At 59.7% G+C, this 57,671-nt stretch carries 43 protein-coding genes and 1 pseudogene (1 of these 44 running past the window's edge); 30 read left to right on the top strand and 14 right to left on the bottom strand.

What is annotated here, in order from left to right:
- From AX756_RS20375 to AX756_RS25770, 3 genes are all read left to right on the top strand, one after another.
- Positions 1 to 2,096, top strand: the 3' portion of a protein-coding gene (locus AX756_RS20375) for a DUF1156 domain-containing protein (RefSeq protein WP_068316337.1). Its footprint begins 703 nt before the window's first position; only the last 2,096 of its 2,799 coding nucleotides appear in the window; the start codon falls outside the window, past its left edge; the stop codon is at positions 2,094 to 2,096.
- A gap of 10 nt (positions 2,097 to 2,106) precedes the next feature.
- On the top strand, positions 2,107 to 5,406 hold the full coding sequence (locus AX756_RS20370; protein WP_068316335.1) for a DUF499 family protein: 3,300 nt from the start codon (positions 2,107 to 2,109) through the stop codon (positions 5,404 to 5,406).
- Positions 5,407 to 5,559: 153 nt separating this feature from the next.
- Positions 5,560 to 6,165 carry a hypothetical protein gene (locus AX756_RS25770; protein WP_068316333.1) on the top strand — a complete coding sequence of 202 codons (606 nt, stop codon included), beginning with the start codon at positions 5,560 to 5,562 and terminating at the stop codon, positions 6,163 to 6,165.
- 145 nt (positions 6,166 to 6,310) lie between these two features.
- On the opposite strand, the gene AX756_RS20360 is transcribed toward AX756_RS25770, so the two are convergent.
- The gene (locus AX756_RS20360; RefSeq protein ID WP_068316331.1) at positions 6,311 to 6,508 is read right to left on the bottom strand and encodes a DUF6127 family protein; all 198 of its coding nucleotides are present in this window, start codon (positions 6,506 to 6,508) and stop codon (positions 6,311 to 6,313) included.
- An 89-nt stretch (positions 6,509 to 6,597) separates the two neighbouring features.
- Between AX756_RS20360 and AX756_RS20350 the strand changes: the two genes are divergently transcribed.
- The 8 genes from AX756_RS20350 to AX756_RS20315 all read left to right on the top strand — a co-directional run bounded on the left by AX756_RS20350 (position 6,598) and on the right by AX756_RS20315 (position 17,080).
- Positions 6,598 to 7,940 (top strand): IS3 family transposase gene (locus AX756_RS20350; protein WP_156461590.1). Its coding sequence is split into 2 segments (ribosomal slippage): positions 6,598 to 6,925 and positions 6,925 to 7,940, totalling 1,344 coding nucleotides; the frame shifts between segments, so codons are not numbered across the junction.
- 488 nt (positions 7,941 to 8,428) lie between these two features.
- Positions 8,429 to 11,164, top strand: coding sequence for an ATP-dependent DNA helicase (locus tag AX756_RS20345; RefSeq protein ID WP_082739222.1), 2,736 nt, complete (start codon positions 8,429 to 8,431; stop codon positions 11,162 to 11,164).
- Complete coding sequence (locus tag AX756_RS20340; RefSeq protein WP_194247521.1) at positions 11,161 to 13,182, top strand: DUF7017 domain-containing protein; 2,022 nt, start codon at positions 11,161 to 11,163, stop codon at positions 13,180 to 13,182. Before AX756_RS20345 ends, AX756_RS20340 begins: the two co-directional genes overlap by 4 nt.
- A gap of 316 nt (positions 13,183 to 13,498) precedes the next feature.
- On the top strand, positions 13,499 to 13,912 hold the full coding sequence (gene tnpA, locus AX756_RS20335) for an IS66-like element accessory protein TnpA (protein WP_068316319.1): 414 nt from the start codon (positions 13,499 to 13,501) through the stop codon (positions 13,910 to 13,912).
- Positions 13,909 to 14,259: an IS66 family insertion sequence element accessory protein TnpB gene (gene tnpB / locus AX756_RS20330; RefSeq protein ID WP_009803441.1), complete on the top strand. Its 351-nt coding sequence runs from the start codon at positions 13,909 to 13,911 to the stop codon at positions 14,257 to 14,259. Before tnpA ends, tnpB begins: the two co-directional genes overlap by 4 nt.
- Before the next feature lie 60 nt (positions 14,260 to 14,319).
- Complete coding sequence (tnpC, locus tag AX756_RS20325) at positions 14,320 to 15,945, top strand: IS66 family transposase (RefSeq protein WP_068316311.1); 1,626 nt, start codon at positions 14,320 to 14,322, stop codon at positions 15,943 to 15,945.
- The gene (locus AX756_RS20320) at positions 15,942 to 16,535 is read left to right on the top strand and encodes a plasmid pRiA4b ORF-3 family protein (protein WP_068316309.1); all 594 of its coding nucleotides are present in this window, start codon (positions 15,942 to 15,944) and stop codon (positions 16,533 to 16,535) included. The genes tnpC and AX756_RS20320 overlap by 4 nt, the downstream gene beginning before the upstream one ends.
- 179 nt (positions 16,536 to 16,714) lie before the next feature.
- Positions 16,715 to 17,080 carry an ATP-binding protein gene (locus tag AX756_RS20315; protein WP_156461589.1) on the top strand — a complete coding sequence of 122 codons (366 nt, stop codon included), beginning with the start codon at positions 16,715 to 16,717 and terminating at the stop codon, positions 17,078 to 17,080.
- 239 nt (positions 17,081 to 17,319) lie between these two features.
- Here AX756_RS20315 and AX756_RS20310 read toward each other — a convergent pair whose 3' ends face one another.
- Entirely contained in the window at positions 17,320 to 18,648 is a 1,329-nt protein-coding gene (locus AX756_RS20310) for a Card1-like endonuclease domain-containing protein (protein ID WP_068316306.1), read from the bottom strand.
- Between the two features lie 45 nt (positions 18,649 to 18,693).
- On the opposite strand from AX756_RS20310, the gene AX756_RS26135 reads away from it, so the two are divergent.
- From AX756_RS26135 to AX756_RS20225, 14 genes are all read left to right on the top strand, one after another.
- Entirely contained in the window at positions 18,694 to 19,380 is a 687-nt protein-coding gene (locus AX756_RS26135) for a hypothetical protein (protein WP_068316303.1), read from the top strand.
- A 323-nt stretch (positions 19,381 to 19,703) separates the two neighbouring features.
- Entirely contained in the window at positions 19,704 to 20,645 is a 942-nt protein-coding gene (locus AX756_RS20300; protein WP_068316299.1) for a reverse transcriptase domain-containing protein, read from the top strand.
- 472 nt (positions 20,646 to 21,117) lie between these two features.
- Positions 21,118 to 22,155, top strand: a complete 1,038-nt coding sequence (gene cas1, locus AX756_RS20295) for a CRISPR-associated endonuclease Cas1 (protein ID WP_163886712.1) — start codon at positions 21,118 to 21,120, stop codon at positions 22,153 to 22,155.
- Positions 22,152 to 22,397 (top strand): CRISPR-associated endonuclease Cas2, encoded by a 246-nt coding sequence (gene cas2 / locus AX756_RS26800; RefSeq protein ID WP_068316295.1) that lies wholly within the window; start codon positions 22,152 to 22,154, stop codon positions 22,395 to 22,397. The genes cas1 and cas2 overlap by 4 nt, the downstream gene beginning before the upstream one ends.
- A gap of 419 nt (positions 22,398 to 22,816) precedes the next feature.
- Entirely contained in the window at positions 22,817 to 23,698 is an 882-nt protein-coding gene (locus AX756_RS26130) for a hypothetical protein (RefSeq protein ID WP_197431098.1), read from the top strand.
- Complete coding sequence (locus tag AX756_RS20280) at positions 23,695 to 25,206, top strand: CRISPR-associated ring nuclease (protein WP_068316285.1); 1,512 nt, start codon at positions 23,695 to 23,697, stop codon at positions 25,204 to 25,206. Before AX756_RS26130 ends, AX756_RS20280 begins: the two co-directional genes overlap by 4 nt.
- Entirely contained in the window at positions 25,206 to 27,014 is a 1,809-nt protein-coding gene (locus AX756_RS20275) for a hypothetical protein (protein ID WP_068316283.1), read from the top strand. The genes AX756_RS20280 and AX756_RS20275 overlap by 1 nt, the downstream gene beginning before the upstream one ends.
- Positions 27,015 to 27,172: 158 nt before the next feature.
- Positions 27,173 to 30,376 carry an RAMP superfamily CRISPR-associated protein gene (locus AX756_RS20270; RefSeq protein ID WP_197431097.1) on the top strand — a complete coding sequence of 1,068 codons (3,204 nt, stop codon included), beginning with the start codon at positions 27,173 to 27,175 and terminating at the stop codon, positions 30,374 to 30,376.
- Between the two features lie 4 nt (positions 30,377 to 30,380).
- The gene (locus AX756_RS20265) at positions 30,381 to 30,884 is read left to right on the top strand and encodes a hypothetical protein (protein ID WP_156461584.1); all 504 of its coding nucleotides are present in this window, start codon (positions 30,381 to 30,383) and stop codon (positions 30,882 to 30,884) included.
- Positions 30,881 to 33,130 (top strand): RAMP superfamily CRISPR-associated protein, encoded by a 2,250-nt coding sequence (locus AX756_RS20255; RefSeq protein ID WP_082739218.1) that lies wholly within the window; start codon positions 30,881 to 30,883, stop codon positions 33,128 to 33,130. Before AX756_RS20265 ends, AX756_RS20255 begins: the two co-directional genes overlap by 4 nt.
- Before the next feature lie 771 nt (positions 33,131 to 33,901).
- Positions 33,902 to 34,219: a hypothetical protein gene (locus AX756_RS20240; protein WP_068316247.1), complete on the top strand. Its 318-nt coding sequence runs from the start codon at positions 33,902 to 33,904 to the stop codon at positions 34,217 to 34,219.
- The gene (locus tag AX756_RS20235) at positions 34,219 to 36,606 is read left to right on the top strand and encodes a hypothetical protein (protein WP_068316243.1); all 2,388 of its coding nucleotides are present in this window, start codon (positions 34,219 to 34,221) and stop codon (positions 36,604 to 36,606) included. The genes AX756_RS20240 and AX756_RS20235 overlap by 1 nt, the downstream gene beginning before the upstream one ends.
- A 20-nt stretch (positions 36,607 to 36,626) precedes the next feature.
- A complete protein-coding gene (locus AX756_RS20230; protein ID WP_068316242.1) occupies positions 36,627 to 38,120 on the top strand; it encodes a hypothetical protein in 1,494 nt (497 codons plus the stop codon).
- Between the two features lie 51 nt (positions 38,121 to 38,171).
- A complete protein-coding gene (locus AX756_RS20225) occupies positions 38,172 to 42,257 on the top strand; it encodes a DUF4011 domain-containing protein (RefSeq protein WP_068316240.1) in 4,086 nt (1,361 codons plus the stop codon).
- Between the two features lie 900 nt (positions 42,258 to 43,157).
- Here the strand turns inward: AX756_RS20225 and AX756_RS20220 are convergent.
- From AX756_RS20220 to AX756_RS20175, 10 genes are all read right to left on the bottom strand, one after another.
- The gene (locus tag AX756_RS20220; protein ID WP_068316238.1) at positions 43,158 to 43,592 is read right to left on the bottom strand and encodes a hypothetical protein; all 435 of its coding nucleotides are present in this window, start codon (positions 43,590 to 43,592) and stop codon (positions 43,158 to 43,160) included.
- 24 nt (positions 43,593 to 43,616) lie between these two features.
- A complete protein-coding gene (locus tag AX756_RS20215; protein ID WP_068316232.1) occupies positions 43,617 to 46,508 on the bottom strand; it encodes a VapE domain-containing protein in 2,892 nt (963 codons plus the stop codon).
- A 194-nt stretch (positions 46,509 to 46,702) separates the two neighbouring features.
- The gene (locus AX756_RS20210) at positions 46,703 to 47,110 is read right to left on the bottom strand and encodes a hypothetical protein (protein ID WP_068316229.1); all 408 of its coding nucleotides are present in this window, start codon (positions 47,108 to 47,110) and stop codon (positions 46,703 to 46,705) included.
- Positions 47,111 to 47,158: 48 nt separating this feature from the next.
- Positions 47,159 to 47,548, bottom strand: a complete 390-nt coding sequence (locus AX756_RS20205; protein WP_197431100.1) for a hypothetical protein — start codon at positions 47,546 to 47,548, stop codon at positions 47,159 to 47,161.
- Positions 47,469 to 47,684, bottom strand: coding sequence for a helix-turn-helix transcriptional regulator (locus tag AX756_RS26795; protein ID WP_068316369.1), 216 nt, complete (start codon positions 47,682 to 47,684; stop codon positions 47,469 to 47,471). Before AX756_RS26795 ends, AX756_RS20205 begins: the two co-directional genes overlap by 80 nt.
- Before the next feature lie 200 nt (positions 47,685 to 47,884).
- A complete protein-coding gene (locus AX756_RS20195) occupies positions 47,885 to 48,604 on the bottom strand; it encodes a hypothetical protein (RefSeq protein WP_068316224.1) in 720 nt (239 codons plus the stop codon).
- Positions 48,601 to 48,837 carry an integrase arm-type DNA-binding domain-containing protein gene (locus AX756_RS20190; protein ID WP_068316222.1) on the bottom strand — a complete coding sequence of 79 codons (237 nt, stop codon included), beginning with the start codon at positions 48,835 to 48,837 and terminating at the stop codon, positions 48,601 to 48,603. The genes AX756_RS20195 and AX756_RS20190 overlap by 4 nt, the downstream gene beginning before the upstream one ends.
- Before the next feature lie 564 nt (positions 48,838 to 49,401).
- The gene (locus AX756_RS20185) at positions 49,402 to 50,523 is read right to left on the bottom strand and encodes a tyrosine-type recombinase/integrase (protein WP_068316213.1); all 1,122 of its coding nucleotides are present in this window, start codon (positions 50,521 to 50,523) and stop codon (positions 49,402 to 49,404) included.
- Complete coding sequence (locus AX756_RS20180; protein WP_068316211.1) at positions 50,516 to 50,830, bottom strand: hypothetical protein; 315 nt, start codon at positions 50,828 to 50,830, stop codon at positions 50,516 to 50,518. The genes AX756_RS20185 and AX756_RS20180 overlap by 8 nt, the downstream gene beginning before the upstream one ends.
- 213 nt (positions 50,831 to 51,043) lie before the next feature.
- A complete protein-coding gene (locus tag AX756_RS20175) occupies positions 51,044 to 51,400 on the bottom strand; it encodes a hypothetical protein (RefSeq protein WP_068316208.1) in 357 nt (118 codons plus the stop codon).
- A 1,269-nt stretch (positions 51,401 to 52,669) separates the two neighbouring features.
- On the opposite strand from AX756_RS20175, the gene AX756_RS20165 reads away from it, so the two are divergent.
- The 3 genes from AX756_RS20165 (at position 52,670) to AX756_RS25755 (ending at position 55,059) form a co-directional block, all read left to right on the top strand.
- Positions 52,670 to 53,896, top strand: a complete 1,227-nt coding sequence (locus AX756_RS20165; RefSeq protein WP_068316203.1) for a glutathionylspermidine synthase family protein — start codon at positions 52,670 to 52,672, stop codon at positions 53,894 to 53,896.
- A gap of 19 nt (positions 53,897 to 53,915) precedes the next feature.
- On the top strand, positions 53,916 to 54,500 hold the full coding sequence (locus AX756_RS20160; protein WP_068316200.1) for a DUF1190 domain-containing protein: 585 nt from the start codon (positions 53,916 to 53,918) through the stop codon (positions 54,498 to 54,500).
- A gap of 286 nt (positions 54,501 to 54,786) precedes the next feature.
- Positions 54,787 to 55,059 carry a hypothetical protein gene (locus AX756_RS25755; protein WP_156461582.1) on the top strand — a complete coding sequence of 91 codons (273 nt, stop codon included), beginning with the start codon at positions 54,787 to 54,789 and terminating at the stop codon, positions 55,057 to 55,059.
- Positions 55,060 to 55,097: 38 nt separating this feature from the next.
- Here the strand turns inward: AX756_RS25755 and AX756_RS20155 are convergent, their stop codons facing one another.
- On the bottom strand, positions 55,098 to 55,541 hold the full coding sequence (locus tag AX756_RS20155) for a helix-turn-helix domain-containing protein (RefSeq protein WP_068316196.1): 444 nt from the start codon (positions 55,539 to 55,541) through the stop codon (positions 55,098 to 55,100).
- Between the two features lie 133 nt (positions 55,542 to 55,674).
- Here AX756_RS20155 and AX756_RS20150 point away from each other — a divergent pair.
- Positions 55,675 to 56,108: pseudogene (locus tag AX756_RS20150) on the top strand (transposase); the annotation flags it as partial.
- A gap of 292 nt (positions 56,109 to 56,400) precedes the next feature.
- Positions 56,401 to 57,009, top strand: a complete 609-nt coding sequence (locus AX756_RS20145; RefSeq protein ID WP_194247522.1) for a hypothetical protein — start codon at positions 56,401 to 56,403, stop codon at positions 57,007 to 57,009.
- A gap of 409 nt (positions 57,010 to 57,418) precedes the next feature.
- Here the strand turns inward: AX756_RS20145 and AX756_RS26440 are convergent, their stop codons facing one another.
- A complete protein-coding gene (locus tag AX756_RS26440; protein WP_068316193.1) occupies positions 57,419 to 57,607 on the bottom strand; it encodes a hypothetical protein in 189 nt (62 codons plus the stop codon).
- Positions 57,608 to 57,671 lie beyond the last annotated feature (64 nt).

The following is a 57,671-nucleotide window of genomic DNA, read 5'->3' as shown; positions in this document are numbered from 1 at the left end:
CGGATCCTGCATTCTCCGATGTGCAGGTGCCAATTGCTTCGAGCTTTCTACTCAGTTCGAAGAAGGGGAGGGAAACCTGGATCGAGCCACTAGTCGATAAGGCTGCCAAGACAATTTCATACCGTATTAAACATGGAGGGACAAAAGAGGCTCTGGCCAAGGCTAAAGACGGCACGAAGTCCGGGCGTGGAGCGAACTTTCGATGCCTTTTGTCAGACAGCGCGATCACTCCAAAGCACATCACGTCATCAGGTATGCGCGGGGCAATGGGGCAGACGCTCATCGCAATCGTTGCCAGCGGCCCCCGTGGGCGCGTCTTTGTGGAACCCAATGAGCACCATGCGAACGCGGCATTCGCAGAGAGACCAGAATGGAAACCTGAACTCAAGCAAGCCAAGAACCCGCGCTGGTTCTCACCGCCTGCCTATGGCATGGAGACTTTCGGTGACTTGTTTACAGATCGCCAGTTAATAACGCTGACGGCGCTCGGGGATCTTCTGATTGACGCTCAAAAGCATGCCCAAGCAGATGCCGAAAAAACTTTTCAGACTGAGGATAGCAAGCCGCTCAACAACGGCGGCGTGGGTGCAAAAGCCTATTCAGAAGCAATTGCCGTCTATCTAGCATTCGCACTGAGCAGAATGACCAATACCTTTACACAGGTGGCGAGATGGACCCCAGTTCGGGAGCAAACTCTCACCGCCTTTTCAAGGCAAGCGGTTCCTATGACTTGGGACTTCCCTGAGGTAAATCCGTTTGCCAAAGCAGCAGGTGACTATGCTGTTTCGGTAGAGGGAGTTCTAAAAGGCATTCTCGGACTAGGTGTTGGCCCAGAGGGCAGCATCATTCAAGCCGCAGCTCAAAGTGCTTCCTTTCCCGAAGACGCCGTACTCTCAACGGATCCGCCTTATTATGACAATATCGGATATGCTGATCTATCAGATTTCTTCTTTGTCTGGCTCAAGCTTGGACTGAAAGATTACTTTCCAAACCTTTTTGGGCTTATTGCTACTCCAAAATCTGAGGAATTAGTTGCCACGCCATATCGTCACGGTGGAACAGAGAAAGCGGAAAGCTTCTTCTTACAAGGCATGATTGAAGCTCTAAAGAACGCCTCTTCACAAACTTCGCCGAGGTTTCCGGCAACGATCTACTATGCATTCAAACAAAGCGAGATGGAGCAGGAAGGTATCGCCTCGACAGGTTGGGCAACTTTTTTGCAGGCCGTTGTTGAGGCCGGATACGCGGTTGTTGGAACCTGGCCAGTGCGAACTGAACGTTCGGCGAGACTGGTGGCAAAGGGAAACAACGCCCTCGCCAACTCCGTTGTATTGGTTTGCCGAAACCGATCCATTGAAGCCGAAACTATCACCCGTGCCGAGTTCATACGGGCGCTAAAACGCGAACTGCCCCCAGCCATCGCCGAGCTGCAGGCCGCCAACGTCTCTCCCGCAGACATGCCGCAATCAGCGATCGGACCCGGCATGGGTGTCTTCTCGCGCTATCAAGGCGTCCTTGAATCCGACGACAGCCTCATGAGCGTAAAGGCAGCGCTGCAGCTCATCAATGCCGAGCTCGACGAGTATCTCGGCGGAATTCAGGGCGAGTTCGACCCCGATACGCGCTTTGCTATCAGCTGGTTCGAACAGAACGGCATGGGCAAGGGCGACTATGGCGTGGCCGACAACCTGGCCCGCGCGCGCGGTATCGCCGTCGAAAGCGTAAAGCATGCCGGGATCGTCGAAAGCCAGGCGGGCAAGGTGCGCATCCTGAAACGCGACGAGCTCGACCCCGAGTGGGAGCCTCAGACGGACACCCATCTGACGGTCTGGGAATGCCTCCAATACCTTGTGCGCGCCCATGAGAAGGACGGCATCTCTTACAACACCGCGCTACTGCTTCGAAAAATCGACGACAAGGCTGAGGCGGTCAAAGACCTCGCCTACTGTCTCTACGACATCTGCGCCAACAAGCGGCAGGATGCGAAACAGGCGACCGCCTATAACGCATTGATTGCCGACTGGTCGGACCTGACCCGAGAGGCCGCCGCGATTGTCGATATTCGCGGCACCGGCCAGACACGTATGGATTTCTGAGGGGACGATCATGGCAAAGAGCACACGCCAGCACGTATTCGAAGGCATGGAGCTGCTGCCGGAGGGATTGATCCCCTTCGTCGAGAAGCGGCTGGAATCGCAGATCACCGGGCACTGGCAGGTCGAGATCGTTCAGCGCGTCCGGGGGCTGCGGCCCAATGGCGACGGTCAGGTGAACTGGGACCAGCAGGGTCTTTTGCAGGTCATGATGGCCTTCTGGAAAGAGGCATTCGCCATGGTGCTGGGGCATCCGGAACGCTCCTACGTGTCTGAACTGCTTGAGGTGCGCAACAAGCTCTCGCACAATGAGAACTTCACCTACGACGACGCCGAGCGGGCGCTGGACACGATGCGTCGGCTGCTGGAATCAGTGAGTGCCAAGGATGTGGCCGAGAAGATAAGCGCGGCGCGCGATACGATCCTGCGCACGAAATACGCTGAGCTGGCCCGGAATGAGGAGCGGCGGAAAACGCAACGCTCTGACATTTCGGTCGATACGGTTGCCGGTCTTATGCCATGGCGTGAGGTGGTTGAGCCGCACCAGGATGTGGCGACGGGCGAGTTCCAACAGGCCGAGTTCGCCGCCGACTTGGCCAAGGTGCACAACGGCAGTGCGCCGTCGGAATACCGTGATCCGGCCGAGTTCTTCTCCCGCACGTATCTGACGGAGGGTCTGAGCAACCTGCTGATCGGGGCCGCAAAGCGGCTGTCAGGCGCAGGCGGTGACCCTGTCGTCGAGTTGCAGACGAATTTTGGCGGCGGCAAGACGCACTCGATGCTGGCGCTCTATCATATGGTCGGTGGAACTCCGGTGGAGGACCTGCCGGGTCTCGACCAGCTTCTGTCCAAGAACGAACTGACCGTCCCCAAGAAGATCAGCCGAGCCGTACTGGTCGGGACATCACTCGATCCGTTGAACATGACAGCTGCGAAAGATGGGACACAAATCTCCACGATTTGGGGCGAACTCGCATGGCAACTCGGTGGGCCCGAGGTTTTTGCAATGGTCGCCGAGAACGATAAGCTTGGCATTGCACCCGGCTCAAACCTCCTTGAGGCGATTTTCAAGAAATGCGCGCCCTGTCTGATCCTAATCGACGAATGGGTCGCTTTTCTTCGCCAGATCTACAAGGTTGAAGGATTGCCCTCCGGCTCCTTTGACGCAAATATTTCGTTTGTTCAGGCGCTTACTGAGGCGGTGAAGGCAAGTCCGGGCACGCTGCTGGTTGCCTCGTTGCCTGCCTCACAGATCGAAGTCGGCGGCGAAGGTGGCCAAGAGGCGCTGGCACGATTGAAGCAAACGTTCAGCCGCGTTGAATCCTCGTGGCGCCCGGCCTCGCAGGAAGAAAGCTATGAGATCGTCCGTCGACGGCTCTTCAAGGAAATTCCGGGCGACAAATTCCACCACCGTGACAACACGCTGAAACAGTTCGCGAAGCTTTACCGCGAGAACACCAACGACTTCCCGCAAGGCTGCGCGGATGAAGATTACCGTCGCAAGCTGGAGAAAGCCTATCCGATCCATCCAGAATTGTTTGATCAACTGTACACCAGCTGGGGTTCTCTGGAGAAGTTCCAGCGAACACGTGGCGTTCTGCGTTTGATGGCGCAAGTGATTCATGAGCTCTGGATGGGCAACGACCCGTCCGTCATGATCATGCCGGGAAGTGTTGCAATCAGCACTGCCCGTGTGGAACCGGAACTGCTTCACTATCTCGATGCAAGCTGGCAGTCGATTATCGCTGGCGACGTTGATGGCGTATCCTCGACACCTTATAAAATCGATCAAGGCGCTCCTAACCTAAACAAATACTCTGCAACCCGTAGAATAGCGCGCGCCATATTCATGGGAACGGCACCGACCCATGGCCAAGAGAACAAAGGCCTCGACGATAAACAAATCAATCTTGGTGTCGTCCAGCCGGGTGAGCGCCCGGCGATTTTCGGTGATGCGCTTAGACGCCTAACCCACCAGGCCAAGTTCATGCATAGCGATCTCGGCCGCTATTGGTATTCGATGTCAGCGAGCCTGAACCGGATCGCTGCCGATCGCGCAGGGCAGCTTGAGGAAGCTCTTGTCCTGATGGAAATCGACAAGGCACTCGTTGGCTACATCAATGGCCTCGGTGACCGTGGACACTTTGATGCTGTGCAAGTTGCGCCTGGTAGCTCTTCTGACGTGCCCGATGAACCGGGCGGCGTGCGCGCTGTCATTCTGGGAGTAGCCCACCCGCACACAGGAAGAGATGGCTCTGAGGCGCTATCGGAAGCCAAGGACATCCTGACGCAGCGCGGAAGCACACCCCGTGTTTATCGAAACATGCTCGTGTTCTTGGCTGCAGAGCAGCGTCAGCTCGAAAACTTGAAGGCTGCAATGCGCTCCGCACTCGCGTGGGCGGAGATCGTTCGCGAAACCGACCGTCTCAACCTGACGCAAAGCGACAGTGCGCTCGCCAAGGCAAAGCTGGCGGAAGGCAATGAGACACTGAAGACCCGCCTGAAAGAGGCTTGGTGTTATCTGCTGTATCCAGTCCAGGAAAGCGCTCAGGCAGACCTCGAGTGGACGTCAGCCAAGGTGCCCGCTCAGGATGGTTTGCTGGCGCGTGCAAGCAAGAAGCTCGTCAGTGACGAGGGGCTGTTGCCCGAACTTGGGCCCGCCCGACTGGATCGCGAACTGCAAAAATACATCTGGAACGGGAAAGATCACCTGTTCCTGAAAGACTTGTGGGAGTACATGAACCGGTACACCTACTTGCCTCGCGTCAAGAACCGCAGCGTACTTGCGAAAGCCGTTCAATCAGCCGTTACTGGGATGCTTCCTGGTCCATTTGCATACGCTGATCGATGGGATGACTCCAAGAATAGCTACGTAGGCTTGGCGATATCCGGCCCAAGCGATGTTCAGGTCGTGATTGACAACGACTCAGCCATCATAAAACCCGACGTTGCAGAGTCTCACCGGCCCAAACCAAAAGAAGAGCCCGCTGGGCCAGGCGGAGAAGGCCCTAGGGACCCTGACGGCCCTTCGCCTACGCCAGGTGGTGATACGGGTGGAGAACCGGCTCCCGCCCCCGAAAAAAAGCCCACGCGTTTCGTCGGTACCGTGATGATCTCGGCAGACCGACCGGCGCGAGACATTCACCAAATCGTTGAAGCAATTATCGAGCAGCTGACCACGCTTCCAGGCAGTGACGTGTCCCTGAAACTGGAGATCGATGCCGAGGTCCCCTCCGGCCTGGATCGCGCCAAGGTTAGAACCTTGATTGAGAACGCAACTACGCTGGGCTTCATCGACAAGTCTATCAAATGATGAACAGCAGGGAATAAAATGTGTCTACGGCTGACATACGCTGAAGCATTGCTATGGTAGAGCAATGCCGCTCAGCTCGTTGCAGACGCGAAAGCCAAGTCTGCCAAGATTCCCTGCGATCCACTATTTGGATCGAACCCGCGTCTGTCTTCTTTGGTTTCTGAGATCGACAGTATCAAGAAGCGGCACGGCCTTCTTATTGAGCGCGCATTGATATTTGCGATCAACAAGCTGCCCCACTGGCAGGCTGACAAGGAAAAAATCTCGGTGGCTGGCGGCAAGGCACACTTGGACTGCCTCGCATTCAATGCCAACACAGGTCAGCTCTATGTTTTCGAGTGCAAGCGCGGCCATGGGGCCTTCGACGGCGACAAGATCCGTGCCATTGACCTCCGCTTGGACAAGGTCAAAGCGTCGATAGGCGCCCATGTCACGCCGAAAGGCTGGAAACCGTCATCGACCGGTGTCTTCATCCTGAGCTTCTACGGAGCCACGTGGAATTCGGCTTATCCAATTCACGATAGAAACAGCGTCGCTTCCCTCTTTGAGCCGTGCGTCGGCCGCTTCGTAACCGAGTATATGCAGCATTTGGAGACGACGGCGTCGAACGCTTTCAGTGCTGAATTGCGCGAATCCGTGACCATCCCCGTCGGCGACAGCATTTTCGACTCAATCGTTCAAGATCGGGTGCAGCCTTGGCCGGATGTACTGTTTTCTGAAGATGGTGCCGATTTCGTTTTTCCGCCGCAAGAGGTGTAGATGTTCACTGCGACATGAGCTGAACTGGTCGCACGCGCGAGCCTGTTCCCGCAGTATCGCAAGGTCGCCCATCATCTCCACGACAGCGGATCCATCCGTTAATTGTGCCAACTCCTCGGCCTCCCGCGCCTGAAACTCTCGGCTGTTATCCACCACCGGCTGACATGCGGACGGCTGTCTGCATCGCGGTGCGGCGCTCCAGCAGGATGCAGTCGACCATGGATCTCAGATCCCGGATATCGAGTGCTGCCTCTTCACCATCGAGCCCGACATCGGCGAGCGCCCGTTTTGCGCCTTCCTCGGCAGCGCGTACCAGCATGGCCTCGAACTCGGCGTCGGGCATACACTGTCTGACGTCAGCGCCTATGGGTCCAATTAGGGCAATTTGATAAGAGAGTGTTTCTGGCTCATCGTCACCACAAGGAGTGGGACATGAGACAGCCAACCAAGAGCCCTGGCGAGAAGATCGTCAAGGATATTAAGCGGGCCACTCGCAAGCAGTATTCGTCGGAGGAGAAGATCCGGATCGTCCTGGATGGATTGCGTGGCGAGGACAGCATTGCCGAGCTGTGTCGGCGCGAGGGGATTTCCCAAGGCGTCTACTACAAATGGTCCAAGGATTTCATGGAGGCGGGTAAGAAGCGACTTGCGGGCGACACAGCCCGTGCCGCCACGACCGATGAGGTCAAGGATCTACGCCGCGAAGCGCGTGATCTGAAGGAGGTTGTGGCAGAGCAAACGCTGGAACTCCGTTTGCTCAAAAAAAGCATGACGGGGGATGGGGGCGACCAAGAATGAGGTATTCCGCATCGGAAAAACTGGAAATCATCGCACTTGTCGAAGGGTCACACCTGTCGGCGCGCCAGACCCTGGCCAAGCTGGGTATCCCCCGCACCACATTCTATCGGTGGTATGATCGATTTCTTCAACGCGGCGAGGCTGGGTTGAAGGATCAATCTCCCAAGCCCAAACATGTCTGGAACCGCATTCCAGACGCAGTGCGGTCCAAGCTCGTTCAGTTGGCGTTGAAAGAGACGGAACTGTCGCCGCGCGAGTTGGCGGTGACGTTCACGGATCGGGAACGCTATTTTGTATCAGAGGCTTCGACCTATCGAATTCTGAAAGCGCACGATCTGATCACCAGCCCGGCCTTCATCGTGATAAAGGCCGCCAGTGAGTTCAAGGACAAGACCACTGGGATCAATCAGCTTTGGCAGACCGACTTCACCTATCTCAAGGTTCTCGGCTGGGGCTGGTTCTATCTCAGCACAATCCTGGACGACTACAGCCGTTACATCATCTCGTGGAAGCTTTGCACCAACATGAGGGCTGGAGACGTCACCGACACGCTCAATCTGGCCTTGCGGGCTTCAGGGTGCGACCAAGTTCATGTCGTCCACAAGCCACGCTTGTTGAGCGACAACGGCTCCAGCTACGTCTCTGGAGATCTGGCTGAATGGTTGCAGGATAAGGGTATGAAGCATTCCCGAGGAGCGCCCTACCATCCCCAGACACAGGGAAAGATCGAGCGCTGGCATCAGACCCTGAAGAACCGGATCCTCTTGGAAAACTACTTCCTGCCAGGGGACCTCGAAGCACAGGTCGGAGCCTTCGTCGACCACTACAACCATCAGCGTTTCCACGAGAGCCTGAACAACGTCACGCCTGCCGATGTCTACTTTGGACGTAACAAAGCCATTCTGGAACAAAGGGAAAGGATCAAGCTAAAGACGCTCGAAGCGCGCCGCTTGCAACATCGCCAGCGCGCTGCATAATCCAACCAACCTGATGAGCAGAATACTCGCGCACTTCAGCCCGGTCTTGGTGCCAAAAACCCTGACGACGGACAGTTCTGCTCAGCCAGTTGCAGCGCACTCGACGCCGACCGGTCGATCAATCCAAGCCCCCCGCCAACCCAGTTTGGCTTCCTGAAGACGGCGGGCCCGCAGACGGCCAACACGACAGCAGCTCGAAGCGGTGACCGCCCGCGAGGTTTGCTCCAAATCCGAGGGGCAAGTCCCGAAACTAACAAATGCAAACCGCATCCCCCGTGACCACCGGGCGCACCGTGAATTTCATCTCATCAGCAATCGAAAGGTTGCCGCTGCCGCCAGACAAGATTAGCCTCCGAGTAGTTGGTGGAGTGTCTTCCTTACCCCCTATTTTCGCCCGATTTTTAAGGTATGCGACCACAGGGTGATCTGGCGCAGAAGCCTTTGAATTATTCGGCTTAGCTGACGTGCGCTTAAGCAGAGGGGACAAGATGGGAAAAACGGCCGCGCCATCCGCGAGTTCTGTGGAAAGTTTTGGATTGTTGCAGCCGTTCTGGCCAGATCTGCATACGTTGGCCATCGAGGCAGAGCAGAATTCCGACAAGCTCCCCGACTTTTCGACTATCCGCCTGCGCAGCTTTTCGGAGTCTATGGTTTGCCACCTCTTCCGGCACCATGACTTGCCCCTGAACAGCGATGAGACCCACTTCGATCGCCTGCGAATTCTTCAGAACGAGAAGCTGCTCGACAGGCGGGTCCTCGGGTTACTCCACACAATCCGAAAGCTGGGAAACATCGCAGCACACAACAAACGTCCAGTTTCGGCGGGTGAAGCCCGGGGTCTTGTCGAAGACGCTCGCTCGCTCGCAGCCTGGTTTTGCCTTCACATGCGGCCGGACATCGACTGGAAGGCGCGGAGATGCTCCCCGCCGATAGCGCCTACGGCAGATCACGATACCTCGCTTGGCGTGCATGCGGTCGGCGCGAGGGAGAACAATGGCCAGAATCGCGGCGCTGGCCTAGCAACCTTGGTCAGGCCTCCGCAGACGCGGATCTCGCTGCGGGACATGTTCGAAGAGGAGCTCACGGCCGACCAGCTGAGGTGCATCTCGGCGCTCGATGGATTCCTGGCAGACGACACCCAACGGGTGTTTTTGCTGAAAGGCTATGCGGGAACAGGGAAAACCTTCCTTGCCGGCGGTCTGACTGAGTTCTTGCTTGCCCAAGGGCGGATGTTCTCGCTTGCGGCCCCAACGGGGCGGGCGGCCAAGGTCATCGCGAAGAAAACGGGTCAGTCAGCGCGAACGATCCACAGCCTGATATACGACTACAGCGACATGACCGAGCGGACTGAAGATGATGACGACGGGTCAGCCACCTTCAAGATGATCGCCAAGGTTCGGAACAATGAGGACCCGATCGATGCTGTTGCCATCATCGACGAAGCTTCGCTCGTATCGAACGTGTATTCCGAAAGTGAATTCTTCCGGTCTGGCAGCGGGCATCTGCTGCAGGATCTGATCGCACATATGGGCTCAACGCATTCTGGCAATGCCCGCAAGATCATCTTCATCGGTGATCCGGCGCAGCTGCCTCCCGTCGGCATGTCGACCTCTCCGGCCCTGGACGCTGATTACCTGCGTGAGACCTTCGGGCTTGATGCCACCGGCTATGAGCTGACTGAAATCGTTCGCCAGAAGGCTGAAAGCGCGGTGATACGCAATGTCATGCCTTTGCGCGAAGGCGTCGTCAGCAGTCGTTTCAGCAGCCTTACCTTTACATACGACGATGACGTGATCCGCCTTTCCAAGGACAGCGTCACGCCGCTCTACATGAAGATTCGCGAAGGAAGGGGCCCTCAGGCACCGATCATCGTGACCCACTCGAATGCCGAGGCCGCCAGCTTCAACCGTGCAATCCGAACAGTGCTATTTCCGGGAATGGCCACCGTTGCCGCCGGTGACAGCGTGATTGTCGCTGCCAATGGCTTTTGCGGCCCGCACTATGTCGCCAACGGAGAAATTCTGCGGATCGATGCAATTGAGTCCGCTATCGAGCGGCGTTCGGTCCAGTTGCTCCAGAAAGTCGGCAGTAGCGACATCTCGGAACCCATAAATGTGGCCCTGAATTTCCGAGATGTCATGGTTGCTCTATCACAACCGGAGGGCGACGATCTCATCCTGAAAACCAAGATCCTTGACGACTTTTTGCACGGCGACGATGCGAGCCTCGGCTCGGCACAGCAGCGCGCGCTCTACGTGGATTTCCTTAAACGTCACCAGCATATTGATCGAAGAAAGCAGCGTGACGAGTTCCAACTTGCACTGCGATCCGACCCATATTTCAATGCGCTCCGGCTCCGGTTTGGCTACGCCGTCACCTGTCACAAAGCTCAAGGCGGCGAGTGGAGCCATGTTATCGTCAGCTGCGCCACCCGGCAGAACCCGCGCTCGTCGGACTATTTCCGCTGGCTATACACGGCGATGACCCGGACCAGCGGCAAGCTGTACCTTATTGATCCGCCAGAGATTCGACTGCAGCAGGCAGGGGTCGGTTGGAGCACACCAGCTTCCGCCGAAGCGGGTTCGTCAAGCGGCGAGCCGGGACTTCCGCGTAGCGATGGCAGCCTGCCTGAAACGAATGGATCTCAATCATCGGCCGTCTCGCCACAGGCTATGTTCCGCAGCTGGCTACAAGCGGAAATCCGCAACCGGCTGGATGGCACCGGAGTGGAAATCGAAGACATCGCGCTTCACCAGTACCGGGAAGCGTACTTCTTCAAACGTGACGCCGAAGCTGCCCGGGTCGACATCGGCTATAAGGGAAACTGGACGGTCTCTGGCGTGACCTGCCCCAAGCCTGACGGCTTCGCGGAAGATATCATGGCGCGCCTTGCTGCATTGGCAGGTCAAAAGCCCGGCGCTGTAGGGTCCAGTGCAGCCAGTGAGAGCGCTCCAGAGCGCCCCTTCCTAAAGGATTTTCATGATCGCCTGGTGGCCGCGCTAACGCAAAAGGGCGCCGTTGTGGTCAGCCTTAAGGAACAGGCCTGGAGCCAGCGTTATGTCCTCGCACGGGGATCGGAGTCAGTCACAGTCGATATATTCTACAATGGAAAGAACCAACTAACCAAGTTCATGCCGGTCAACCCGGCACCCAAACCGACGCCATCTCTCGTTGAACTGCAGGATGATGTCATGACGGTGCTTTCCGTTGAGGTTCACCCTTGAGCTTTCGAATTTCTCGCATAAATGGCAGAGGCTTAGGTGGCGGCGGGTGGAGCCATCGCTCCAAGGACGTCACCAAACTCAGGAAGGGCGGTCAGCTTGAAGCAGCATATTGTCTTTCGGTGGAGCGTATCGCTGAATCTGAGGCTGATGACCACGATCGGGCGGCCTACGCGTGGTGCCTTATCGCGCTGGTGAAGCATCACTGCACGGATGGCAATCGAGAAGCATTGTCCGGGTATCTGGACGAGCTGCGGCGCTTTGAAGTTCCGGCTACGGATGAAATGTTGGCAGAGCACCGCGAGAAAGCGCTCGCTCTCGCTCAGACCGACCGTCGTGCGGTATTGAAAGCGCGCAACCTGAGCAAACAGGGCAATCATCGAGAGGCCTCGCGAATCTACGCCAACCTCCACGCTGAGGGCAGCTTGGAGTTGGAAGACCGGAAGTCATGGGGCTGGGAACTCTTCCGGCTGATCAAGGCCGAACTGGACGGAAAACGCGACGATGAACTCACATCACCAGTCGCCCAACGTGTAAAGCGGCATCTGAACACTTATCTGAAGCTGGCAATTGGAGGTCCAGATCTGCTGCACAGCCTCATGCTGCGTCATGCGTTGCGGCTGAGCAAAGGGAACCACCTCAAGGTGCTCCCCTTTCTGCGTCTGTGGAACCCTGAGCAGTTCAGTGATGAGGATTTCACTCGGCAGTCGGGAAGAGACGGCAAAACCTATCCGTCGCTTGTCGAACAAGTGATCCAGGCCGCTGCGTCCGATGCTGCCGACAGCGATCGAGCAGATGACCGCCACTTCATTCTGCCGCATGTACAAGAAGCAAGGAAGCGCTTCCCTGAGAACATCTGGCTGAAGCTGAGCCTCACAAAAATCCTTCGTGGATTGGGGCGCATAGATGAAGCAGAAAAACTGGCTATCGAATTCGCCCGTGAAAAAGCTTCCGAATACTGGGCCTGGGAACTGGTCGGCGACTTGGTTCCGAACGATGTGGAACTGAGACGATCTTGCTACGCAAAAGCGCTGAGTTGTTCACAAGACGAAAACTTCGTCGGAAAGGTGCGTCTTAAGTTTGCAGAACTACTGGAAGAAACCCATCCCAGCCAAGCTCGGTTCGAAGTCGAACGTATGATGAATCATCGAGTCGCGGCGGGATACCAGGTTCCCCGCGAAGCACAGGCCCTTGTAGAAAGACTAGCTGCTTTCGAGTCGGAGCCAACCGATCGCTCCTTTTATGTTGGGCTCAGCAACGCGGCGGAAGCACTGCTTTTCTCACATCTGCCATGGACCGATGCCTGCCTGGGGGATGCGTTCACAATCAAGGGCCGGGACGGTAAGAAGTCTAGACGGCGGCGGCGTGTTTACGTGGAAGACGACGCTCTCGCATTGGAGCTGAACCTCCCTGACAACCACCCGGACATTCGTGGACTTCCCTATGGCGCTCCGCTCAAGGTGCAGTACGAGACCTCGAAGGCCGAACCATGGCGGGCAACAATTCATCGAATCAGCCCCCGGGCAGGCGGCACGCCCATGGACCTTGTGCCCTCCCGAATCGGAGTCGTTGATCACGTAAACCATGAGAAATCCCTTATCCACGTAATCGTTGCTCGCGGCATCGACGGTATCTGTCCGATTTCACTCTATGGCGGGCAAGCCACGATCGGTGATGCCGTCTCCGTGAGGCTTGCGCAGCACCATTCCAAGAACGGCAAGCGAACGAGGATCGTTGAAGTCCAATCCACGGATCAACTACCGCCCGCCGACGTTTGTCGCCGTTTTCGGGAAGCAGCGAACGTGACTGCGAACGGGCTGGGCTTCACACGTGGAGATATCTTCATCCCTCCCCATTTGGTCACTGCTGCAGGGATCTTGGCAGGTGATCTTGTCGAAGGGATAGCTGTCGTGAGCTTCGATAAGAAGCGCGGGAAATGGGGGATGAAGGCAATCAAAGCCGAGTCTGTCGCGCGAAATCACTACGACTTCGGAAGCGATGACGATGGCGACAGGTGGTAAGACGGTGGCACAACGCGTTCTGTGCTCGAAGACCGAAATGCGGATTTACGCAGCGATATGAAGGACTTCGCCCCCTCTTGCTTCCACAGTGCTTCCACGAAAACCCCAAACGCAAACGCCGCCCCGGAGGGCGGCGCTCAAGCGTTTGATTTTACGCTGAATTTTGGTTGCGGGGGTAGGATTTGAACCTACGACCTTCAGGTTATGAGTTGTATTTAACGAACCATGAACAATCACTTCCGAGTTCGAATAACTTCGTATCCCTCCGGTGGAGGCCGTCTGACGGGATTTCGGTGACTGTGCTAAGTCCGACCTTATGGCCGACCATAAGTTCAGACCCCAGATCGAAGTTCTGTCTGCCGCGGACGTGCCGCGCCGGCGACACTGGGATGATGCTGACAAGATCCGGATCGTGGAGGAGAGTTTTCTGGGGCATCGTCAGGTCTCGGCGACGGCGTGGCGGCATGGTGTGTCGCGATCGTTGCTGACGATATGGCGTCGGCAGTATCGCGACGGAGAGCTTGGCGACGAGACGCCGCCCGCGTTCATCCCGCTGACGGTCTCGCCCGAGGCGCCTGCGGTATCTCCGGCGGCTGCACAGGAGGCGTCGCGCAACACCCCGGATGTTCAGCTTGAGATCGTGCTGAGGAACGGGCGGCGGCTTCTCGTCCCGTCGTCGGTGCACCCGGAGGTTTTGTCGCGGCTGCTGCCGGCCCTGGAAGGCCGATGATCGCTTTCCCGGCGGGGGTGCGCGTATGGATTGCCGGTGGGGTCACCGACATGCGGCGCGGCATGAACACCCTGGCACTGACGGTCCAGCAGGGGCTCGGGCGCGATCCCCATGCCGGCGAGATCTTCTGCTTCCGCGGGCGCAAGGGCGACCTGGTAAAATTGCTTTGGCACGACGGGGTCGGCATGTCGCTCTACACGAAGCGCCTCGAGGCCGGGAAGTTCATCTGGCCGACGAGCGGGAGCGGTGAGGCGGTGCAGATCTCTGCGGCCCAGCTCGGCTATCTCCTCGAAGGGATCGACTGGCGCAATCCGCGCTGGACACAACGCCCTGCAAAGGCGGGATAATTCAGTCTCATTCGCCTTATTTTCATGGGTTTTCCCATGATGGCGTGGTAGATCTCGGCCATGTCAGATGCCGCTTCCGATATCGCCAGATTGCGCGCCGCGCTCGCGGCCTCGGAAGCACGTGCCGAGGCCGCTGAGAGCGAGCTGGCGCAGACCCGGGCGGTGGTCTCGACCTCCGAGGCGATGATCAAGCACCTCCGGCTCGAGATCGCCAAGCTCCGGCGCGAGCACTATGGCCACAGCTCGGAGCGCCGCGCCCGCCTGATCGACCAGATGGAATTGCAGATCGAGGAATTGGAGGCCGCGGCCACCGAAGACGAGATCGCCGCCCAGAAGGTGGCGAAGACCACGACCGTCGCGGAGTTTGAGCGCCGCCGCCCGGCGCGCAAGCCCTTCCCGGAGCATCTGCCGCGCGAACGCGTGGTGATCTCGGCGCCCACGTCCTGTTCGTGCTGCGGTTCGGACCGCATCGTGAAGATGGGCGAGGACGTCACCGAGACGCTCGAGGTCATTCCGCGGCAGTGGAAAGTGATCCAGACGGTCCGCGAGAAGTTCACCTGCCGGGCTTGCGAGAAGATCAGCCAGCCACCGGCGCCGTTCCATGCGACGCCGCGCGGATGGGCGGGACCGAACCTGCTGGCCATGGTGCTCTTCGAGAAGTTCGGACAGCATCTGCCCTTGAACCGTCAAGCCGAGCGCTACGCCAGGGAAGGTGTCCATCTCAGCCTCTCGACGCTTGCCGACCAGGTCGGGGCCTGTGCCGCCGCGCTCGAGCCGATCCACGCGTTGATCCGGACCCATGCCCTCGGGGCCGAGCGGCTGCACGGCGATGACACGACGGTGCCGCTTCTGGCGAAGGGCGGGACGCGCACGGCGCGGCTCTGGACCTATGTCCGAGATGATCGCCCGTTCGCGGGTGGCGCGCCTCCGGCCGCGCTGTTCCACTTCTCGCGCGACCGGGAGATGGCCCATCCCAACCGGCATCTCGCCGGCTGGCAGGGCATTTTGCAGGCCGATGCCTACGGCGGTTACAACGACCTCTACCGCGGCGACCGTGATCCCGGCCCGGTGAGCCGCGCGCTCTGCTGGAGCCATGCCCGGCGCAAGTTCTTCGAGCTCGCCGATATCAAGGGGAATGTCCGGAAGGGCAAGCCCGCCCATGACATATCGCCCGTGGCGCTGGAGGCAGTGACGAAGATCGATGCGATCTTCGACATCGAACGCCAGATCAACGGTCTGGATGCCACATCACGGCTCGCGGCCCGGCAACGGCTGTCCCGTCCGCTGGTCGAGGACCTGCGCGACTGGATGCAAGCCGAGCGCGATACGATGTCGAGGCACAACCCCGTCGCCAAGGCGATCGCATACATATTCAGGGCAGACCGCTGGGACGCGTTCACCCGCTTCCTCGACGATGGCCGGATCTGCCTGACGAACAACGCCGCCGAGCGGGCGCTCCGCGGCGTGGCCCTCGGCCGGAAGTCCTGGCTCTTCGCCGGCTCCGAGCGCGGAGGTGAGCGCGCTGCCTTCATGTATTCCCTGATCGTCACCGCGAAGATGAACGATGTCGATCCTCAGGCCTGGCTCGCCGATATCCTCGCCCGGCTGCCCGCCACGACAGCCTCGCGGGTGCCGGATCTGCTGCCCTGGAACTGGTCCCCGACGCGACAAAGGATGGCCGCATGACCCTGATCGCCCGCCTCCGGATCATCCTGAACGACGTCGAGCCAATGCCGATGCGCCATATCGAGGTGCCGCTGAAGATCAGACTCGACCGGCTGCATGAGGTCATCCAGGCGGCCATGTGCTGGACCGACACCCATCTCTACGAGTTCCGGGTGGGTGATGCCGGTTGGGGCGAGCCCGACCCGGACGGGATCTACGACGGCCTCATGGACGCGAAGAAGATCACCCTGGAAAAGCTGCTCGACCAGACCGCCACCAGGACGATCCAGTATGTCTACGACTTCGGTGATGACTGGGACCACAGCATCCGGATCGAGCGGGTCAACGAGGCCGCCCCGGGCATGACCTATCCACGGCTGCTGAAGGCCACCGGGGCCTGCCCGCCCGAGGACGTCGGCGGCGCGTGGGGTTACGAGGAATTCCTCGAAGCGCTCGCCAATCCCGATCATGAGCAACACGAGGACATGGTCCAGTGGTCGGGCGGGGACTTCGACGCCGAAGATGTCGGGATCGACAGCATCGTCGAACGCTTCGACCGGCTTGCCAGGAAATGGACCCCGCGGTCCCGCAAACCCAAGGCAGAGACGTAAGAGAAGCCAGCGCCCGCGGCCTACGCCGGATGGTTACATAACTTCGTTATTTCAGAGCATTGCAGAAGGCGCCAAAGAACGGTCGTTTCGAGCAATTTCACGGGATACCGCAACATTTTGTGCATGCCTGCTTCCACAATGCCTCCAGATATCGCCAGGACGATTGTTCAGGAAGCAAGTTGATCAGTATGACCGGCGGGGAGTGGGAACGGCTGGAGACGCAACCTACCGGGACCGGCGAGCGGTTGGTAGGCATCCGCGCTGGCGAGGCGGTCGGCGCCGAGGGTATGTCCTTTGGAACCCGTGGGCAGCTCTATCTCGCGCTCCGCGTTGCGGGGCATGCCGATTTCATCCGCCGCTTCGGCCCCTTGCCATTCGTGACCGACGACATCCTTGAAACCTTCGACGATACCCGCGCCCGCGCTGCCTTGACCCTTACCGCCGAGATGGGTGGGGTCGGACAGGCGATCATGTTCACGCATCACCGACACCTCGTCGAACTTGCCCGCGAAGAGGTGCCGGAGGTGCATGTAACGGAAATGTGAGTGCTATTTGCCATTGGGTCTGGCTTTGCCGCCCATTCGGCGACCAGTTGGTGTCGAAGACAGTGCCGTTCCTGGTCACTGAGAAGGTGACCTGATAGCTGGGGTGCGTAAGAATTGGATCGAGACACTGGTTGAGCGTAACCATTCGGCGTAGGCCGCGATTATCAGCCATCGCACTCGCTGCCGCAGTCATCTTTTGGCTCTGAAATTCAATAAGATGGAACCTAAGGGTGATAGTCTTATTTTGGATTTAGTTGAGCCAACATTTCTCTTACGCGGCTCCCAACGTTGCCGACTTCATTCCAGCCAAGTACCGGCGTTACGCCCATTGCCTTGGCAGATCCCAATAGTTTTCGGTAGCTCTCATGACCTTCGTGAATGAACGGCATGACAATCAATGACACCCCTCCGGGTCCCGCCATCCGACCCGCCCACTCCGCTGCCTGACGTAGTGCGTGAGCCTGGCCTTTTGCATCCAAAGTAGCCTTACATTCGATCGGCAAGATTCGATTACTCCAAGCCACGGCCACATCGATTTCGCCAGCCTCGAATGACTCGTTGTGCCCAGCGCGAACAGCCGGGGCGATGCGCACCGACATTTCCACATCGGTGACTCCATCGACACCGTCAAGCGCATCGATAAGTAGACGATAAACATAGGTTTCAAGCCAGCCACCCTTTAGGAACTCCCAAGCCCGCTTCGATCGGAAGCGGATTTTCGTCCCATCTTCTTCGGCGCCGTCTACCTGACAAAGGAACTGCCGGGTCTCTGCATTTCCGATCTCGATCCAGTCGTCGCAATGCACCCATTTTGAACCACTCGGCCATCGCACGGCGACTTTGGCTGGCATTTTTCCCTTTGCCGGTCTCCAATACAGCAACTTACTGCTGTTCATGGCCCTGATGATGTCTTCGCGCGCGGAGAAACCTAACTCTAGATCTGTGAGCCGATCGATAAATCGACACTGCTCCGGGCCAAGCCGCCATTGGTTGTCCCGCGCGGTGGCTTGTCGCTCGGTCCAGTCGTGATCATGGCGCCGGATGATCTCGTCGAGTCTGACTGACTTCCCAACTGGCAGGCGCCGCAGTTCTAGATCGTGGTCGCCCAGCGTGGCTAGGGTCGGACGGCTGTCGCCCATCGTCACCGAGTGCAGGTGCAATGGGCGCATGTTGGCGGCGTTATAGCCGGCAAGCACCCCGATCGTGACCTCCTTCTGGCCGGCTTTCATGTTGAATACCAGCTCGGTTTCGTCCCCGTCTTCACCTGCCATCTCGTTGGCTACTCCGGCCGCTTTCGTCCAGGGATGAAGAGCCGCGTTGCTTCCGCGGATCTTTCTGAACTTTACGCCCAGCCTGTCGGCAAAGCTCTGCAGCTTGCGCGCCGGATCTCCGGCATTGTCTATGTCGCTTTGGGTCGGATTCTTCAGGTTGGATATGCCTTCGAGAACGATCACACCTGCAATGCGCTCGGGCACATCGATTATTGGCGCTAAGGTCACGGTTGGGCTTTTCGATGCTGCTACGATATAGACGAAACGTTCGGGCCAGTCGGTTCTGTTTTCGATCATCGCCTGCCTCCTATAGTGCCCAGAACGTAACACGAGGCCCAACCCATGACTACGACCTTGAGACGTTGGCATCTTTTGGGCCCAACTGGCCCGCCGATCACCGAAGCGGCTCTCTTTGGCCATGCCGCCCGCGCTGCTGCCCTAGAGGCCCGGCGGCGCACGACCGGCTGCGGGCGGCTACCGGATGCGCTGCATCGCAGCGATCGACACAGACATGCCCATTGGGTTGGCGAAGACCGCGACGGCGACGGGTTCATTGACCACCTTGCCGTATGGGCACAGGCGCCGCTCGACGCACTGGACCCACTAGGCACCGTGGCGCGAATCCGCCTGAGCACGGGGCAATGGCACTTGGAAGAAACAGACTTACGCGACACACCTTCGCATCTGTGGGTATCGGCCACACCGCTGATCGGACCCAACCATGCTTGGGCCAAGCCGGGCCGCCTGAAGCCGGGACAGGACCTCCTGTCACAGGCTGCGCGGGAAATTGCGGACTTGCGAAGCCTTCCGCGCGTGCTGGAATTGACGGTGACCCGCCCCGGCGAGGGCGCGCCGTGGCTCTGGACCCAGACGCCGGTCAGGCGGAAACTGCCCCATTACGCTGTCTGGGGTTGGTTGGCGGTCTTACTGGCACAACCAAGTTCCACGCCTTTCGCCGCCGGTGCGCTCTCGCACTGGGGTCTCGGGGCATTTCGCCCCGCAACCGGTATTTTTCACGACCTGCGCTGAGGCCGGCAGATCGGGCAAGAACACTTTTCCGACGTCGCCGCGCCCCGGGAGATAGTATCGAGAAACAGGCGCACCCGGGCCGGGCCGAAATCACCGGCGCGCGACTGGCGCTGCATCGCCACCAGCGCAGCCTGCCCGGAACCGGTGGTCCACAGCTGAGACGGTAGACGGTCGGCAGAGTCAGGACGAGACGAGTCGGAATGGGGCATTGCTGAACCTCCGGGACGGTGACGGCCGCAGATATCCCATACTGCGCCTGCGCGCGGATCGCAGCGAACCTTCGTCGCCGGTCGCAGGGCCCACGCTACTGCCAGACTGGCCTTATGACCCGCAGTTCCCTCATCGACTCCGCCCTGTCACGCTCCGCCCTGCGCAGGGCCTTCACACGCGCCCGTGCCAATGGAGGCGCAGCCGGAGGCGATGGGATCACTGCCGCGGCGATGACGCGCGGGCTGGAGACCGCACTTGACGCTTTGGTCCGTGAAGTGCGCAGAGGGCGATACCAGCCAGGTCCGTTGCGCGCGGTCCCAATCCCGAAGCGTGATGGGTCGACGCGCGTGCTGCGTATTCCCTGCCTGCGCGATCGGGTGCTACAAGGCGCGGTGGCTTCGGTTCTCGTACCAGTGCTCGACCCCTTGATGCATCCGGGCAGCTTCGCCTATCGTCCTGGGCGGTCAGTTCCGTTGGCACTTCGCTCTCTTCGGCGTGGCCAAGGCTGGGCGCTGGATGCAGATATCCGTTCTTTCTTTGATGAGATTGGCCATCACCCGCTGAGGCGCGTCCTGAAACAGAAGGTCTCGTGCCTTGAAACCCGGCAACTGATCGGGATCTGGCTGGGCAGTTTCGGGCGTCGGGGGCTGGCTCAAGGTTCGCCGATTTCGCCCTTGCTAGCAAACACCGCGCTCGGTCCCTTGGACTCAGCACTTTCCAAACATGGACGCCTGGTGCGATATGCCGACGATTTCGTCGTGGTTTGTGCTGACAAAGCCGGAGCGAGAGAGGCGCGGCGAACAGCTGAACAAACTCTACGCTTTGCGGGGCTGCGGCTGCACCCCGACAAGACACGCATCGTCCCGCCGGGAATGTCGTTCACGTTCCTCGGTACGGAATTGGTCCTGCATTCGAGGGATAGAAGACCTCAGAAGCAACTGAAAAACAAAATGAAACTGTCCCTCCGCAGAGAGACCATATCTCCTGGAGAACATATAGAGCGTGTTTTGCGCGAGGGGTGGAAAAACATGCTGAATTTGACAGGCAGATCATAGTCTCGTAGAGGGTAGGCATCACCGGCCTTACGGGGCCGGCTCCATTGCGACTCCAATGATCGGTATCTTTCAGCACGATGAGAGCAGCATCACCGGCCTTACGGGGCCGGCTCCATTGCGACTCATCGTTCTCGAGCAAGGCTGTGTAGTAGAAGCGCATCACCGGCCTTACGGGGCCGGCTCCATTGCGACAGGTCGATGATAACCTGACAGGTACCTTTTGTTCCGGCATCACCGGCCTTACGGGGCCGGCTCCATTGCGACAAAATCGCGACGTTTCATTGTTTTCTCCTGCAGGGCATCACCGGCCTTACGGGGCCGGCCTTGTGCATTCTGAAAGAGCTAGCGGAAGGTGGCCGGAGAGAGATCTCCACGTGTTGCGACCCTGCCCTTCTATCTGACGAAGGTTCGCTGCTCCTTGTGCCGCATGTTATTGTGGCAGGCTCTCCCCGGTAGACAGGGGACACAGATCATGGGCTTTTTCGACCTTTTCCTGCCACAACGAACCGCCCCAAGGCCAACAGCACAGCCGGCGGAAGAGCCGGTGCCCGACCGGATCCCGCTTCACATCGTCTCCGATGATGCGCTTCTGCGCCTCCGCGACGGCGCGCTCGAGGCGGAGGGGACTCGCGTACCACTGGATACGTTGTCGATGGTGGTACTTCATGGCGGGGCTGGCGTCACCGCTCCTTGTCTGCGTGCGCTTTGTGAAGCCGGTGTGCCACTGGCTGTGTTGTCGCGTGGAGGCTACCCGGTGGGCCTTTGCACGCCAATGGATCTTGGCGCAGCAGCACGGCGGGATCAGTACGCAGCCGCCGCTGATCCGGCCCGCTCGCTCCCGCTGGCCCGCGCCCTTATCGACGCCAAGCTAGCCGCCTGCAACCGCCTGGCGCGCCGCCGAGGCGCTTCCGCAGTATGTGTCCGCGCGTTGTCACGCGCGCGACAGAGGCTGCCCCGGGCTCGGACGCGCGCGGCAATCATGGGAATCGAGGGCGCGGCCGCAGCAGCATGGCACAAGGCGATCCCCGATCTACTGCGCGCCGAGGGTGTAACCTTTGCCGGCCGCTCGCGACGGCCGCCCGGCGATCTTGTCAACGCGTCTCTCTCCTACGGGTATGCTTGTGTCACCACTGCTTGCGCGGTAGCGGCACGGTGTGAAGGACTTGACCCCGCCGTCGGCTTTCTGCACGCCGAGCGGGCCGGACGGGCGGCGCTGGCACTGGATCTGGCCGAGCCGCTGCGAGTGGCGATCTGCGATGCCGCGGTTCTGGAGTCGATCAACACCCGCGCGCTCGGCCTCCGCCACGCCGATACCGATGGCTCTGGCGCCGTGAACCTTACCGCCGAGGGCCGCCGCGTCGTATTGCGGGCGTTGGAGCGGCGGTGGTCCACCAGATTACATATCGCGGGACGCGCAGCTTGCTGGCGCGACTTACCCGCGCGGCACGCTCGCGCTCTTTCCCGGGCGCTGCGCGCGAACGGACAACTCGTGTTGGAGGGACCTTGGTGAGGTCGCCGCATCTGGTTTGCTATGACATCGCATCCGACCGGACGCGACGACGGGCGTTCAAGACTCTACGCGCCCGCGGCGAGGCGTTGCAAAGGTCGGTCTTTCTTGTGCGCACGTGCCCGAAGGGTGCCGAGCGGTTGGAGCGCGACCTCCGCGCCCTGGCTGGCCCCGGCGATGCGGTTTTGGTGGTACGCGTGGTTGAAGGAGCAGCCCTGCCCCGGCCAGAACCGCTGATCGTGTGACCGCCGCGAGGGGTGAGAGTACGGCGTAGAATCTTGGAAAAAAATAATATTTTGTCGCGCAGGAAGGTCTCGAGAATGTTTATCAAGTAGATTTCAGTTTTTTGGAAGAAGGGTAGAAAACCGTTTCGAATTTGACAATGCTATCAAAGGCTTATAGAGGATAGACACACCGCTCCTCAGGGAGCGGCTCCATTGCGTTAGTGATGGGAAGGACCCACCCGCTGTAGTATTCGATGGAGCGCCGCTCCTGTGGGGGAGCCCCTAGACCATATTGCGTTATCCGCCGGAAATCCCTTCGACAGGAAAACGGCGTTACTGCTCTGCCTTTCTGGCGCTCCGAACATTCGCCGCGCGCCGTAGGCCCGTCATTTTTGCGAGACTGTCTCATCGTCCGAACGGAGAGACCGATGACCCCAGCCTTGTCCGCTTATCGCTACGCCTTGCTTTCCCCCGGCGCGCCAGTGCAACCGAACACATTCGGCGTCGAACTCACCGACCCGACGATGGCCGCGGCCTGTGTCGCCAATCTCGATCCGCAGCATGGCGGGCCGGCCGGAGCGCCGGCAGCAGTCGAGGCGGCTTGTCGCGTTGTCCTGCCGCGACCCGGCACAACCCTGGCCACCCTTCGCCCGGATGCCGACGCCTTGGGTGCCATGGCCGTCATGGCATGGCGCGCGGCCGGCCTGCCCGTGCGGGAGGCAATGGCGACGCGCATCGGTCGTGTCGGCCGCATGGACCGCTTCGAACGTGGCCCTTGGCCAGGCCCAGCCCGAGCGGACGCCCCGCCGGATTCCTGGCCGGGAGCAGAACTATCAGCCATGTCGAGTTGCTGTTTCGACGATTCCTTGCCAATGGCCGAACGCGTGGCCCGCATGTCGCGCTGGCTGGCTTTGGGTGAGTTGTCTGAAGCACATGCCACTGCTGGCGCACATGCACAGGCCGCCTTGGCGCGAAGTGTCACTGAAGGATCCACGTTCGCTCGTCTTTCAGCGCCTGCCGTGGCATTGGTTCATTCCGAGCAGCGCGGGGCGTTGGAACTGGGATTTCGTATCGCGCCGATTGTCGTTGCGACACATCCTTTTTTTTGCTTTCCTGCGGGAAAATGTGGCCCAAAGCACACTGTGGCAGTGTGGGAAGGAGAGGGTCTGGAGTTGTTCAGGGAAGTCGTCGTTCAACACGAACCGGGATGGGGTGGCTCGGCCGGGATAGTCGGCTCGCCACAATCGCATCCGTCCATTCTGGACCCGGATACAGTCTTGGAAGTCCTGATCCGTTGTCTTCCCAAACGGGTTCCAACATGAGCGATACTGTCAAAAACGTACTTATTTGCCCTGTAGGCCAGTCATACGGCGTGGTCACCGAAGCGTTGTGGTGCATGCTCAGCGCGTCGGCGGAGCGCGATCCGGCAGATCCAGCAGCGATTATTCCGGACACCGTCCGGGTGCTGACAACGCAGCCAGGAGGGAAACTGGGTGCGCCACCAGACAGAGCCAGGCGAACCGTAGATGGCGAGCCGATGCCTGCAGAGATCCTGCTCGCGGATGCGAGGGACGAGGCAAAGCAGGCCGGGGAAATGGAGACGGACACCGAAAGCGGCCCGGGAGCGGAGCGACTTTCGGCCTATCGCTGGCTGCTAAAGAAAAAGATCGACTTGCTATATCGAACGTTCGGACACTCGCCACCGGACTTCACCTTCGAGCCGGCCAAAGACAGCCGTGGCATTCCATTGCCCGATGCTTTCACCGCACAACAGGGCGCAGACTTCGAAGCTGCGTTCCTGTCGCTTATGGTCAACAGCGTTTCAATTGATGCGCACGCCGGCAAGCAACCTACGACCGCCATTGACCCCATGACGATGACCCGTTTCAATCGCGACGCCAACACGCGCATGCATGTGCTGATGGCGGGCGGCCGAAAGTACATGGCGTCGGCTGCTCGCGCTCTGGTTCGCGACGTAGCGGAAACGGGTGACAAGCTGTGGGATGTGCAGGTTAACCCCGAGCGAATTCAATACAGGGGCCTTTGGTGGCCCGGGCATTTCCACGAGGGTCAGGCGACAACCGAGTTCCAAGGCAAACAGATTGCGGGCGAATTGCGGCTTGTTGATTATCCGTTCATTCCTGGCAATCCGACCGCTCGCAGCATCAGAGAGGCGCATCCTTCGTTGACGTATCGCTACGCAGTGCAACTTGCCGCCGACGCGCGCGAAGGGGCACCACAGATTTCGATTGACTTAAACTCACGGACGATACGATGCCGGGACGAGGAACTAGTGGCTGGAGAAACGCGAGTCCCCAGTGAAACCTCACAGACCAAGTTCGACGACGGGCACTTCTTACTTCTTGTCGTTCTGTTTATGATTCGAAAAAACGGCATAGGGCGCTTCGGAAAAATCGGGAACGACGACGCAGGCTGGGTGACAAACTACCAAGGTAGAGACACGAGACCTAGACACCATCCGGAGGTTGCCGCCTTTCGGGAACTTCTGGAAGAAATATCGGGCTGGAAGATTGCGACCGATTGGGGTATCGAAGCGCAAGACGCCCAAGAAGTCTTCGCAGACGCTGTAAAGAGCCAACTGAACCTAGCTGGAAGTCTTCCAGGGTTCTTGTCTTCAAGAATGTCGGAAATTCTCAGCGTACTTAGGTTCCATCCGTATCTCCAAAAACGGCTACGGCTCGAAAAGACCCAACTCAAAGTAAAACTGCCCGCGGACGAGTGCGACGAACGAGAAGTGAAAGCGACTGCTTATCGGATCTCTGCACAACCCGAAGATTTCCAGTTAACTCTCAATGGCGATTTGATTTGATGCACATTCAATCAACCCCAGCGACGATGCGTACAACCGATGTTCATTACGCCTATCTTTTCGAGGCAAAAGGCATCCAGTCATTCATCGCGGATACCGGCCGACTTGTTGCAATCGCAGGTGGTAGCGACTTGATCGCGGCGGTGGCATCCTCGGATGGCGATGATCTGCTGGGCAAGGTGCTTGTTCGCTTCCCCGCCCTTGAACCTTCGCGTCGAGCGGGGGCGTCGTTCTGCCTGCACGGGAAGGATCTTGCAGTCTTGAAGGCGTTTCGGGACGCTTGGCTTTTGACCTTCGGAATGTACGTTCCGGGGCTGCCCTATGTCGATGTACTGACCGGCCCGCATGAAAGCTCGACGGAGGCACGCCGCCGGGCTTATGAAACGCAAGGCGGCGTCAGGCGCGGCGGAATCGCGACTCTGCTTCCTCTGGCGCCGCCCGGTGTTCAACTCGCCCCGCGAACGGGACGGCCTACAAGTTTGATAGACCCTCATGCCGAGGGCGAAGCACAAGACCGTGCCGCAGCACAGACAACAACGCAGGGGCGCCGCCTAGCCGGCGCCGTGCGCCACGAGTATCGTGATACGCTGGCCAGGCGCTCTGTAGGAGATTTGGACAACCTACGTCTTCCACGACATTTCAAATTGAAGGATGCAAATCCCGACAATCCCGCCTTTCCGTTCCGCGACGGCTCCGAAGACCAACGCATAGGCGTAGTCCACGCCGACATTTCTGGTTTGGGACAACTTTTCATCGAAATCTCTAATCGGCTCGAGCAACCGAATGACGTACTAAAAGTCGCCACGGCGATCGAGAACATAATCGAGAGCGCTGCGCAGGTGGCAAGCGGGCCAGTGGTGGACAAGGCATTGCGCTATAGCAATGAGCCGAACTGCGAGTACATTAGGAAGCGATGGCTGCTGCATTTCGGGTATCATCCGAACAGCGTCGAGCCGGAAGCGATACCGGCTCTCTTGCCGATGAGGCCTGTCCTCCTAGGTGGCGATGATATGACCGTGATTCTACGCGCCGACCTCGCAATTAGCTTCGCGCAACTATTTCTTGAAGTTTTGGAGTGCATGTCTGAGGAAACGCTGCGCAAACTCTGGCAGGACCTCGGTATTTCCGATAGTCCTCCCTGTACTCGGCTCACGGCCTGCGCAGGGGTTGCCATCGTGAGCGCTTCACATCCCTTTTCAATGGCCGGGCACATGGCCGATGGGATGTGCGGGGCTGCGAAGAAGGTGGTCAAGCGCATCGCCGCGAATACGACCGAGCTGGAGGAAGAGGATGCTCCGGCACCGCCGATGTCAGCGCTGACCTTTGCGATCGTGCCCAAGCCGGCGGAAGAATCGTATGAAGACTTTCGCTCGCGCGAGCGAGTAGCAGGCGGAGTGGCGCTTAGCGCGGCACCTTACGTGATTGGATGTGCTGACAGTGATTCTAGAGGTTTGTCTCGAATTGAGACGCTATTCAAGGTGCGGGACGCTCTCGAAGCGCTTGGAGGGCTTCAGGGTTTTCGTGAAGCTATGCACTCGTTGAACGCCGATGGTGAAATCCGGCTCAGGAGAGCGGCGGAAGTGGCACGCACCGACAGACCGGCGGCATTTGGGAAACTTCAGGAGGCGCTTGGGTTAAAACAGCGCTCCGGCGATGCGGAAGACGGTAATAACAGTGCTGATCAGGCGGAAATTCCGCTCGACCGAGCCGGGCTACTTTCTGATGCGCTTGATTTGATAGACATCGACGCCTCGCCGCTGTCGGTTTCCTCGGGTTTCGCGGCCAAGATAGAGGTGGAACCAACATAACCCGAGTTGCCCTGATCCATATACAGTTCACCGATTACTGGCTGTCGGGCGACGGACGCGGGCTCGGCACCCATGCCGACGCCCGGGCGGTTCGCGATGATCAAGGCTGGCCAGCCATGCCCATGACCCAGGTAAAGGGAACGCTTAAAGAGACGGCCATGTTGCTCGAACAGGATGGCGCACTGAAAGCGGGGCGTACCGTAGAACTCTTCGGCTTCGACGGCTGCCCGGCAGCGCTGGCCTTCGACGGACTAGCGCGAATGCCCGGCGATGCGCGCAAGGCCTGCGATCCGGAAAAGTTGTTCAGGGTTATACCATCCACTGCGCGTGACGTATTGGGCGTTGCCAAAAACCGCAGCTTACGCAGCTTGGAAGCCGTCCGTCCGGTCGATCTGCTGGGATTAATCCCGACGGTTGTGGAGTCAGGAAAAATCGGGGACTGGATCACCGATCTGGACATGATTTGCGCGGCAACATTGGCCTTTGGGCATGACAAAGGAAATTTCGGCGCTGCGCGGGCGCGTTGTCTTCATTGGAGTGACAACTCAAAAACCAAAGACGGCAATGCACCCGAGACACCCACGGTCGGCTCTGGCGCCGGAACTCTGATGGTTGCTTTGCGCGGCAGTGGTGATGTTCGGCTTACCGATCGCCCTGCGACCGAAGGGGTCCGGCGGACTCTGAACTATGTACCTGGAAGCGCGCTGCTTGGCGCGGCGGCCCGCAAATATCGTGACTACGAGAACGCCGGTGCGCTTTTTCACACCAACGCCGTTCGTTTCGGGCCCGCGCTACCCACTGACGGAACAGACACCGAGGTTGTCCCCGTCCCGCGCAGTTATGTAAGCCCCAAGTCCTCACACGAGGCGGCCTGGAAGGACGGCATTCTCGACACAGGGCTTGTTAGAGACGGCCGTTCTATGTCCAACGCGGCCGATGAAGGCACGAAACAATACGAGGCCGTTGGCGCGGGTTTCATGACGGTTGCCCTGCGGCAGGTCAGGACCGAAACGCGGACCGATACGCGGACGGCAACCAACCGCGGTAGGGCAGCCGCCCATAGGCTCTTTACAACTGAATATCTGCGTACGGGCGATCTTGTTCTGCAAGCTAAAGTGGCAGTCGGTACCGACGTGTCGCAAAGGGACCGAGAAACACTCGCCGCCGCCTTGACCGGATCGTTGCGGCTGGGTGCAGCCAGGGCCAATTCGGGTGGACCCTTTGAGGCCTCGGTCAGATGGGTCGCGCAGAGACCCATCCCCAATGAAGAGATTCCAGCAGGCGAAGTGCGCGTGTTGTGCGTGACGGATGTTTGTGCTGCAGATGCCCATGGCGCGCAGACACCAGTCATAAACGCCAAGGATCTAGGACTGGGTGATGCGAAGCTTGTTGAAAGCCGATGCGCAATTTCGCATCGGCGCTATGCCAAGCGCAACGCCCATTTCGGACGCGCCTTATCCGAGCGGATGGTGATTGAGGCAGGCTCAGTTCTCACCTACCTCGTGCCGAAGGACGTCGAGGCCCCCAAACGCCAAGTCGTTGGGCGCTATACGAATGAAGGCCTCGGTCAGGTCTGGATTGACCCGCCGTTCCTCGGCGAAGTGATTAGGCCGACAGATGGACCGAGCAAGCTTCTGAACGCACCCGCCTGCGTTGCTACAATCCCGGATTTTGTCCCAGATTCCGTGCCAAAACCACTGGAGTCGAACGAGCGGGAAGAGGAGACGGAGCACAACGGAAATGGGAAGCGCCTTGTACCGGACACCGCACAAGTCTGCCATGTGATCCACCTTACCCTTGAAGCGTCCGAGCCGATATCGATTGGCTCCGGCCAGCGTCTTGTGCGCCTACTTGGCGCGCCCGACGAGATAGCAAAGACCCGAGAAAACAGATCGCAACGCACCGCGAATGCTGACAAAGAAGATGAAGCTCCCTCCGAGAAGGGACAATCGATCACGGTTTCGGCATTGATGCGCGGACCGAACGGTCTGCCTACTATCCCGCCGCGCTCTCTGCGTGGGGCGCTGCGCGCATTGGCCATGGATCGGCTTGCGCCACACGAAATCGAAGAACTGCTGGGTTTTGTACGCGGCGACGAAGGTGCCCGCTCTAAACTGAGGATCGAATGGGCACGGCCCCATGGCGCCGCAAATCGCTGCATCGGTTCGGATTACCCGGGCGACAAGGTGGCTGAACTTCTCGCGATGGACATGCCGCTGTTGCGGGACCGCGTTGCGCTAAACCATTGCCGTATTGTTGAAGGGCGGCGGAAATTCTCTACGAATGCAGTGCCCGTTGGTACACGTTTTTCTCTTCGGCTGACGATGACTGGAGAGCTAGGCGCCATAGAGGAAGGCGGAGCTTTGCGCCGCCTGCTCGCGTTCCTCTGCGATCCTGCGCTGCGCCTGGGCGCGGCGGGCACAGCGGGCTTCGGCGCTGTAAACGTGGTCAGCGCCACGCATCGTGCTGTGCCCCTGTGCACAGCAGATAAGTTGCGTGAAGTGCTCTGTCTCGCCCCATGCCAGCCGCTGGACGACGATCTACGTTTGACTGCTCACAATCCAGATGTTCAAACTCGAACCGTGACCTTACGTGCGAAAGACGTTTTGGCCGTCGCGGATCCGACCGGAGGCACGCCATTGGTTCCAAAGGGGCAGCAGACGGTCGCTATGCAAGACTTGCAGGAGTGGCAAGAAAACCCGAAGACAGGTACCGACACGGGTGCCGAGAAGAACCCTAACACTTCCGAACCGGATGACCGGCATGCCAAGCCCCTGCCGCTTTTGCGCGAAACGCGTATCTCTTGGGAGAGCAAAACGGGCGTTCTGGTGAACGTCTTTCCCCTTCCCGGCAGCGGAGTAAAAGGCGCGCTCGCCCATCGCACACTTTATCATTGGAATTTGCGCAACGAGAAACCGCTCGACTGGACTAGCCCCGATGCCACTGAGGCGCTCGAACGGTTGGCCCGGAGGCCCGCCCCCCTCGTCTGGCTGTTTGGCACCGCCAAACGAGACGGCTCGGGCCGGCAAGGCGCGCTGTACGTAGGCGAGGCAACACTCGACTCAGATCAGGTCGCGCGTCTTGACCATGCATCAAACGACCGATTCACCAGCGGAGCGCGCATTGTTTCGGGTGGTCTATTCGCGGAGGAGGCATTGGTAGAACCGAAGGTCGATCTGCCACTGACATTACGGCGCCCGTGGGGAGTGAACGATGCAATGTGGAAAGAGGCTCTCGTCTGTCTGGAAATGGCTTTGGAAGACCTTCGCCTCGGTCGGTTGGGCATGGGCGGACATGGCTACGGGCTCATGATGGGCGAAGCGACGGAATGGGAGCGTAGCGGCGATGCCGGGGGAGCGTGAAACGATGGAAACCCGACGAAAGCGCCTCGTCGCGGCACAAATGGCGGTTTCACAGGCCGATCTGCCCCAATGGGAGAGGGTAATGCTGGCCCTTGTGGCGGTGAAACGTGAGCCAGTTACGGAACCAGAGGTAATACCGCGACTCGCCGATACAAGCGGAACGCCGTTGGGCTGGGCATTATGGCCATCCACAATGCAGATTGGGAAGAAAACAACCGGAGACGCTTTGGATCCAGATGCGCCTCTATTGGAGGGCGCATGGGCCGTTGGCGGAGTCAGCTACCGCCTCGATGAAGACGTGGTGACACGGATCGATGAGCGCGAGCTTGCACCGAACAACGCGCTTGCGACGGGTGAGGTACCCGCTCTGCGGGAGCGTGTCACGCTGCTTTGCGAAGAACCCAAGGGGATGCGCGCCGTGTTTCATGTGTTCTGGATGATTGACGAGAACTGCGACGCGCCGGTGCGTAGCTTCGATCGTTTCGTAGGCTACGAGAAGACTGGATGATGGAACCGAAATCTGCCTACCGCTTAGCACCCATCTCGCGCTGGATATACAAGCCCGCCTGGGGCAAGTTTGCCAGCTACGACGTTCCGCTGAACGGCGCGGTCTCGGGTGAGATGGAAATAACTGTGACAACCCGGACTGAGACATGCGTTGGTGGTGCGCGCGTCAAGGGCGGCGATGTTCGCCCCTTCACACTCACGCCGGGCGGTCCGCCGGTCATACCGAAATCCACGTTCGACGGTCTGCTGCGCGGCACCCTGGAAATCGCAACTTTCGGCAGATTGGGCGAGTTTGTTGAGAAACGCTGGCCAGGGATGCGGGATATCTCAGGAAATCCAGGCAAAACAGTGAGGGAATTGTATAGTGACAGATTTGTCCATCGCGAAAGAGTTCGTCCCGATCTACCAGATGGGTCTACCAGGAAGCGTTTCACCTCAAAAGTTTGCGCCGGTTGGCTGCGGAGATGTGGAAAACTTGAGCGTTATGAAATCGTGGAATGCCAACTCGGCCGCGTAGGAATCCGCGATCTTGGCCAGCACTTTCAAGCTTCTGGAGATGATCAAAAATCCTTGGCTAAGGGAGGAAACGGTACGGGCGATCGCTATGTTCTTCTGGGATACAATCAAGCTAAGCCGTTCGATGATCAGATGACTATCCGGATCGACGATGTTGACGCAGTGGATCACCCGCATGCGCGAGGCACAGAACTTTATCACGAACGGCGGCACGCGATCCTCGGAACTGGGCAGGGCATTCTGGGAACGGTTGTGTTGACCGGAAAACCGGAGGTTGCGAATGGTAACCCCTTTGGAAGAAGGCGCAAAAAGCAGGAGTTCGTCTTCTCAAACCCCTGCCGGGGCGAATTGTCTGCCCCCGCCAAGATCGGAAATGTCCGCGACGTCGAACCCGACGTCTTCGACGCCTTCGAATACCTCAACAGCGGCGCTGACGGCAACGATGCCCACCCCGGTTGGACCTTCTGGAAACTCGCTCTCAAATGTGGCGAGGCAATACCGGTCTTCTATCTTTTCGAAGACGACCGCGTCGCCGCAATGGGCTTTGCCTCAATGTTCAAGGTCGCCTTCGGTGAAAACACGCATCACCTGTTGGCGCGTTCCCATCCCGACCACCTTGAAATGGCAGGTCCAGATCGCGTGCCGGACTTTCCCACCACCCTGTTAGGCGAGGCGGCGGCATTGGGCAAAGACGATGCTGCCGGGCGAACTGGCGGCCGAGCGGGGCGAATCTTATTCTCCGCTGCCCGCGGTCCCGAAGGCCTCAAGTTGAAATGTCGGAAATACGTCTTGTCTAACCCCAATGAGGGATACTATCCGTTTTATGTTCGTCAGGATGAGGATTCTGATAGAAACAGACAAATCATGGCGACCTTTGCCGCTCGCCAGTCCGACACCCGCCTCTTCGTCAAAGAACCAGAACTGGGTGGAACAAAGATCTGGCCTGCGGGTGATGGAACGCTTCGTAGAGAGACCGAAAACGAGCAGTTCAGGGGAACCGAGGAAAACGGGGCAAAAAGCACCATCCACTTTGTTCCGCCCGGAACGACCTTCATCGGACGTGTCGTCTTTCATAATGTCCTGCCGCAGGAATTGGGCGCGCTAGTCTGGGCGCTCACTGCCACACCGAAGAGCAACCCTGCAATCCTGCGCATCGGCGCAGCCAAGTCCTATGGCCACGGTGAAGTAACCGTGTCGCTCGGGGAACCGGTCATGTCGCACGGGACACCACTCACATTGGATGGCGCGCGCGCGGCATTCGGAAAGCACATGGAAGATGCCGTTGCCGCAGCCTACCCAAGCAAGACCTGGGCGAGAACGCCACAGGTGCAGGCGCTTCTTAAGTCACGAAGGCCAAACCTCGATCTCAGTATCATGTCTGTTAAAGAATACGCGGACAGCCGGCATTCTCAAAAAAGAATGGGCCCATTCGTCGATATGGGTGGCGAACTTGGCGTCCGCCACCAAGCCCGTGCGTCACAATTCAGACCACGTTTTTTGGATTCGGTCACAACTAAGGCTGATCGACCCGAAGTGCGCACGAGTTTCGAGATCCCACCTCCAAAGGGGACAAAAGTCCGAGTGGTCAAAGGAAGATGGTACGACAAGTTGAACGACTTTGTCGGGGTCGTCGAGTCGGAAGAACCTAAACCGAATGGCAATATTGACATTCGGTTTAAGGAGTTCCCCCAAGCTCACGCGGTGAAGTGGCGAAACCTCGCCCCCGGCTGACACCGTTTCCGGCGAACGTTCGTCGCGGCCTATGGCTCCGTAGCGCAACTATTGTTCTCCTCGTGTCTTAACTCGAGGTGCTGCAATGCTTGACCAGCCATCAATGCTGCCCGTTTGGCTGCCCATATTGGACTGGGCAGCACGCCTTCTCGAACGCGTGCTGCAGGGCTAGTCTGATGTTTGACCCTACTGGCCCTCTGGTAAACCACGCTATGGATCAAGTTGGTATGGTCCTTGATCGTGCCGACTTGGCCTACGCCTCGGTTGTGGGTGCTCTGGCCATCGCCCTTAACGCTCGCATCGCTCTTCTCGCACCGCTAATGGTCGCGGGACTGGAAGTCTCTCAGCTCTATGGCTGCGAGCTCAGCCCGCCGCTGCTGGAAGCCGTTCCTCTTCTTGCAGTGGTCTTCCTAATCCTAGGCTCAATTCAGTCGGTGGTCACTGCGATCGCAGGGCGCGATGCGGCTGCCACACTTCTTGGGGTCGTTATTGGCGGATTGGTTCTTTTCGCACTTTGGCGCGGACCAACGTGGGTCTTGCGCCTTCTTTCGCGAGGTCGTTTCTGATGACCGGGCATGCCGCCCCTTTGGCCGGCGCCACCCTCGCCACAGGCGCTATCGCCTCGCTGGTTGTCGGACGACTAGTTCATGTCCGCATCGCTGTTACAACGGTCGCGGCGACTGCTCTCGGCGTAGTTCTGAGCGGCAATGTAATGCTCGTTGTCTGGCGCGTTCCGAAGCGTTTGGTCCTTGTTTTCGGGAGGCGCCTGTGATGCTCGACCAGATCATTTCCTATGATGGCGAAGAACTGGCGCTCGGCGTCGTCTTCGCGCTGGCTTTAAGCCTTCTTCTCAGGGTGCGGGCCGTTGCCATAGCCTTGGCGATAGGCCTTGCTGTTGCTGCCATCTGGGCCGTGTTCCTGGCCCCCGGCGGCCCGGCGGCTGCGGTCGACCTCGTGGCCGCCCGCCTCGGCACTCTCGTCCGCAGCGGATTCTGGCTCGGCTTCGCATCAGCCTCGACTGTTTCGCACCTGCTCGAAAACACCGTGCGCCACGCTCGCCAGGTGCGTGCCAATCGGAGAAACCGCTGATGGCCCGTGATTATTCTACCTACTGGGATGACCCAGAATTCATGGCCCGCCAGGATGCCGAGCGCGACCACGCGTTCGAAAATGCCATGCGCGTCGAGCCGGAAGATCCGATCGCCGTATACACGCGCGCCTACGACCTCGCCAGGCGCGATCTCAAGGTAACAGAGCACCGCGCAGCTCGGGAGTCCCATATGCCCGATATCGGCATAGGTGGCCTCTTTGCCCGCTACGCGCCAGACTGGTCTGGGATCCGTGTTCCCCGGAAACTCGGGACCACGCGCCGGAATATTCTCGCCCGATCCGCGAGGCTGCGTGGCGTCGCCACCGGAGTGCTCGGGCTTAGTCTGCGCGCCCTGATCCTGAGCACCGCCGCGATCGGCATCGCGGTCTCGGGGTATGCCGGGATTCGCTGGAACGACATCACCAAGGCCATCGCGATCGCCGAACAACAGATGGATTGCGCGAGGGTCACCGCGATCGAGGATGCCGATGGTCGGATATTCGCCCATGTTCCGGTTATCGACGGGGCGACCTGTGCTGCGCGCCGCGCCGAACTGGCGATGTCATTCGACGACGTCGATCACATACCGGAGCGGCCTGGTCTGACCGTGCCCTTTGATCCCAAGATCGAGTCCTCCGTGGTGCCCGCTGTAGTCACGATCGAGGGCGAGATCGCTCCGTTTCCCAAGACCGTGTTCGGCCATGACTGGCGCGGCTTCCTGCGCTACGGCGCTGCAGAGATCGGGCTGCTCGATGGAAATAGGGGCCTAAGTGGCCCGATGCTCTCGACCTTTGAAGCTCTGACCGGGCATCCCGAAAGTCTGTCGCGCTGGGACAAGCCGGTCATGATCATCGCAGCGAGCGTCTTTGCCGCAAGGCATCTGCCCGACGAGGCCTCGCGCGCAGGTTTTATCTCGGACTACATGATGGCGGTTCGCGGGCGTGGCTACCCGTTGGGTGGCCGCCTCGCCGCTGACGCTCTTTTCGGTCATGACCCCGAAACGCTGTCTGAGCGCTGCCTCTTCGGTCGCGCCATGGGAACACCGGTAGTGCTTCCGCTCGACGCAGCCGTGGTCGGCACTTCTGCTGGTCGGGCGTGGGGATCGGTCCTTGGACCGGCCGCCCGGCGCTGTGTCACCGAACTCGCGGCTTCTCAGGAAGAAGCCAATCTTGCGCTTGCGGAGCTCGAGTCGCTCTGCGGCAACGACGAGATCTGCGCGCGTCCAAGCCTTGAACCCGACCTCGACGCCCGCAATCTCCGGCTCGCCGCGATCGCCCGTGCCAACCTGCCGATCGCACCACCTCAGACACAAGCGAGCATCGAAGCCCGCCAAGTGATCCTCGACGGGTTGCGTCTCTCCGGCGACTGGATCCCCGGCGAAACTCTTGTATCGACCATTGATTGGCGTGCCCAGAGTGAACTGGATTCGACGTTGCCAGCGGCTCTTGCCGACCTCCAGCGCAATCTGCCTGAAGGGCTATGTTTCACCACCGGTTGTCGCAATCAGGCGATCCACAGTGTAACCGCAATCGAGGTCCACCCCGAGGGGCCAGTTGTCCGAGCCGCACACGACTCACGTCACGGTCAGTTTTTCGGCCCGGTCAAGAACGGTGCCGACGGCTACGTCTCGGTCGCACCCGACTGGGGTCTCGGCTCCACCCGCAAGATGCTGCTCGCCCTGATCGCAGCGCGCCACGATTATAAGGAGCTGTGCTCCCTGTCCTCGGGAGATGCAGCCTGCACAGGGGGCGCCTGGATACCGGTCGAGAAAGCTCTCGCGAAAAGCAAGAACGATCCTTTTGCCTGGCTCGCCGAACAACACATGGACGAGGTCTACCAGTTGCTCGACGCGATCGGTGCCGCGCCTTCGGCCCGCCCCGCCACCGGGTTTGATATTGCCTACGACACCGTCCGCCATGCGCCCCCGGCGGCCTATAATACCTTGCTCTCAGCGCTGCTGCTCGATGGATCGAGCCCCTCTGTACGGATCGGTGCAACCGCACCGGCCAAGCTCGATCTCACCTCGCTCGGCTACGATGTCACGACGATCGCCCGCGCTCTTGACATCCTGGCTGCACCGACAACCAGACCGGAGGGCACGCTGTACGCGACCGCTCAGGCCGCAGCCCTGCCTGGTTGCACCGCCTTGGGCGGAAAATCCGGCACGCACGAGGTTGCATCGATCGACATCGTCAAGACCTCGACTCTCCTCTGGCGCTGCGATCTCGGCAGGACCAAACGAACATACATCACCACTGCGGTGATCAGTTCGGGCGACTCCGAGATCACACTCGGAAACCGCAAGCACGTTGAACTGGCCCCCTTGCACAGGGCTGCCCTTTCGGCAGCCACCAGCCGAGGGGTGACACCCCGAACCAGCAAATAACACTCGAAAGGACCGCAGCAATGGCCACCAAGTTCACCTTCGCCGCCGGTGGCGCCTTCCTCGTCAACGTGCTTTCAGCCGGTCTCGCCGCCGGCGGCGCCTGGGCTGTTTTCTCTCGTATTGGTACGATTGTGGGCTTCGCCGAGGCTCTCTCCCGTAACCTTGGGCCGGTGACCGGCAACCACCTGTTGATTGCGCTTTCTATGGTCGCAGGTAGTGTAATCCAGATGTTGCTGGTGGCGGCCTGGAGGAGCTTCCTGCGCGAAGGTGACATGCTGTTCCTCGGGATCGGGTTGATGATGTCGCTGCTCTCCGCGACGATGTCGGCGACCACCACAAACTTTTTTACGAACGAGGCGATGATCAGCCGCAACCTGCATGCCGAGGCGACCGGCCCCGCGGTGGACGCTCTTCGAAACGGTTCGGACGCGATGCGCGACGCCGCGGATGCAGCGCAGACTTTGGCATCTCAGGCGAGCACTCTGAACAACACTGAGGACAATTTCGGTGGAACCTGCACCGATGTGACCACCGACCCGGGAGACGGCCCCCGCCGTCGCCTGCGCGAGCGCCACAAGGCTGCGTTTTCTGATCTTTCGCAACGGCTCAACGCCATCTCCAACGCCATGTACGAATACGCGCTCGACATCATGAGCGCGGATGAGGCCGAAACCGAGGTGCTCTACCGCAAAGCCCTAGGCCTGACCCGCTCGTCGGACGTGAAGGCGATCGCGACAAGGCTTGCCGAACTGCGCGAAGACGTGACCACGACTTTCTTCGATGCTCAGAACAACAAACGCTACAGCTGCCAGACGCCCGACTTCGCGGCCCGCATCGCCAATGTCGAGGCGATGCTCACCAACGGGCTCAAGATGGAGATCCAGGACGTTCGTACTCCCGAAGCCGGGGTCGGTCACGGCTTCCTGCTACTCAAGGATGACGTTCTGAACTGGATCACTGGCGAGCGCCCCGATCTGCCAACAGCCGGGCGCGTGACCCTGCTGCTGACACTCATTGTCGAGTTCCTTCAGGTGACCATGCTAGTCGCCGATTTCCGCCAGCGCCGTCGCTCCGGGCGAGAAACCGACCGTTGGGACCGCTTCCACGCGACCTATAACAAGCTAACCGCGGTAGAAGCCCAACGCTATGAGCAGATCCTGACGGCACTGGACCGCCTGACACTGCGCTCTGAAGGAAGGCTCTGGCTGGTCCACGGCGAGGGCGCACTGTCGGGTGCTGCCCGTCAGACGATCGACCACTTCGATCTCGACAGCGACCGCGCCTTCTCCTCCGGCAAGACCCGCACCGTCCCGCTCGCTCGCCTCGTGCCCGAATGGGTCGATGCCCGCCGCGACGTTCTCGAAGGAGACAGTTTCACGCTTTATTGCCTGCCGCGCGGCATCGACCACTGGCGTCGTCGAGCTCGCCGTGACGTTCAGCATTACCGCTCCCGCAGCCCTCGCCGCGGCAATACGCAGGCATACACCGCATCCTCTGCCACCGCCGCTGAATAGGCGCTTCGGCCCCACACCTGTCTTTCACCTCGACCGATTGAGGAAACCCAGATGAACGCTCCCAGCACCCGTTTTCCGATTTCGGACCAGACCTCCTCGGACACCGCCGCCCAGACTCTTGCCGACCTTCGTCGTCGCCTTATCCAGACGGATAGTCGCTCGCCCCTGATGAACCTGTCTCCCTGCGGGCGGCGCGGACAGGTAATGAAACTACTGCCCGGCCCGGCCAACCCGCTCGCTGCACGCCTGCTCGATACGCCTGACGGGATCGAGCTGCGCGCCGTTGGTCGTGATGGCTGCAGCGATACGCGTCCCGCCGAGCTCGACACCACGGCCAATGCCACCCTGCCCAGGCTACTGCTCGGTACCGGACCGCACGCAACCGACACCGCGCTGAACCGCCTTGCAGCAAATGCGCAAGAAATCGAGGAACAGACCGGGGCCAACCTCCTCGCTCTCGCGCTCGGCAGCCTCACCTGGATCAGTGCGCGAGATCCCGACAAACCGCGCATGGCGCCTGCGGTGCTGGTCCCCGTACGCATCGCGCGTTCGCCCCGCGACCGGCGTTGGCGGCTGATTGCGACCGAAGGCGAACTTGTGCCCAACATCTCGCTGGCCGAGTTCCTGCGGGCCGAATTCGGAACTGAACTCTCAACCATGTCGATCGAGGCGACGCCCGGGGTCACGCCTGAAGCGGTTTTTGAGGAGATCAAGGCACTGGTGGCACATCGTGAAGGATGGTCATTCGATTGCGCGACCCGTGCGCTCGCCCTATTCACTCACGTCAATGACCTGATGTTCCGCGACCTTGGCGACCCGATCCTGACGGCAGAGGCTCAGCGCGACGGAACCCCGCTCCACCAGGTGCTCACCAGCTATACGCCGACGATAGAACTGACCACGACGCCGGCGACCACCTCCCTGAAGACTCCATTCGATCTGGATGCCAGCCAAGCGCGAGTTGTCGCCGCAGCCCGTTCTGGCAGGAATCTCGTCGTCATGGGACCACCGGGCACCGGTAAGTCGCAAAGCATTGCGGCAGTCATCACGGATGCCGTCGCCGCAGGCAATACCGTGCTGTTCGTGGCCGAGAAACAGGCCGCCCTTGATGTTGTGCGTGAGAAATTCGACGCTGCGGGGCATGGCGACCTGCTCCTGGACCTTCGAGGAAACGAGGCCTCGGCGAGCGCGGTTCGTGCGGAGATCGACCGGACCTGGCGTGAATCAGCGACCGGAAAGACGCAGTCCGACCCGGAGATAGATGACGATGAAGCACCGGGAGAAGACGATCCCGGCTGCCTGCTCACTGCTATCGCCAACGCTCTTCACTCTCCGGGACCTAAGGGTTGCGATGTTTCAGCGTGGCAGGCGCTCGGCGTCCTCGTGGCTGCCGCTGGCGCCGGAGATCCACCGCCGCGCCCTGACCTGGCGGCACTCGCCGAAATCTCTAGTCATGAGGCTGAGCGGCTCGAGGCCGCCTTGCACAGGTTCGCCAACAGCGTTGCCTTGTTTGGCCCGCGCCACCAACACAACTGGGCGGGAACGACCCGCCGCGACCTCCAGCCGACCGACCTCATGCGGTTGCAATCCGATCTCGTCCCGGTTGTCGCGGCCCTGCAGGAGATCGACACCGTCAACACCGGGCTCGAAACCTTCGCCGCGCGTGCCGGGGTCGATGTTGCGCTATACCGACGCCTGCTAGCGCATCGTCAGGACGCCCCGAACATCACCCCGAGGCTCGCCCAGGCATTCTGGACATTGCGCGATGAGCCTAGTTTTGCCAAAGCGCTCGAAGAGGTGGCAGTATGGCAGGATGGCGCCGAAGCCCGAATGGCGCTCTTCGCGCCCGGGGCGGAACGCCAGGAGTCGGCCACCCTCCGTGCACCTATGTCCGCAGCAACGAAAGCGCTCATGCCGGCGCTCTCGCGTTCCTACCGCGAGGCATCCGAAACCCTCGCGGGGCTTCTCGAATGTCCGCTTCCTGCGAAGGCCCGCGCACGCTACGCGCTGCTGCTCGAATTGCTCGCCGCCCAGGCGCATTATCGCGTCATCGCTGACAACGAAGCTGTGATCGCGGATGCCCTCGGCGACGCCTGGCCTGGCCGGACCGCCATCGAACCCGCTCGCTGGCAGTCGGTGCTGGCCTGGTTGCAGAGGCTCGCGGACCACGAGCCTGGCCTTACGGCTAAAGCGATTTCCGCGATATTCGACGAAACCGAGGCCCAACTGCGAGAAGTCGCCCGCTTCGATGCTGCCACCAGGGCACTTGCGCGGACCCTGACCCCGGCGCTTGAGCGCCTCGGCTGGGCCCTCCCGGCAAGCTCCGACGAAGTGGAGAAAGTTGCGCACCGGCTCGTTCGCCTCGAAAGCGACGGCGACGGCTATAACGACTGGCTCTCCCTGACCGCGAGTGTAGCACCACTTGAGGCTGCCAGTCTGGCCGAATTCGCGCGCCTCGTTGAAACCGACGCCATCAGTAGTGAAGACGCGGTGCGCGAGTTTCGCCACGCACTCGCCGAAGCGCGCTGGAACGCGGCGCTGCGGACACGCCCGGTCCTCGCGGAGTTGCGTGACCTTGATCGCGACGCCCTTGTTGAACGTTGGCACACTCTCACACAGTTGCGTCGCAATCGAGCCTCGCAGGTCTTGCGCGCGGTTCAGGCCGCCCGCATGCCAGCGATTACCGACCCCGATGCCGGGGTCAACCTGTTGCGTCGGGAGTTGGGACGCAGGTCCGGCCACATGGCGCTGCGCCCACTCCTGCGTGGTGCCGCTGCGACACTACAGAAAATGCGGCCGGTGTTCCTTGCCAGCCCCTATGCGGTCGCCCGCTTCCTTGCCCCCGGTGCCATGCGCTTCGACCTTCTTGTCATCGACGAGGCCTCTCAAATGCGCCCCGAACATGCGCTTGGCGGCATTGCACGCGCCGATCAGGTCGTGGTCTGCGGCGACGACAAACAACTTCCGCCGACCGACTTCTTTGAACGGGCTTTCGTGAAGGCCAATTCCGGCGGCGAACGCGTAGACCTGCCTCCCGAGCCTGCCCAGGCAGTCGAGATGGAAAGCATCCTCACCCTCGCTCGGGCCGCCGGCTTTGACAGCTTCATGCTTGATACGCACTACCGCTCACACGCGGCCTCGCTAATCGCCACATCGAACCGGCTGTTCTACGGCGGACGCCTGATCATGCCACCCTCGCCGCTCGACGGACAGCCGGGCTTCGGGATGAGGTTCGAACGTACTAACGGCGTCTACTACCGCGGTGACGGCGGCGAAGCCCCGGCGGGAACCAATCCGCTTGAGGCCGATGCAATCGTGGCCGCCATCAGCGACCACGCCCGCCATCGCCCGACATCCTCATTGGGGGTGGCGACCTTCTCGGTGGCTCAGCGCGACATGGTCCGTGATCACCTTGAGCGCGCTCGCCAAAGCGATCCGGAGCTGGACGCTTGGGTCGAAGAACGGGAACAGATTCCGCAAGGATCGGTCTTCGTCAAGAACCTCGAAGACGTACAAGGTGACGAGCGCGACGTCATCATGATCGGAATTGGCTACGGGCCCGATCATCCCGGTGGTCGCCTCGCCAGCCAGAATTTCGGCCCGGTCAACCGAACAGGTGGCGAGCGGCGCCTGAATACGCTGTTCACCCGTGCACGCGACCTGTGCCGCGTGTTCTGCTCTTTCGAGCCGGCCGACATCAACGGCGAGGCCGCTTTGCACGCCGGACCGATGGTGCTGCGTGCCTTCCTTGAGGCCGCCAACGCCAATCACATTGCAGAAAGGGCAGCTTCCGAAGCCAGTATTGACTTGATACGGCAGGATATCGCCCGGACCGTTTCTGGTATCGGAATCCCGTGCAACGTTGCCCTCGGCCCGGCGCGCTATCGCGCTGATCTCGCGGTTCCGCCGGAAAACGCCCCCCAGGGTAAAGGGATCGCCATTCTCCTCGATACCGCAGACGGGCACGGCGACAGCTCCGAATTTGAACTCGTTCTTCAGCGGGAATGGACTCTTCGCGACAGGGGCTGGAAGATTCACCGGATCTGGGGAACCGACTGGTACTACCGCCGTCACCGCGAAATCGAGCGCCTCAAAAAAACGTTCCTTGCAGCTCCGGATAGCGCTAGGCGAAGCTAGGCATGACTTTGCTCGGGCAGCTACGAACCTTCAAGGAATTGACTTACCGTTCACGCATCCTTCCCAAGCAATCGTCGGTCACCCGCTGAAATTCGCAGGATTTCAACGTCATGTGCATAATCCGCTCCGGGTCCTTCCTGCCCGATTCGCGGTGACACGGCCGTCGCGGAGCGTGTTATTCGAGAATTTTCGCCGGAACCTATAGAGCAGCCGAACGATATTCCGGTATCCCGGCTCTAGGTAAAATATTTTCCCGGTATTCCCGATGATCTGGGATATTATCCCACGAAACGACTGAATCGAAGAACGGGTATTCCACTGTCCCCCTCGGCCTGGAGACCCATTTCTCGGCCTGACGGCTGGCTGTCTGGTTGTCCGAAGGGTGTCCGATTAAACCGAGAAACTGTTCGGACAGGCAACCCTCTGTTTTTGCTGCCGTATTCTTACTTTGTCCTATTGTCCGAAGAAAATGTAGACATTGGTTTGGGGGAAAAGGGGAATGGTGCAGAAGCCCCGGTAAGAAAGCCGAAAAATACACAAAACAGAATCCCACAGGGGACAATAGGGACTCAAACTCTTCGGACAATCGGACAACCACCGGTTTGCACAACGATTCCAGCAAGTTAGCTGTCCGAAGAGTTTCCCGGGCTTACCGGACAAAGCGGGATTCCAAACCGGACACCCCGGCGAAGCCCCGGTAAGCCGCCCCGTCTGACGGGATTCCGGTCATGCCGCAAAGCAGCATGGACGGCTGATCTCGACCGCCGCCGCACCGCAGAAACGCCCTGAATCCACGAATACTGCACCGCAGAAACGCCAGAAATTGGCTCCCAGAAATAGAAAACCCCACCCGAAGGTGAGGTTTCTACTCTGTTTGGAATTGCCAGGATTCGGACTCTGTCACCAGTACGTCACCGTCTCCTCCCGCCCGTCGATGAACCGGGTTAGCGTTATGCCGCCCTGGGCGGGTGCCTCCGGCAGGTAGTTGCCTCCGGTCTTGGGAACAGGGTCGCCTTTGTCCACCTCTCCCCACAGCCCCCGGACATCGAGGCCGCAAACGAACCTCGAAAGGATCGCCTCCAAGCGCGTCCGGTTCCTCTTGTCGATCCTCGACCCGAGGATAGGTCCATCCGTCCCCGTGGTGTAGAAGTACCGCGTGACCGGCGCGCTGATATGCTTGCGGTGGGGCAGCACAGTGACCCTCCACGGCTCCGCCACTGGCCTGCTGGCGATAGCCTCGTACCCCTTGTCGAACAGATGCTCCATTCCCGTCTCAGGGTCGAACCGGTAGCCGTATGGCAACCGCTCCGCATAGTGTGTTCGAATCGAACTCATGGTGTCTCTCACTCCTTTGTTGTGTTAGCCGATCAAGTCATCCAGGCCGCTGTCTGCCTCGTCCTCGGTGCTCCAGGGGCACGACCGCCACAGAGGCCCCTTGTAGAATCCGTCCGCTCCCTCGCCCCGGACGTACCACGTCGTCTTGGTGCCGTGGCGGCGCTGCTGGCCGATGCACGACCACCCTTCGACCAGGGAGAGGGCCTTGCCGAAGGTGCGCCTGTCCGCGTTCCGGTAGGCCGAGAACGCGGTCGTCCCCTTGAGGGCTTCCATGACCATCGTGGCGTTGGTCATGTTGCGGACCATCGGGGATTCGTCGTCCGCGTATTTGTCCAGCGGCATCCCGCTCGCGTCCAACATCACCTCACTGGCCGGGAACACCTTGTCGAGCCAATCCGAGATCATGTCCGCCATATCCTCGACCGCAGAGCGCGCCCGGAACTGGTCGGCCAAGGCGTCCCGCTGTTTCCGGGCCTCCCTGGTCTGGAGGTCGAGGAACAGGTCGCCGTGGGGCTGCTTGGCGCGCATCTGGAGGTACACATCCACCGCCTCGCCATAGAGCCCCGGAAGGGACGCCTTGAGGCCGTTGGGGCCGTCGATGTCGATAGGATCGTCCTCGTTGTGGGTATCGACCCAAATCCAGAAGCGCCGGTTGCCGGTCGGGTCGTGGAGGATGTCGGTGAGGTTCGAGGTGCCCGACAGGAGGCCCCGGCGCGGGTAGAGTCCCTCGCGTTTGGCGTAAGCCAGCCGTAGTTGGTCTTCATTCGTGGTGATGAACGCCTTCGCGATCTCGGCGGTGTCCTTGCGGAGGCCCGCCATCTCCCCGAGTTCCCCGATCAGGGTTCCGCGCATGGCCTCGACCATTTTGTCCACCCGTTCGAAGTTGTTCGGGAGGTCTTTGTGGTAGCCAAGCGAGAGGGTCTTCCAGAAGCGGCCTTTACCGCCGCCCTGGGTGCCTCGGAGAATCGGCACACAGTCAAACTTGCAGCCGGGTTCGAACGTCCGCGCCACAAGGCCGAGCAGGTAGTAGCGGGAGGATTGTTGGTGGAACGCATCGTCCGGGCAACCCAGGAACTTCTGGGGCATCTGGTCGAGCATCCCCTTGGTCTTGCGACCGCTCTCAACGTACTGCCGGTGGAACTCCAGCATCTTCTCCTTGACCGGGTGGAAGCTGTTGCGCTTTGCGGCGAGGTAGACCCCCGACATGATCTTTTCGCGCGGGAACTCGACCTCGTAGCCCTTCATCTTCTTCGGGGCAGAGCAAATCGCCTGGACGGCAATGTCGTCCCCGTCCTCCCAACGCCGCCACCCGATGGCCTTCTTCTCGATCTTATCGGTTTTGATCCCGAGGGCCTTCGATGTGATTCTCCTGCGGGCCACCGGGTCTTGGGTGAACTCGTTGAAGGCTATGGCCGGTGCGATCCGGGGGTCATTCTCGCAGATGAGACGGATATTGTGGATCACAGGCTCAAGTTCGAGGTTCTTTTTCGTGCGTAGCCCGGCGGCCCAGGGCGCGCCCTCATCATCGGCCTCCTCCGGCTCATCGCCCTCCGGGAGGTCATCGAGCATGGCGGCAGGGTCGTCGCTGTCGCTGTCGCTCTCCTCGGCTTCGCCAAAGAGGTCGTCAAGATCGTCTCCGCTGGCCGTCTCGGACTCCCCGAACAGGTCGTCCAGGTCCCCCGGGGGCGTCGTCTTGGCTTTTTGCGGCGCGGCGGGTTGGTCCTCCTCATCATCTTCGAAGTCGTCAAGCTGGTAGTCGTATGCCGACGCCAGTTCGACTTGGACGGCCTTGTCCCTCTCCGCGAACTCCTGCATTGCCTTGTAGGACGGCATGTTGCCGGGGGAGGTGTTCGACCGGGCCTTTTCGTCCAGGTGGCCGAACTTGTGGATTCGCAACAGGTCCCAAGCGTTGGCCGAGCCCTCGATGGGGTCCGTGCCGTGGTTCGAATGGAGGAACAGCCCGTCATCGTAGACCACCGCGCCGTTCGAGCCGGAGCCCGGAACGTAGGTGTAGCGAATGTCGGTCGTGCTCTCGCCGGGCGAGTAGATGTCGTCCAGCCAGTTCTCGATCACTTCCTCGACGGAGTAGGCACGGCAGAAGGCCCCGATCAGGCCGGGCTTTTCGCGCGGGTCTTCCATCTTGCCGCCGGATAGGCGGACGGACGATTCGATGGCCTGTTTCGGCAGGGTCGAGATGTCCTCCCAGCCCGGGTGTTCGGCCAGGAACTCGTCGGGATCGAGGATGTCGCCCTCGTTGACCCCGGACTTGAACTCCTGGTCCTTGCAGACGGACGGCAGGTACATGATCTGGGCCGGGCGAAAGCTGACCAGATCGGGAATCTCGATGGACTCCACAGGGTCATCGGCCAGCAGGAGCGAGAGCAGCCGGGTCAGCGCGTGGGCCGTGTCGCCGTCCACCATCTTCGACAGGGGAACCAGGATACGGACGCGGGGCCGCTCCGGGCAATGCGAGCGCGTGGTGTGCCAGACGAAAGCGTAGCGGCAGACCTCGGCGAAGCCGTCAATGATGAAATCGGTCTGCTCGGGCGTGGCGTTGTCGATGTCGATCTGGATGCAGGAGCGCCCGATCAGTTCCTCTTTGCGGCGGCGACCGTTCTTGAACTTGCCCGCGACGATGTACCCGGCGCTGGCCTTGATCTCCATGAGCCGGTCGTCGGCCTTCTGCCGTTTCTCGCGGGCCTCTTGGGACTCGGCCTCCCCCGGCGGCGGTCGTTTCGAGGCGGCTTTCTTGATCGCCATGTATTGGGCGAACGCCATCTGCGCGTCCACGGACGGCTTGGAGAGCAGCTTGACCAGCTTGCGGAAGGTGATCTCCCGCGTCGTCACCCGTCCCCGGTCGGTCCCGCCGACAGAGATGACGATCTTGTGGTTGTTGATTATGTCGGGCGTCGTCAAAGGAGCACTGCCGATGCAAGCCCTACCAGGACTGCTTCTTACTCCGGGTCTAGATCGACCGCCGCAAACATCCTGATGTTGATGTTGCATTTTCGCTCCGGGAAGATGTGGGAACTCTACTGACCATACCAGCCGGTATGGTCAGTAGCGCTCAGATGATGTGACAAAGGGAACCTGCTTCAGGTTCCGGACGGTCACCCGTCTGCGGCCCGCAGCCCTTGCTTGCGAGGAGTGATGATCAGATCCGCAAACTGGTAGGTCCGGTGAACGTTGTACAGATGGTCTCTAACGTCCGTGCCCGAGAGGAACAGCTTCCAGACCTCACTCACGCGATCCCGTGTGGCCCGGTCAAAACGCGGGGCGTTGCCGTCGTCATAGAACCAACCGGCAAAGTCGTGTTCAAGATAGGGGCCTAATTTGCAGTAGCGTTCCTCCGGCGTGCCGCGGCTGGTATAGGCGCCAATTTGTTCGACCTCGCGGGCTTCGAGGAACGACCTTCTTGCAAGGGGCTGATAGTCTCTCCCAAAGAGGATCTCGGTGTTGGTCTTCGCATCGTAGCCGTAGCAATACGGCATGTTCTTGTGGCGGCGGTTGCTGCTCATGTTTCTTTTCCTTTGATTGGTTGGGCAGAATTGAGCCTCCGACATGCTTTACGTCTTGGATTTGCCGGTGAAGAACCCCCAGAAAAACCGTTCATTGAGGTCCCCGGGCAGGTCATCCTGAACCAAATGACAGCTGTATTCCGTGTCGCAATCAAGCACCCAATCGAGCTTGGCGAGCAAAGCCGCATCGGCGCCGATTTCGCGGGCAAGGGTTTGTCTGCGCTCCGACTCGAGCATCGCGAACAAGCGCGCAGCTTGGGGATCGAAACCATTGTCGATCAGAATGTTGGCGCGCGAGTATTCGAGAGCCGACAGCGTTTCGGTGCAGATCCGGCTATCCCAGTGAGCTTCGTTGTTCTCAGGCATGTTTTTGCCCTCCCAAGGCAGGCGTTTCGTTTGTCGATGTCGTGGATTCCACGCGCAGGGCGATAAAGGCATCCAACCATGCCTCGGGCATGGCGGAAGCGCGTTCGCTCAACTTGATGAAGGGCGGGAAAACACCGTCCTTGATCATTTGGTAGATCTGACTCCGCGAGAGCCCGGTTCTCTCTACGACTTCGGCAGGCCTGAGCATCCTGCCCGAGGGGGCGATGCGCTTCCCAAAAAGCGGGGCCAAAGGTTCTTTCCGTGCCATTTCCGTCTCCTATGTTGCACTGTCGGGCGATATTGAGCGCCCTTGGACAGCAGGATGCCGGGAACGGCTGGTTGTGTAAAAATTAGAAATCTGCGTGAGCGCACAGATTGTTAATCTACATTAGATTCCAAATAGTTGCGCTACGTTTCATCGCCGAGCCCCATTCGATACTCGTCCCGATAGCACTCCCAAAGCGGGTGATCTTCGAACTGAAAATGGCGCCGCTTCTTGTAGTGACTGATGCGCCCAGAAATTGTTCGACGGATATTTAACGGCCATTGGATCGACTCGATCCCGTCAATCTGGATTTCTTGGTCGTATCCTGTTTGCGCTTGGCGATCCGATACATGTTTGATGACGGCTTCGATGAAGGATATTGCAGGGTGCGCTACGGATTCATTCTCGTACCTGAGATAGGACTTGGGCTCGTCGTCGAATGCTACGGCATAGAGCCCCAGGATTCTCGGATAAAATGAGTCTTCCCAAGCGCCTTTTCGCCTCCATTTTTCATTATGGCGTCCGCGCAATTCGTCCACCAGTTGACCTCTCAGTGCCTTCATGCTCTCGATCTGCGCTGGGCTGAGCCTCGGAACGAATTGCCCGTTACTTGACCAATGTTCGGCTAGAGCGGCGTATTCCAGAACATATTTCAACAGCTCCGTGCATCTTTCCCATTCCTTCTTCGTTCGAAGATGATGGAACTGGATTCCAATGCTCTGATTCACCAGATCTGTCAGAAGCTTTCCCAGCAAATCTTGAGACATGCTTGCAGCGAGCGGAATGGCTGTGGAGTTGATGACGAAGTTTGCAGCGTCTCGATCGAACCAGTCCAGATCGAGAAAACTCTTTGCGTCAGTCACTGAGCATCTCCAATTTGCATCGTGAGTATTTTCAAATCATCCAGTTCATCAGCCCACCACGAGGCCATCTTCACCCTTTCATCCCAACGCTCGCCTTGGACATAGGCGCGGCGCCCCTCGTTACCCTCGACATTGGCCAGGGCGCACTCGACCGCATAGCCTGCACACGCTATCCGCCACAGCTTCGAGCCGGTTCTGGTGACTAGAACATGGAGACCGCCGCCGTCGAACATCTTGTGGTCCCGGTCGCGCGATTTGGTGTTGCGGATGGAGTGTTGGTCAGCGACATGGCCGTGGAAATCGAATTGGGAATCGCGCCAGTGTGATTTTCATCATACCCCCTGAATACATTCAGTTTTCTTGACCGCCCTTGGATCAGACCGGACGACCCTGGACTGCAAATGCAGCCAAATCAGGGCGTTACACGAGATGCCGGACATCTGTAGGCATCGCCGAAAGTGGGGATAGTGTCCGGGGTCGTAACCCATTGAAATAGAGTCCATTTGGTCCCATCGGGTATTTCCGACCTATGTTGGTATATTTGTTGGCACAAATTGGAAGGTTGGCATGTAAAGCATTGGAATCAAATAAACAGTGATTCCGGTACTCGCCTCCACCTTTTTTTCCTGGACATTTCCGACTTCAGCGCCCGATTTTCGGGGCCCTGAAGTGGCAAGTTTACAGGCAGTTTACACCCCGGTTTACAGGCGTGACTCCTGGCTTCGAATCCACCAGGAGATGCAGAAAGGCCCGATGCAGCGCACCGGGCCCAAGTCGCATGATCGTGTATTTCTGGTTCAGACGTCCTTGTCGTCGCCGTCGAAGACATTGGCGGAGGCCTTTGCCCGTTCGAGTTTCTCGAGGATTTCGTCGGTGACCTCGGGTATCAGGCGCGCGTAATGCTCGATCATTTTCGATGCGTGACGGATGCTCCACCCCATTGCCACGGCGATCTCGTTCAGCCCGCACCCGGCGCGCAGCAGCGCCGTCGCTGCGGTGCCCCGCATGTCGTAGGGGCGCAGTTCGGGGCGCACCCGGATCACGCCGTCGGCATTCGCGCGATCGATCAGGTCGCGAACGATCTGCGCGGCGCGTTCGGGCGTCAGGCGCCCGCCGGACAGCGCCGGCACGATGAGCCACTGGTCATCATCCATCGTGTCGATGAGATCTTCGATCGCCGGCGTGGCCGCGATGGCGGTTGCCTGACCAGTCTTCACGCGATCAAGAAGAAGGCGCCGGGCCTTCGGGGTTTTCTCGATATGCCCCCTGTTCAGCCGCCCGACATCGGCGGGTGCCAGGCCGCCCTCGGACATCGCGACAACGATCCGCCTTTCCGCCGGTCTCGCGACCTCGAGGACCGCTGCGATCTCTTCCGGCTTCCATACAAGGTGGGCACGATTGACCCTGTAGACCGCCTCGATGTCACGGAAGAAGTGACGTTTGATTACCCCGGATTGCCGCATGCGGTTCAGGAACCGGCGGATGACCTGGGTCGAGTAGTCGAACATGCGCGGCGAGTGCGCCCACTGGTTCTGCCAGGCGATGATCTCGGCCAGGGACTCCTCCTCCTCGAACAGCTTGATCGGGTCTTCGGCGAACTCGGCCTCGAAGTTCGTCATGTACTTCTCATAGTCAGCTTTCGTCCGCGCGTTGAGCTTTCGATAGTGAATGCTGCGGCGGTACTCATCCATCGCATCGGGCGTGAGCATTTTATTCGCGCGATGCGTGCGCGCGGCTTCGGCCGCACTCGTGTTCGCCTGTCGATAGGCAGCGAGATAGGCCAGCGATCCTTCCACGACCTGCGAGTTCGAATCCCAGAACTTCGGCCCACCTCGACAGACGTAATGATACCTGACCACACCCGCGGCGGTTGCCTTCTTGACGCGATGGATGCCTTTAGGCAGCGCTGTCTTACTCACGGCGCAGTCTCCTCTGCTCTGTCAGTGAAATCGCCTCGGCCGCCGACCCTTGGGTGGGCTCCAGTCCCTGGAGGCGGTCGAGACAGAAACGGAAGTGCTTCAGGTCGAAGATCCCGGGCCGCCCCGGAAGGTGTTCCAGACCGATCTTCTTGAGCCATTGACGGAACGCGTCTGTCACGCCTGCGTAGCGCGCGATCGCCGCCAGTTCTTCAGTCGAAACGAGGGTGCATTCCTGCGAGACGACCTGAGCCCGGGCCGCATTGAGCGCCGCCTGGAAGTCATTCGCTTGATTGCTCTCGGTCGTCATTCGGCCCTTCCCGTCCTCTTCACGCGGGAGATCGGGTTGACCGGAAAAGGGCGGAAACGGATTCCGGATTTTTTCTTGCGTGATCTTCGTGGCCCGACGCAAATACCCGCCTCCGGCGGGCGCGAAAGTTGATCGAGAGGCCTTGTCTCGATGGCGCGCGGCAGGGACCGGCGCACGGCTCCGCCGGTCGGCCCTAAGGAACTGGAAAGACACTCAGGTGCCGAACCGCTTGAGCAACGGGCCGGGCGTCGCGCGATAGCACCGAATGGCTTGATGCGGCTCTCCCGCGTGCGCTTCGCTCCCGACAACACCCTCGACGCGGCCGGGAGGCAGCTTCTCCAGCGCTTGCGGCACGAAGTCGAGCGAGATCATGATGCCTCGGACAGACGGACCATCTTCACCGCACAGCCCCACGGGACCAGAGATCGGGTCGACCGTCTCGACCGCAGCAAGAACCTCGCAGAGATCCCGAAGGATATTCTCATCCGCCGGCAGGACGTCAGCGAAACGCGTTGCGGTGAGTGCCCTTGCCGCGGTTTTCGTTTCGAAGGCCCTGGGAAACGCTCCCATGAGCCCTCTCCTCGACGACAGCCCACGGCGACGGCCACGGTTTCTCACTGCGCCTTCAAGCACCACCAGGAATGGCCTGACAGCGTAGGTTCGGGCCGACAGGACGCCATACCCGGGCTCCCCGCACGGATGGAGGTGCGATCTCCGCAGGAGCGCGAGCACGCGGCCCCCAGGCAAGACAGCCGCAGCCCCGGGACCGTGCGAGGCCAGGTGTGGTGTTCAGAGCTGCGAATTGGCAGTTCTCAAGCCGTGTCAGGATCTCTCCCGTATCCGGTCTTCAGTTTGCTCTGCGGGCGGCTGGTTGATCCGGCTCTCAGCAGGAGGAGCCGGATCAACCGGGCGGTCCAGCGCATGCGTGGCCTTCAACTGTCTCAATGAAGTGCGAAACGACCCACGGTAATGCCGACATCGCGGTCATCCTCGGCAGCGCAGCATTTCCGGCTACCGACATCCATCAGCCGTCTCTATCGAAGAGGACCGGACGTTCGGCAAGAGAAAGCCCAAGGTCAGTTCAGCGGGACACAGCCGCCGTTCCCTTCACTCCCTCCGACAGACCGCTTCCTGCGCATTGCTGCCGGTCGTGGTGCATGAGGGAGGTGGGTGGTCGCTAATGTACTGAATTTTAACCGATATGTTATTGTCTGGCGCAAGGCCAAACGCAAGATCAGCGGTTTCGCCCAAGTAAGTTGGTTCAGTGAACCTCTGCACTAACCGTTCATACGGTTTTGGTACACCGCTCACTTCACAGACGACGAGGCTTCGGAGTGAGCGCTCCGACCCCGGATTTTCTGGCCCCAAACGATCTCTTGATCTCCGAAGTCGAATTTCATCTGCTCTGCGAAACGGAGGAGGCAGTAATATCGGACTCGACAGCGAGTGGAAGCGTCGCGCCGAACCTGCTGTGACGCCGTCTGGCCGGTTGCGGATGTGATGGTCGGCATCTGAACTACGGCATCTGTCATTGTTTGTGCAGGCGCGATGTCCATCAGGTATCTCAACTCGCCGAGGGACATTGTTTTTTCAGGCTGCGGTGCCGAGGAACCGTTGCGCCAGAGGTGGAGGCCGCGCTGGCCGGGATCGGGGCGCAGGCCTATCGCGGGCATGGTGACGATGGGGGAGGCTGGGCCGTGGTGTCCGCCGCCTTCCAGAGCGAGCGCGACTGGTGGCTCGCGACCAGAAGAACAAGGCAGACGGCGCTTCCACCGCTCAATCCGGGTTGACCTGTCGGGGTTCGGAGGGCAAGGCGGCAGGGCTATCAGGAGCGAAGACATGGAAAAGGTACACATTCCCGAGCGGCCCGGCTGGCGAGAGCAGGCAGAGGAACTCGGCTTCACCTTTGCCGACATGCACGGCGAACCCTATTGGGACGAAACCAGCGCCTATGCCTTTACCCTGCAGGAAATAGAGGACGACATCGAGGATCCATCGACGGAGCTGCACGCCATGTGCCGGGATGCCGTCGCCCGGATCCTGTCCAGTGAAGCGTTGCTGAAGAAGCTGGCCATCCCCGAGCCGCACTGGGCGCTGGTTGCGGAAAGCTGGGAGCGGCAGGACCCCGAGATCTATGGCCGTTTCGATCTTGCCTATGATGGCAACGGCCCGGCGAAACTGTTGGAATACAACGCCGACACGCCGACTTCGCTCTATGAATCCGCCTCCTTCCAGTGGCTTTGGCTGGAACAACAGCTTGAGCACGGCGCGCTGCAAGCCGGCGCCGACCAGTTCAATGGCATTCACGAGGCGCTGGTGGAAAGGTTCAGGACACTCTTTGCGGAAGGAACCGACATCCACTTCGCCGCCGCCGCGGACACGCCCGAAGATTACGGCACGGTGGAATGCATGGGCTGGGCCGCGCGCGAGGCCGGGATGGGGGCGCATTACACCGATCTGGAACAGATCGGGATCAGTGCGGATGGACAGTTCATTGACAACGAGGACCGGGTTATCGGCACGCTCTTCAAGCTCTACCCCTGGGAAGACCTGTTGCGGGACGATTACGCGGCGCGGATCGCCGATGCCGGTTGCCTGATGCTGGAGCCCGCTTGGAAAGCAGTACTGTCCAACAAAGGCCTGCTGGCGGTGTTGTGGGAGATGTTCGAGGGCCATCCGAACCTGCTCCCGGCCTTCTTCGAGGCGGATATCAGCGCGGCACTGGACGGCCAGGGCAGCGCGGCGACAGATGTGGAGACACTGTTTGCCCGGTCTGCCGACGGCCTCGCCACGGGCTATGTCAGAAAGCCGATCTTTTCTCGCGAAGGCGCGTCGATGTCGATTGTCGAATGCGGAAAGACGGTCGAGGAATCCAGCAATGCTACTTATGCGGCCCATCCGAAGATCATTCAGGCCTATCATCCGCTTCCGGTTTTCGACGGATTCCGCCCGGTGGTGGGAGCATGGGTCGTCGGCGAAACCTGCGTCGGCATGGGAATGCGGGAAGATCGATCCCGGATCACCCAAGACCTGTCGCGGTTCAAGCCGCATTTCATCCGGAAATGAGAAAGCGTAGGATTATCCCATGACAAAACGTTCGAAAACCGTTGCACTCTGTATTGTCGGTGCCGCCGCCTTCACGCTTTCCGGCTGCCGGGAGGAGCAAGTGGATGCCCAGGCCTTTCCCGACCTGCGTAGCTGCAAGGAGGCCGCCGCCGCCGGCGATGGACTCCTGACCACCGCCGATTGTGAAACTGCTATTGCCGAGGCCGAGCAACTGCATGTTGAGACCGCCCCGCGCTATGACAGCCTGGAAGTCTGCGAGGCGCAGCACGGTGAAGGTGCCTGTGGGTCGGAGGAACAGGTGGCCAGCGGCGGGTCAGGCAGCATATTCATGCCGCTGCTCACCGGCTACCTGATCGGCAACATGCTGAGCGGGCGCGGCGGTTACGCACGTTCCCAGCCGATGTATCGCACGGCCGATGGCAAGTTCACCAACGCTTCCGGTTCCAGCGTCTACTCGGGAAATTCGGGCAAAGCGAAACTTGGTGCCAACCAGTTCACGAAGGCCCCCACCACTGTCGGAAAACCGCCCATGACCAAGGCAACGGCTGCCTCCCGCGGGGGCTTTGGCAAGGCCGGCGGCGCCCGCGCGGGATATGGCGGTTAGGGGTATCTTCGGGTTACCTGATCTGGGAAATGACCCGTTTGCCTGTCGTCTTGCAAGAACCGCTCAATCGATTGTCGTGTGCGTAGAGGCAAGCCAGAACCCTTTCGTCGGCTGTGCTGACACCTGGGCAAAGGTGGGCGGCGTCTGACGTACAAGCCGCGCGTAATTCGGTTTCATGGGTTGTTCCCTTGAGATTGGTCACCTCTGCGGGCACAAGGCGGGCAACGGATCGGGAACTGCTCAGCGCCGTGATGTCATTTGCGCAGGCGCCTGAGAGGGAGCCTGAATGGCTGAATCGACAGGTGGCAATGCGCCCATTTCCGTTCCGACCATCGCTGCAGTGGTTCCCGATTTCCGACTTGCAGGTTTTCATGATGTCCGCCGTCGCGATTGTAGGCAGCGCAGCGAACAGAGCTGCGGCAAGAATGCCATGAAGGGGTCGAAGACCTCGAAGGCTCATGGAGGATTTCCTTTTGGGGGAAGCTGGATACACGCGGCCAAGGCCTCGTTTCATAATAACCCTTCACGCGGCACGCTTTCAGGCAAGAGACTCGGCTGACCTTTTCTGTGACACGGCCAAACCCACGACATGTCCGGCTAAGCATTCTTGTGCGCCTGGGAGAGAAAGACCGAGGGCGGGCATCCCTGCCATTTCGAGAAGGCCTCCGAAAACGTCTGCCGTTGGGCGAAGCCAACCCATGCGGCTGTCTCGCCGATTGATCGACCGGCAAGGTGCTCTCGTTTTGCAGCCTTGTGTCGCGCCTGTTCGCGAAGTTTCGCGAAGCTCGTCCCCTCCTGTTTCAACGCGGCCTGCAATGTTCTGGTTGGCACATCGAGGATGGCCGACGCCATATTCAAGGGCAAAACCGAATGATAGGCATCGATCGACGTGGATTGGAGAACGCCGACCAGCTTCGAGACTGACGTATCGTCAAGGTTGCTCATTCCAATGCGCGCCATTGTCTCGCGAGCGACCTCTGTCATGCCCAGATTGATCCGTTTCATGGGGCTCTTGAGGCGGAAGGCATCGAACTCCAACATGCCGGTGTCTCCTTCCAGTATATCCCGGACTTCGGGAAGCAGGCGGCGTGTCTGACGTCAGCACCTGTGGGACAGATTTGAGGATTTGAACAACGGAGGATTTCTGGTTCATCGTAACCTTCATGGAGCGAAGATGGACAAGAAATCCGGAACGTCAAAGGACGCAGCTGACAAGCTGGTCAAGAACATTCGTCGCAAGACCCGTCAGACCTATTCGGCGGAGGAGAAGATCCGCATTGTTTTGGCGGGCCTTCGCGGCGAGGAGAGCATCTCGGCGCTGTGCCGCCGCGGGGGGATTTCCGGGAGTCTGTATTACAATTGGTCGAAGGAATTCCTGGAGTCGGGTAAGCGTCGATTGTCGGGCGACACGGCGCGCCAGGCGACATCGCCCGAGGTGAAGGATCTGCGTTCGGAGGCCATGGCCCTGAAGGAATGCGTGGCAGACCTGCCCCTTGAGAACCGATTGCTCAAAAAAAGCATGACAGGGGCTGGGGAGTTCGAGGAAAGAGATACCTCGCAACCGAGAAGCTGGAGATCATCCGCACCATCGAGGGATCGCACCTGCCGAAGCCGGAACGATGTTCGGAGATGAGAAGACAAACTTGAACATGACATTTGTCGATGGGCGGGCGATCTTTTACATCACAGATCAGGGTTGGAAAGCCTCGGCGACTGCCGCAGGAACAAAGGTTTGGGTCGATCCTAATCTGAACTGACTTGGCCAAAGCGTCGCGGCCACGTCCGACTGATTTCTCTTCGACTGTCTTGGACGGACATGCGCCTTGAGGTGTCGGCGGATCCATTGCAGCCTTTGCCGATGGGCGACTCGTTTGTGAAACGCCTCTAAAGGGAGATTATTGTGTCCAAATTCAAACTCTTGACGTCCACCGTCGCCGCCACCGTACTTGCAACGCAAGCTTTCGCTGCGTCGGACGTTCTACCGTCCAAGGACTCCACTTTTACTGAATGGGGTGAGGAGTCCGGTTGGACGATCTACGTAGATGAAGGTCGGGGCGCCTGCCTGATCGAGCGAAAGGACGAAAATGCCAACGTCGTGCAAATGGGCCTGACCAAGGATCACGAGTTTGGCTACCTTGGAGTGTTCACTCAAAACGCCGAGGTAAAGAACCGGAAGAAACCCATTGTTCTGTCATTGGATGGCAACCTCTACAGTGCCGAGGCAAAGCCGAAAACCAAGAACCTCGCAGATGGCTATGTTGGTGGGTATTTTCCGACCAACAATCCGGGTTTCGTCGACGATGTCATGAAGAAGTATAAAATGATTGTCTTCCCGGAAGATTCCTATGCTTTTACCGTCAGCTTGGACGGAACGTTGAAAGCCATTGAAGCAGCCCGCAAGTGTAACATGGAACAGAACGGTCAACCGTTTTTCAAACGCAGTTCGGTGGCCTTGAACGGGGCGCAGAACAGTCGAATTCATTTCGTAACCACTCTGTTTTCCCATTGATTCCTCAATCGCAGGGCAACTGGGAAACTTTGTGCAGCTGTCATTTTTGGCTATGAGTTCTGTCCTCCGCTATACCAAGCGCGCTTGCGGCAACCTGACGCCAACGATTCAATGCCTGGAACGCGCCAACAATGAAGAGAGCTCGTTTACACGTCATGCTGTTCGCCTTCCTCGCAGGTTGCGCCTCGGGAAATCACAAATCGGAAGAGGAGATGTCCAGCGCCAGTGTTAAAGCACTTTGTCCGGTGGAACTGTCCGAGGGTGAGCGCGCGAGGACTCCAGCATGCAACTTTCCGTAACGGTCCAGATATTCCCGGAAGAAGGACATCCTTACCATCATGTTGGTTGTTACCAAGGCCGGGTCAGCGGCCGAGCATCATGGTTCCAGAGAACGGGAAGTCTGGGCTATTCACTTCCAATCGCTGCCTCGTCGACGAATGGCCGCTTCGGGTGAGGACGGTGATGCTGCGCCTGCGAGGAAGACGAGCAGCTTCGCGCGTTTGATTTTCTTGTTGATGATCTTACGCCCGGTAGCCGAAACGCAGTGCACCTGAAAAACGTCCTTGGCCAAATCCAGGCCCACCGTTTTTACTGTCATTGGATGGCTCCTTTACTAGGTCGTGTTGACAAAAGGGATTCACACTCGGCAGTAGGCGTGATTC

The sequence above is a fragment of the Aliiruegeria sabulilitoris genome, assembly GCF_001558155.1.
GTDB lineage: Bacteria > Pseudomonadota > Alphaproteobacteria > Rhodobacterales > Rhodobacteraceae > Tropicimonas > Tropicimonas sabulilitoris.
Note: the sequence above shows the minus strand (reverse complement) of the source record. Positions and strands in the feature narration are given on the sequence as shown.

Bases quoted from the DNA above. Each gene is read 5' to 3' on its own strand.
- AX756_RS20370 (WP_068316335.1), top strand. From the start codon at position 2,107: ATGGCAAAGAGCACACGCCAGCACGTATTCGAAGGCATGGAGCTGCTG.
- AX756_RS20360 (WP_068316331.1), bottom strand. From the start codon at position 6,508: ATGCCCGACGCCGAGTTCGAGGCCATGCTGGTACGCGCTGCCGAGGAA.
- AX756_RS20345 (WP_082739222.1), top strand. From the start codon at position 8,429: ATGGGAAAAACGGCCGCGCCATCCGCGAGTTCTGTGGAAAGTTTTGGA.
- tnpA (WP_068316319.1), top strand. From the start codon at position 13,499: ATGGCCGACCATAAGTTCAGACCCCAGATCGAAGTTCTGTCTGCCGCG.
- tnpB (WP_009803441.1), top strand. From the start codon at position 13,909: ATGATCGCTTTCCCGGCGGGGGTGCGCGTATGGATTGCCGGTGGGGTC.
- tnpC (WP_068316311.1), top strand. From the start codon at position 14,320: ATGTCAGATGCCGCTTCCGATATCGCCAGATTGCGCGCCGCGCTCGCG.
- AX756_RS20320 (WP_068316309.1), top strand. From the start codon at position 15,942: ATGACCCTGATCGCCCGCCTCCGGATCATCCTGAACGACGTCGAGCCA.
- AX756_RS20310 (WP_068316306.1), bottom strand. From the start codon at position 18,648: ATGATCGAAAACAGAACCGACTGGCCCGAACGTTTCGTCTATATCGTA.
- AX756_RS26135 (WP_068316303.1), top strand. From the start codon at position 18,694: ATGACTACGACCTTGAGACGTTGGCATCTTTTGGGCCCAACTGGCCCG.
- AX756_RS20300 (WP_068316299.1), top strand. From the start codon at position 19,704: ATGACCCGCAGTTCCCTCATCGACTCCGCCCTGTCACGCTCCGCCCTG.
- cas1 (WP_163886712.1), top strand. From the start codon at position 21,118: ATGGGCTTTTTCGACCTTTTCCTGCCACAACGAACCGCCCCAAGGCCA.
- AX756_RS20280 (WP_068316285.1), top strand. From the start codon at position 23,695: ATGAGCGATACTGTCAAAAACGTACTTATTTGCCCTGTAGGCCAGTCA.
- AX756_RS20275 (WP_068316283.1), top strand. From the start codon at position 25,206: ATGCACATTCAATCAACCCCAGCGACGATGCGTACAACCGATGTTCAT.
- AX756_RS20270 (WP_197431097.1), top strand. From the start codon at position 27,173: ATGTTGCTCGAACAGGATGGCGCACTGAAAGCGGGGCGTACCGTAGAA.
- AX756_RS20265 (WP_156461584.1), top strand. From the start codon at position 30,381: ATGGAAACCCGACGAAAGCGCCTCGTCGCGGCACAAATGGCGGTTTCA.
- AX756_RS20255 (WP_082739218.1), top strand. From the start codon at position 30,881: ATGATGGAACCGAAATCTGCCTACCGCTTAGCACCCATCTCGCGCTGG.
- AX756_RS20240 (WP_068316247.1), top strand. From the start codon at position 33,902: ATGCTCGACCAGATCATTTCCTATGATGGCGAAGAACTGGCGCTCGGC.
- AX756_RS20235 (WP_068316243.1), top strand. From the start codon at position 34,219: ATGGCCCGTGATTATTCTACCTACTGGGATGACCCAGAATTCATGGCC.
- AX756_RS20230 (WP_068316242.1), top strand. From the start codon at position 36,627: ATGGCCACCAAGTTCACCTTCGCCGCCGGTGGCGCCTTCCTCGTCAAC.
- AX756_RS20225 (WP_068316240.1), top strand. From the start codon at position 38,172: ATGAACGCTCCCAGCACCCGTTTTCCGATTTCGGACCAGACCTCCTCG.
- AX756_RS20220 (WP_068316238.1), bottom strand. From the start codon at position 43,592: ATGAGTTCGATTCGAACACACTATGCGGAGCGGTTGCCATACGGCTAC.
- AX756_RS20210 (WP_068316229.1), bottom strand. From the start codon at position 47,110: ATGAGCAGCAACCGCCGCCACAAGAACATGCCGTATTGCTACGGCTAC.
- AX756_RS20205 (WP_197431100.1), bottom strand. From the start codon at position 47,548: ATGCCTTTATCGCCCTGCGCGTGGAATCCACGACATCGACAAACGAAA.
- AX756_RS26795 (WP_068316369.1), bottom strand. From the start codon at position 47,684: ATGCTCAGGCCTGCCGAAGTCGTAGAGAGAACCGGGCTCTCGCGGAGT.
- AX756_RS20190 (WP_068316222.1), bottom strand. From the start codon at position 48,837: ATGTTCGACGGCGGCGGTCTCCATGTTCTAGTCACCAGAACCGGCTCG.
- AX756_RS20180 (WP_068316211.1), bottom strand. From the start codon at position 50,830: ATGACGACCGAGAGCAATCAAGCGAATGACTTCCAGGCGGCGCTCAAT.
- AX756_RS20175 (WP_068316208.1), bottom strand. From the start codon at position 51,400: ATGGGAGCGTTTCCCAGGGCCTTCGAAACGAAAACCGCGGCAAGGGCA.
- AX756_RS20165 (WP_068316203.1), top strand. From the start codon at position 52,670: ATGGAAAAGGTACACATTCCCGAGCGGCCCGGCTGGCGAGAGCAGGCA.
- AX756_RS20160 (WP_068316200.1), top strand. From the start codon at position 53,916: ATGACAAAACGTTCGAAAACCGTTGCACTCTGTATTGTCGGTGCCGCC.
- AX756_RS25755 (WP_156461582.1), top strand. From the start codon at position 54,787: ATGGCTGAATCGACAGGTGGCAATGCGCCCATTTCCGTTCCGACCATC.
- AX756_RS20155 (WP_068316196.1), bottom strand. From the start codon at position 55,541: ATGTTGGAGTTCGATGCCTTCCGCCTCAAGAGCCCCATGAAACGGATC.
- AX756_RS26440 (WP_068316193.1), bottom strand. From the start codon at position 57,607: ATGACAGTAAAAACGGTGGGCCTGGATTTGGCCAAGGACGTTTTTCAG.